The following is a 54,451-nucleotide window of genomic DNA, read 5'->3' as shown; positions in this document are numbered from 1 at the left end:
GGGTCTGTTGGACCGGATGGGGCAAAGCCCCTCTTGGCCACTGCCCCCGAGTCCCACTCACCCGCCGCTGAGCACCGATGGAGCACTGTTCCTTCACTGGCCAGGCGATCTGGCTGAAGCGCTCCAGAATCGAGGCGCTGCGCAGCCGACTTCAGGACCTCCAAATGCGGCTTCAAGGCCAAATTCAGAATCTGCCGCTGGGCAACGAGGGCTGGCTCGACACCGAGCGGGAGCTCAATGCGGCTGAAGCTGCCCTGTCCCAGATGGGAGACTGGCGGCTGGGCTGATCATTGAGCCTCAGCGACTGCAGGGAAACTCCTCCAAGGAGCCAACCAGCAAGCTGAGCCTTGGTCGCTCGGGGTCGGCAGCAGACCAGAACCACTTGCCGTCGGAGTAGCTGGGAGCAGCATTGATGTTGGTGCGCGGCAGCTGCAAGCTCAGATCGCGCCAACGCAGCACCACGAAGGCACCCGGAACGGTGCCGGCACTGGTGTTGGGGATGCCCGGCGCGTCAACAGCACCGGCATGAACTTCGGCCAGCAAGGGATCTCCGTCACAGAGGTAACGCTCCGGCGGAGCGGCCCAGGCGGGAGACACAACAAAGCCGCCCAGAAGCAGGGCGGCCAGCAGAACGGCAATCAAGCGCATAGCAACGGAGGGGCTCAGCACTCGCTGAGCCCGGGGCCGTTCAACCGATGCCGAGCAGGCCGCGGGTGAAGGCCTCGCCGCCCAGGGCAAATTCAGTGGCCAGGAGGGCAATGAAGCCAAGCATGGCCATGCGGCCGTTGAGCTTCTCGGCGCGCTCGTGGAACCCCCAGCCGCTCTCGGGGCTCACCACTTCCATGCGGGGCTCGGTGGCGAAGGCATTGAGGCGGCCACCGTCTTCGGTGGTGACGGTGGCGCCGCGGATGGTGGCGCGCTCGCTGGCGGTCACAGGAGCCGAGTTGGGGGCGGTGGCGGTGGCTTGAGCCATGGGGATCTCCGTTTCGATGAACTCAATGTAACACATTGTTGCGGATCATTACAAGCCTCCCCAGGCCTGCGGCCCCATCATCAACAGCAGTTCCCATCAGCCCCTACGTGTCCGCCCCCTCCTCCAGCTGTGATCTGGTCGTGATCGGCAGCGGCCTGGGCGGGCTCAGCTGTGCCGGCCTGGCCGCCCTGCACGGACTCGATGTGGTGGTGCTCGAAGCCCACGATCGGGCCGGCGGAGCCGCCCATGGTTTCGAGCGGCGCGGCTTCCAGTTCGAATCCGGGCCCTCGCTCTGGAGCGGTCTGGGTCGCTGGCCCAGCAGCAATCCCCTGGCCCAGGTCCTGCGGGCTCTCGGCGAAACCGTGCCAGTCGCCACCTATCCCGACTGGGGCCTGCTGCTGCCGGAGGGTTCCCTGCGAATCGGTGTGGGGCCCGAGCCCTTCATCGCCACGGTCCGTGAGCTGAGGGGGCTGGCCGCCGCCGAGGAATGGAGCGCCTTCATGACCTGGCTCCAGCCCTTCAGCCAAGCCGCCCTGGCCCTGCCACTGCTGGCCCTGCGCCCGGGTCTGGGCATGGCCGCCGTGCTGGGAGTACGCCGCTCCGCCCGGCTGGCCCGACTGGCCCCGCAGCTGGCCGCCCTTGGGGGCGCCTTCGGGCCGATGGCACGCCGCCACCTGCGTGATCCCTTCCTGCTCCATTGGGTGGACCTGCTCTGTTTCCTGATCTCGGGCCTGCCGATGGATCAGACCAGCGCCGCCGCCATGGCGACCCTGTTCGCCGACTGGTTCGACCCCGGCGCCTGCCTGGAGTACCCCCTCGGCGGCAGCCCCGCTGTGGTGGCCGCCCTGGTGCGGGGCCTGGAGCGCCACGGCGGAGCCCTGCACACCAGCTGCCCCGTGGCCGAGATCATCCTGGAGGGGGGTGCCGCCCGGGGGGTGCGCCTGGGTGATGGTCAGCTGATCCGCGCCCGGCGGGGGGTGGTGAGCAACGCCAGCCCCTGGGACACCCTCGCCCTGCTGCCCCCTGGATCTGGCCACAGCCGCTGGCGCCAGCAGCGAGCCGCCACTCCGGCCTGCGCCAGCTTTCTGCACCTGCACATGGGCCTGCGCGGCGAAGGGCTGCAGGATCTGCCGGTCCACCACGTCTGGGTGGGCGACTGGGAGCGGGGGATCGGCGCCGAGCGCAACATGCTGGTGCTCTCGATGCCCTCGCTACTGGATCCCTCCCTGGCCCCCCAGGGTCAGCAGGTGCTGCACGGCTACACCCCGGCCAACGAACCCTGGGAGCTGTGGCAAAACCTGGAGCCTGGAACGGAGGCCTACGAGCAGCTCAAGCGCGAACGCTGTGCCATCTTCCGCCAGGTGCTCGGCGGCATCATTCCCGATCTGGAGGAGCGCGTGGTGATCGAACTCCACGGCACCCCCCGCAGCCACCAACGCTTCCTGCGGGTACATCAGGGCAGTTACGGCCCGGCCCTGGGGGCCGACCAGGGCGTCTTCCCCTCCGGATCCACCCCGATCGAGGGGCTCAGCCTCTGCGGAGCGGGGGTGTTCCCCGGCATCGGGGTGCCGCCGGTGGCGGTCAGCGGGGCGATGGCCGCCCATGGCTTCGTTGCCATTCCGCAGCACAGGGCGCTGCTGGAGAGCCTTGATCTGCTCAGGCCCTGAGCCCAGGGCACGTACTCTGCCCCCAGTGCGAAAGATCAGCGGGTGCTGAAGGGCAGTGACAACCGGGTGGACGAACTGAAGGCCCTGGGCTGGTCAGCCGAGGACCTCAGGAAGTACGAAGAACTCTGGGAGTACCGCCAGCGCTGGGGGGCGATCAACCTGGAGCGTGAAGAGAGGGAGTTCCTGCGCAAGGCCGAAGCGGCGCTGCCCAGACGGGCCGCCAACGGCAAGGGAGGAGGGCGCAAGACGATCCAGGAGAAATCCCATTACCGCTGGCTGGCTGCCCAGCTCGAGGCCATGCGCAGCAGCCCCGTGGAGACGGGTCTGGAGAACGGCCGTATCGGCGCCTGGCCGATCGTGCTGGAAGAAGAACTCCGCGCCCTGGCTTATTACGAACCGGTGCTGGGGCTTCCGGACACCCTCAAGGCCAAGGCCCTCACTCCGGCACGGGAGCGCTGGATCGAAGCCGCCGCCGCCAGCGGCGAAACCCTCAGCTTTGATTTCCCCGGAGCCTTGGAGGCCATCCGCCAGAGCGGCACGTCCAGCTGGAAGTCGCTGCGCTCCGAAACGGTGGAGAACCCCATGGGCTACCCGGTGCTGGATCCCGAAGACGCTGCCAGCTTCCGAGCCATGGTGCGCCAGGAGGTGCTGGCACTCACCCGCAGCACCTTCCCCTCCCTGGCCGAAACCAGTAAATCCGAACCGCCCGACGACTGGCAACCCAGCCGCTGAGGCTCAGGCTGAACCAGCCCATGCATGACCCACCATGCTGACGATCATGCCGATGGGTGATTCGATCACCCATGGTTTCAATGTTCCAGGCGGCTACCGCAAACCGCTCGACGAGCTGCTGAGATCCTTGGGCCTAAGCCCAAATTTCGTCGGTCGCTATTCCCAGTCGGGCGACACGGCATCCGACCGCGATCACTGGGGACGGCCCGGCTGGGGGATCTCCCGCACCGATGCAGCAATCGGTGGCAGGAATTACGTGTCGCTGCAGGCCAATGAAGGACCCCAGGGCGCGATTCGTGATGGCCTGTTCCAGGACCTTGATCAGGCCATCAGCACCAGCTATTTCTCCAGAGAGCAAGAGGCGATCAATGTCCTCCTGCTGATGATCGGCAGCAACGACATCGTCCACCAGGTGGTGGAGCAGCGAGATGGAGCGGTCGCGGCCGGAGACCGAAACAACGATGGACAGGGTGAGCAGCAGAACAGGATTGCCGAAGCCAGCATCGATCGTCTCAAGGCCTTCCTTGATGAGGTGAACCGCCTGGCCGCCCGGGAAGAGCTCCAGCTGGAGCTGATCGTGGCCACCATTCCCACCATCACCGAGGCCTGGAACCGGGATCGACTGAGGGACCCCATCAGTTCGGTGATACTCCAGGAACTGCGCGAGTACAACGACTTCATCCGCGACACCCTGCCGGATCTGCGTTACTCCCAGCTGCGCCTGCGGGTGGTGGATCAGTTCAAGGCCGTCGGCAACGATCTGATCGATGGCCTGCATCCGTCGAGCCAGGCCTTTGAACGCATGGCCGCCACCTGGGGGGAGGCGATTGAGCAGGTGGTGGCAGAGCGGGCCCCTGCCCCGATGCCGATGCCTTTGGTTCATGCCCTCCAGGTGAATGAGGCGGGGCAGCTGGCGGTGGCGCCTGGCGATGCAGCCATCAGCGGGATCGAGCTCAGCGGCGATGCTGTGGCCGACGACACACTGCTGGGCAGCGCAGAACTGGATCAACTCCGGGGCCTGGGCGGTCACGACAGCTTGCGGGGACTGGCTGGGGACGACCGCTTGTTCGGTAACCAGGGGGACGACCTGATCCTGGGCAATGAGGGCCACGACTACCTGGTGGGCGGCCAGGGCGATGACCTGATCCGTGGAGGCCGGGGGCGCGATCTGATCAGTGGCGGGCTCGGAGCCGACATCCTCTTCGGTGGCTTCGGAACCAACATCTTTCTCTCGTCAGCTGATGGCGACGCTGACACCATGGTGATCAGCAGTGATCAATTCCTCGTCAATCCGTTCTACGCAGGCGACGCCAACAACGTGCCGGGGGGGAAGGTGGATGTGATCGAGGCGATTGATGACCTTGACCGGATCGTGATCCTGGGGGTGGACTCAGCCGATCTTTCACTGGCACCCGCCCGCATCACCGACTCTGTCGGACGCGGCCTTGAGGGTCTTGGGATCTTCGCCCGCGGCAACCTGGAGGCCCTCCTGCTGGGCAGCAGCCTGGATCCCGGGGCCCTGACAGGCCGTATCAGCGGGGTGATTGCCGAGGAGTTCCTTCAGCTGGGTTGACCCGTGCCTCACCACAACCAGGGCAGCAGACGCACACTGCTGGCCTGATAGGTCTCAAAGTTGTCATAACGGCTGAGCATCGATGACTCCTTGGCCTGGATTCGAGCCAGGTAGAGCAGTGCCACGCTCAGGGGCAAGCTCCAGGCCCAGAGCGAGCCCGCAATCACAGCGAAACTGGAATAACGCATCAGATCCCCGAGGTAGTTCACGTGGCGCACCCGCCGCCAGATGCCCGTGGACACCAGGGAGGCTCCCATGGCCTTGGCCGTCATCTTCTGCACATCGGCAGCCGTGTTGATCAAGCTGCCCAGGATATAAAGCACAAGACCGAGGGCGATGGTATTCGCACTGATCGGCTGCGGGTTGGCCATGGCCAGCCAACCGGGCACGGCATAGAACACACCCACGTAGAGCAACAGGGCGAGCAGGGTGAGCACGCCGATGCGCTCGGTGAACAGCTGCTGGGACCGCTCCGGGAACAGCGCCTGCTCCAGCAACCACCAAAAGCAGTAGGTGAGATGCAGGCTCAGGTAAATCGCCACCCGCACGCTCGGTGAGCCTGCAACCAGCGCTGGGATCAGCAACAGCACCATTGTGAGCAGCTTGGCCAGGTTCAGGCCCTGCATCTGGCTGATCAAACCTGGGGATGCGGTGCCTGGGGTCTTGGCCATGGGGCCCATCAGGAGCGGGGTGGGTCGGCGACCCTAGGGGATGGAAGCCACCAACCAGCCCTTCGGCTCAGGGCCTGGGGCTGGCGCAGGCCTCCGCGAGCAGCCGGGTCTCGAATCCAGCCTGGGGCTTTTCCCAGCCTTTCCAGTTCATCGACGCACCGGTGACGTTGATCTGGCCGGCTTTGCAATTGACCGAGAGATAGAACATCTGGTTCTTGGCATTGCGGCTGCGGGTCACCAGGCTGCCGTCCATCAGTTGCCAACTGGTCCAGTCGATGCTCAGCGGCCCGTAGGCCCGCCAATCGGCCGCCATGGCCGGCTGTGCCGGGATAGCCAGGGCCAACATCCAGGCCGACAGGGGCCTTGCGGCGGTGCGGGCCGCCAAGGGTTGGGGGCGGGGCTTCGGCTCCTGGGAGGGCGCCAGCAGCATGCGCACGATCACCACCGCCAGATTGACGGCAATCAAGGCGAAGGCCAGGGCCCCGACCCCGGCCAGAACCCGCAGGCCCAGAGGGCGGGAGGGCGCATGAGCCAGTGCGAGATCGTCGGGATCCTGGGACATTCGATGGATCGGAGCAGGCTTAAGGAGCGGGGTTGGCTGCAGGCGGAGTTGTGGTGAACTCCACGCTGCAGCGGTAACGGAAGCTGTCGCCGGGCATCACGATCTGTTGGCAACGGCTGCCAGTCACCGTGGCGCCCTCGGGAACCTGGCCGGTGGCCTGCTGAAGGGCACTGTCCTGGTCGATGATCGAATCGGCCGTGACGGAGCCGGCACTGACTGGTAGTGCTCCCAGCAGCAGAAGGGCAACGAAGCCACCGAGGGATCGAAGCATGCTGGACATCGCAGGAACGTGAACAGGGTGGGATCGAGACCGCCTCAGGGTTTGGACGGCACTTCTTCCTTGAAGTCAACCATCAACTGCATGGTTTCGGTGAACAGGCCGGTGACGTCCTGGGTAAGGGGCGTTTTGCCCTGGGGGCCGAACCAGCGATCGAAGATGCCCCGCTCCCTGGGCTGCTGACGCAGAAACCCCTGCATGTAACGGATCAGAGCCAGGTCCACCACCCGCTGGAAGGATGAATTGTTCTGGGGCACCATGCAGGCGATGCCCTCCCTGGAGTAAGTGTCCGCCGACACCTTGAAGGGAGCCTGGCCGCCCTGACGCTGCAACCAGGCATAGAGCAGCATGCCGTCGTCGGCGAAGGCATCGATGCGGCCTTGCTGGAGGGCCTCATAGCCCTCCTGGCGGTCCTTGAGCAGCACCAGCGAGGCAGCCGGCTGACGGCTGGCCACTGCCAGGACACTGGTGGTGCGCGGCAGGACACCCACCCGCTTCCCTGCCAGGGATTCAGGAGAGGAGAGCCCCGAGCCCCGGGGCACGAGCAACTGGGTGCCGGTGATGCCGTAACTCACCGAGAAATCCACCTTCTCATCGCGGCTCCAGGTGAAGCTGCTGGCATCGCAGACCAGGTTCACCGCCCCTGATTCCAGGCTGGAGAGGCGCTGGTCGGTGTCGAGCGGCACCAGCTTCAGCTTGATCGGACGGCCCGTCTGGCGCTCGATCTCCTCCCGGATCAGATTCATCATGTCGATCGAGTAGCCAACGAGCTGACCCTCCTCGTTCTGGTAAGCGAAGGGAAAGGCATCACGGCTGGTACCCCCCACCAGGACGCCCGAGGCCGCCACCGACTGCAGCAGGGAGCCGGCGGAGGCCGGAGCCGCCAGGGCCAGACAGGCAAGGAGTTGAAGCAGCGGGAGCAGACGTTTCAGCAGCAAGACTCGACTCACCAACAAGATTGGACTTTGGTCAGCATAGCTCAAAGCCCCAAATCAGAGGGCCTGAAAGTAAAGACCAGCCGCCAGAATCACATAGGCAGCCAGCAGCAGCACCCCCTCCAACCAGTCGGAGCGGCCATCGAGGCTCACCAGATTGCTCACCAGCACCGCCGTGATCACCGCCACCAGCTCATAGAGCTCGAAGCTGAGGTCGAGCGGATGTCCCAGCAGAGGCCCCGTCAGCACCAGCACCGGCACCACAAGCAGGGCCACCAGCAGGGTGGAACCCATCGCCACGGACACCGCCAGGTCCATCTGATTGCGGCGGGCCATGGTGATCGCCGTGAGGAATTCGGCCGCCCCTCCCAGCAGCGGCAGCAGCACCACCCCGGTGAACAGATCCGTGAGCCCGAGCTGGGCCGTGACGGATTGCACCACCCCAACAAAGATCTCCGACACCAGCGCCAGCGCCGTGGTGGCCCCGATCAGCACCAGCAGCCAGGGCATGGGGCTGGCGGGAGACTCCTCATCGCGGCACTCCACCTCCGCCACCTCGTAGAGAGCCCGGTGGGTGCGCAGCGAGAAGATCAGGGTCAGCAGGTAGACCAGCAGCAGCACCCAGGCCACGAACCCCGAGAAGGCCTCGGTGCGCTCCGGCGCTGCCCCCGTGGAGATCACGGCAATGCTCGGGATCAGAATCGCCAGCACCGCCAGGGTCATGGCCGAGCCGTTCACCCTGGCCACCACAGGCTGGAAGCGCTGCTCACTGCGCCCCAGCCCGCCAAGAAACATCGAAAGACCGAGGGCCAGCAGGAGATTGGCCATCACCGTGCCGGTGATGCTGGCCTTGACAATGTCCACCAGCCCGGCCCGCAGGGCCACTAAGGCAATGATCAGTTCCGAGGCGTTGCCGAAGACGGCATTGAGCAGGGCGCCAAGGGATGGGCCCAGGGCCACGGACAACTTCTCCGTGGCCGTGCTCAGCCAGATGGCCAGCGGCAGGATCGCCAGCCCCGAGCAGACGAACACCACGGTCTCGCCCCAGTGCAGCATCTCAGCCGCCAGGGAGAGAGGCACCAACACCAGCGAAGCCGTGGCGAAGGTCCGTCGGGTGATCATCGGCAGAGGCCTTGCTGGGGCCATTCTGAGCCGATCAAGGCCGGTAGGCTCTGCCAAACCGCAGAGGATTCTTCAGCTTGGAGGTCGGAAGTTTTGCCACGTTCAACATCGCCATCGTGGTGCTGGCGATCGGCCGCTGGCTGAATCAGCGCTTCACGGTGCTGCGCACGTTCAACATTCCCGAGCCGGTCAGCAGTGGCCTGCTGGTGTGCCTGCTGCTGGCCCTGGTGCATGCCGTGAGCGGGCTGGAGATCAACTTCAACCTGGAAACCCGCGACTTTCTCCTCCTCTATTTCTTCGCCACGATCGGCCTCAACGCCGACGTCAAGACCCTGCTGGCCGGTGGCCGGCCGCTGCTGGTGCTGGTGGTCCTGACCGTGGCCTTCATGATCCTGCAGAACCTGACCGGCGTCGGGGTCGCCAGCCTGCTGGGGTTCTCCCCCCTCAACGGACTTCTGGGCGGTTCCGTGTCATTGCTGGGGGGCCACGGCACCGCCATCGCCTGGGCACCCCGTTTCGCCCGGGAGCACGGCATCGACAACGCCATGGAGATCGGCGTGGCCTGCGCCACCCTTGGTCTGGTGCTGGCCTCGCTGATCGGAGGCCCCGTGGCCAGGTTTCTGATCCGCCGCCATCAGCTGCGATCCGGTCCCGCCGACGGGCCCACGGAACGGGCCGACACCCCGACCGACCCCCGGCCGGTGGATTTCTTCAGCCTGCTGCGCACCCTGTTCTGGCTGAACATGAGCCTGGCGCTGGGGGAAGGTCTGCATGAGGCCCTGAAGGCGATGGGCAGCAACCTGCCGCTGTTCGTCTGCGCCCTGTTCAGCGCGATCCTGCTCACCAACACGGTGCCACGCCTGATCCCCCGGCTGATCTGGCCGGCCCAGACCCGTTCGCTCGCGCTGATCTCGGAGATCTCCCTGGGGATCTTCCTGACGATGTCGCTGATGAGCCTGCAGCTCTGGACCATCACTGAGCTGGCCGGAGCGATCCTGATCATCCTGTCCGCCCAGTTCCTGGTGGCGGTGCTGTTCACTGTGATGGTGGTGTTCCCAGCCATGGGCGGCAGCTACGACGCCGCGGTGATCTGCTCAGGCTTCGGCGGGTTCTCCCTGGGGGCCACCCCCACCGCCATGGCGAACATGGCGGCGGTGACACACCGCTACGGTCCGTCACCCCAGGCCTTCATCATCGTGCCGCTGGTGGCGGGTTTCTTCGTGGACATCAGCAACGCCGTGGTGATCCAGCGCTTCCTCAACTGGCTGGGCTGAAGCAGGAGTTGACCCGGAGGCTACCGGTAGGGTGAGAGGTTGCAGCACAACCGCTCAGAGGAGACGAGATGGCGATTGCCATGGGGATCAACGGATTCGGTCGGATCGGCCGGCTGGTGTTTCGCCGCAGCTTCGAGATCGAGGGGATCGATGTGGTGGCGATCAACGATCTGATCGACCTCGAGTACATCGCTTACATGCTCCGCCACGATTCCACCCACGGCCGCTTCCGCGGTGAGGTGGAGACGCGCGACGGCCAGCTGATCGTCAATGGCAAGGCCATCCGGGTGACCTCCGAGCGAAATCCGGCGGACCTGAACTGGGGGGCCGTCGGCGCCGATGTGGTGCTCGAATCCACCGGTCTGTTCCTTACCGACGCCTCGGCGCGGGCCCACATCCAGGCGGGCGCGAAGAAGGTGGTGCTCTCGGCCCCCTCCAAGGACGACACGCCGATGTTCGTGATGGGGGTGAACCACCACACCTACGCCGGCCAGGACATCGTTTCGAATGCCTCCTGCACCACCAACTGCCTGGCCCCGATCGCCAAGGTGCTGCATGACAACTTCGGCATCCGCGACGGGCTGATGACCACGGTCCATGCCATGACCGCCACCCAGAAAACGGTGGATGGCCCTTCGGCGAAAGACTGGCGCGGTGGCCGCGGAGCCGGCCAGAACATCATTCCCTCCTCCACCGGCGCCGCCAAGGCGGTGGGCAAGGTGATCCCCTCCCTCAACGGCAAGCTCACCGGCATGGCCTTCCGCGTGCCCACCCCGGATGTGTCGGTGGTGGATCTCACCGTGAATCTGGAGCGACCCGCCAGCTACGAGGCCATCAAGGACGCGATGAAAGCGGCCGCCGCGGGGCCCATGGCTGGAGTGCTGGGCTACACCGAGGCCGAGGTGGTGTCGTCGGATTTTCTCGGTGAAACCTGCACCTCGGTGTTCGATGCCGGCGCCGGCATCGCCCTCACCGACACCTTCGTGAAGGTGGTGGCCTGGTACGACAACGAGTGGGGCTATTCCTGCAAATGCCTTGACCTCATCCGTCACATCAGCGCCTGAGGGGCTGGCGGATGCGGGGATCTGCGGTTGATTGAGCCCTGCAGGTCCCCTGCACCGCACCCCCCAATGGAGTTCCCCACCTTGCTGGTCCGGCGCGTGAGCCGCCCGCCCGGTCATGACCGGGCCCTGGTGCTGCGCAACCGCCAGGGCGGTGTGACGGGGGGCTATCACAACGCCAGGCTGCTCAACCCGGAGCAGACCCAGGCCCTGATGGCCGACCATCACTGGGATGTGGTTCCCGGGATGGACGACCGAGGCCGCTGATCCCTCAGCTGTGCAGCGACTGCATCAGGCTCTGGAGATGGCGGCTCTCGAGTTGCAACACCCTGCGGGCGAAATCGGGGTCACGCTCCAGCACCGCATCGAAGCCATCCACCGGCACCGCCAGCAGCCGGGTGCCCTCCTCCTGGGCCAGGATCGTGTTCTCCGAGGCGCTGTGGCTGAGCACCTCCAGCTCATCGAGCACCTGGCCGGGCAGGAGAGGCTCGAGGCGAACACCTACGGCCTGCTGGTAGCGGACCGCTGCCCGCCCTGCGATCAGCAGCAGCAGTTCGCGGCAGGTGTCACCGGTTTCCGTGATCAGCTCCCCGGCGCCGAAGCGGCGCAGCTCCGAGACCGCTGCCAGCTGCTCCAGGCTGGCGTGGCTGGTGCCGCGGAAGAAATCGCTGGCGGCCAGATGAGCCCGCATCTCCAGCTCCGGTAGATCCTGGAGCTCGGGGACCGGCGCCGTCGGCGTCTGCAAGGCACTGATCATCTCGGCCAGCGGAACCGGAGCGGCAGCGGGATCGAGGCCACTGGCCAGGAACCGGGCCCGGTTGAGATCGAGCTGCGCCAGCAGGAACAGGGCGGCGGCACGCAGCAGCGGTGTGCGCTCCTGCAGCAGATCTTCCAGGCTGGAGAGGGTGTCGGCAAGGGAATAGGCCGGCGGCTCATCCGCGGCGCCTTGGGGCTCCTGTTGCAGGAGAGCCAGCACCGACGGGGAGAGGTGTTGCTCCCAGTCGCCCTCAGCAAGCACGACAGGGAGGTTGACCGGCCTCAGGGCCTGCAGCCGGGCCGCCAACTTCAGCGCTTCAGGCTGCTCCTTCAGCTCTGCCAGCACGCTGAGTATGGCGCGCAAGCTCAGGTCCTGGCGTTGCAGCAGTGAATCGGCGAGCAGATCTCGCACCAGCGGCTGATCCTCCAGCACCCGCTGCAGCAGGCTTAGACGGGCCCGCCTGAGCTCGGAGAAGCGCGGCAGCATCGCCTCGAGCTTCTGCAGCGCACCAGTGCTGGGGGCGAGGCCTTCGAGCACGCTGGCCTCCTCATCGGGGCTGATCGAGTACTGGCTGCGCAGGTTGCGGATCACCTCGGGATCGGCCTGGCGGCTCTTGAGCAGCATCAGCCGCTCCAGGGATTTCTTGTAGCCGCTCAGGCGGATCTGATCCTCAAGGCTGCGGCGGCCGTCGGGATCGAGCAGGTCGGGGTTCTCCACCCCCACCGATTCGAGCAGCAGGCTGTGCTCTTCATCGGTGATGCCGATTTCCCGCCGCATCTGGCTCAGCACCTCCAGGCTGCTGGAGGCATTGGCATAGCCCTCCTGCAGGGCCTCCCGCACCACCTCCTTGTACACCTGCTGACGTTTCTCGCGGGTGAAGCCCGGCAGCACCTTGGCGAGCACATACACCTCATGGGGGCTGAGGTCGGCCAGTTGGCGCCCATCGAGGTAGCGCCCCACATCGAGATCGAGCTTCTCCAGCTGGCGGCGGAAGCGGCTGGCCAGGTTCTCGCGCTGGTGCAGATCAGCGCTGCGCTCCCAGGAGCGGTAGAGCCAGAGGCTGCTCACCGCCACCACAACGGCATCAAAGAGGGTCTGCACCCAGGCGGGCAGCAGCAGCAGCAGCGGCCGGCCGGAGAAGAGAAAGAAGAAGTTGAACACCAGAAACGTGGCCAGCACGAAGATCTGATGACGTCCGAAGCGGCCGCTGCGCTCGATCCAGCGGCCCACACGCACCCCCAACCAGGTGAAGAACCCGAGCACCAGCGGAACCGCCACCAGCCGGGGCACGTTCAGGCTCTGGCCGAAGAGGAACAGACCGGGCCGCAGCAGCAGCGACAACTGATCGCTCTGGCGCAGCCAGGCACCGGAGAAGTAATAGTCCCAGCTACCGGCATAGAGGTAGTAGTAGAGGAAATAGCCCACCACCAGGCCCACGTAGGCATAGCGCTCGAAGCTGAATTCACGGCTGCTCAGCCGCGTCCAGTACATCCGCTCGGCGTCGATGTCGATGCAGGGCTGCTGGCAGGCCACGCAGGCACTCTGTTCACTGCCGTCGGGCAGCACGGTGCGGCACATCGACTGGGTAATCGGTTTCTCGCTCAGGTGGGCCTTGCTGCCGAGCAGGCCCGCCGGGGTGGAGTAGACGCTCTGCACCGGCGCCATCGGGCAGAAGTACTGGCACCAGGCCTTGCCGCCATAGAGCCAGCCCACGCTGATGGCGGCGGCAATGGTGAACAGCATCCAGCCGGCCAGCACCAGCCGGTCGGCGTTGAAGAAGAGGATCCGCCCACAGAGGCCCACGAACAGCCAGCCGAACTGGAGGTGGGAGTAGTGACGGGCCAGCCAGGAGTCGTCGGGCACCTTGGCCAGTTGCTGGCGGCGGTCCCCTGTGCGCGGGTTGACCTTGGTGCGCTGACGCTGCCGGCCCAGGGCCCTGGGAATCTGGGAGAGGAAGGAGAGCGGGCAGACCCGGCGCCAGAGCTCGTGGCCGAAGAGCAGCAGGATCAGCACCGCCGCCGGCACCACGGCGCCCCAGAACAGCGTGGTGCCCAGGGGATAAGGGGCCTCGCTGAGGCAGACACCCTGCACCGGAACGCAGGTGTCGGGCAGGCGCAGGGGGCTCCAGGGGTGATCCGCCTCGGTGAACCGGGGCGTCCAGGGGTCGTAGAAGAGCGAGGCGATGATCAGCAGCCAGGCACTGGTGAGAATCCAGCGGATGCCATGCATCCGTGCCTCAGACACCTCAAAGGCCATCAGGCGGGGCCACACTGGCGCGAACCCTAGATGGACCGTCCTGACCCTGCCTGCCTCCCGCCGCTGCCGAGCCCTGCCGGCCCTTCTGGGCCTGGCGCTGGTGGCCCTGCCGCCACTGCTGCCCCGTGCCCTGGCCGAACCGGCGGCGGCCACGATCCCCCTGCCGGAGCCCCAGGGGCAGACCCTGCTGCTGCAGAGCGCCGATCGCGCCGACTACGGACCGCTGGCGGAGCAGTTCCTCACCCAGGCCAACCTCGCCTACTGCGGCGTGGCCAGCATGGTGATGGTGCTCAACAGCCTGGCGGTGCCGGCCCCGTCGGCGGCGGGTTACGGCAGCTACCGCTTCTGGACCCAGGAGAACGTGTTCGAGGCCGCCGCCACCCGGGCGGTGCTGAGCCCTGAGGTGGTGGCCCGCCAGGGGATGACCCTGCAGGAGCTGGGGGATCTTCTGGCCAGCCATGGGCTGCAGGCCCGGGCCATCCACGGCGATCGGCTGAGCCTGGCCCAGTTCCGGCTGCTGGTGCGCAGCAATCTCGCTCAGAGCAGTGATCGCCTGCTGGTGAACTACGACCGCAAGGCGCTGGGCCAGGCCGGCGGCGGCCACATCTCCCCGCTGGCTGCCTACAACGCCGCCACGGATCGGGTGCTGATCCTGGACGTGGCCCGCTACCGCTACCCCTCGGTGTGGGTGCCCCTGACGGATCTCTGGCAGGCGATCCGCACCACCGACACCAGCTCAGGCCGCAGCCGCGGCGTGGTGGTGGTGCGGCGGATCTGAGGGCGGTACAACGCCTCTTTCTGCAACGCCACGGTCGGTGGCGACACGGCCTGTGCTGCGCCCGACGGCCCCTGCCCGCTTCCGGCTGAACCCGGAGATGCGGCTGCTCACCCTGCTGGGCGCACTCTGTGGTGCCGCCCTGATCCACACGCCGCCAGCCATCGCCGTGCCGCTGATCCCCGACTCGGCCAGCGGCGCGGGCTCTGAAGACGAGTCCTGGACTGAGGCCCCCAGGCCCGAGCGGCCGGCAACGGTTCCCCCCGTGGTCGCGGTGGGCGATCTTGCCCTCGAAGGGCAACCGCCGGGGCCTGGCGAGGCTGCCGCCAGGCCCCCGGAGCCGTTGCATTACCCCCTGGCCCGCCCCGCCAGCGAGCAGGACCCCTGGGGCTGGCGTTACGCGAGCGCCCGCGGGGCCTGGCGCATGCACACCGGAGTGGATCTGATCGCGCCAGAGGGCACCGCCGTGCTGGCCGTAAACGGGGGCCGGGTGCAGCGGGTCGATGTAATTTCGGGCTACGGCCTCACGGTGCTGATCGACCACGGCGGCGGCTGGTCAAGCCTCTACGCCCACCTGCTGGAGGCCAGCGTGAGCCCTGGCGAGAGCCTGCGGGCCGGGCAGCCCCTGGGCCTGGTGGGCCAGAGCGGCAATGCCAGCGGCCCGCACCTGCACCTGGAACTGCGCCAACGGCAGCCTCAGGGACTGGTGGCGGTGGACCCCACACCGCTGCTGCCCGCGCCTCCCTCCGTTGGTCCCATCGCTGGCGACCTGCGCCCCTGAGCGCTGATGGCCAAGCCGTGGAGGGGGGCCACAGCCCGAAGCAGGCAGCTCACCGCCGCCGCAGCCTCAAAGACGACTTCTGTCGATCATCAACGTCCAATGATCACTGGATTGAAACCAAGGAATCGCGCCATGAAACTCCGCCCCAGATAGACCTGGCAACATCTCAATGACCCGATCAACACAAGCGGCCATGGCGCAACCTTAGGCTGGGAATCATCCTGGCAACAAGAGAATGCTGGCTTTGGTTCTGGCCTCCACCTTGAACGCATCCGTGGTCAAAGCCAATGCCGCGGGCTCCCCCTGCAGCATCACTCAGGAGGTGGTCGGGACGGCACCTTCGGACATTATCCAGAAGATGTTTGCTCAGCACTTCGACGCTCCGTTGAACCGTGTTGATTGCCGGGACAATGGACTCTGTTATCAGAAATGGGGCAAAGACTGCAAAAATGCCAACCTCTGAAGGGCACCCACTTCAGCCAGCCACTGGTCAACCCGCCTCTGAGCCGATACCGTCCGGCGCAATTGGCTGGGTGGATGGATGCCGTTTCACGCTGTTTCTGTCCGTCGGGCCATCCCCCTGTTGCTCGGTGCAACACTGGCCCTTGGGGCCACTCCCTGGCTGACTCCCGCTGCTGAAGCCAATCAAGCGGGCCAATCCCAGGTGCTTACTGCCATCCGCCAGGTATGGCCCGCTGCGCATCACGAGTCCGCCATCCGGCTGGCGCGCCTGGAGAGCGGCCTGTCCCCCACCGCCCGCGGCTGCGCCGGGGCCTGCCTCGGGCTGTTCCAGATCCACTACTCGGCCAACCGTCAGCTGATGGCCGCGATGGGCATCAGCACGCCGGACCAGCTGCTGGATCCGATCGTCAACAGCACCGTGGCCTATCGCCTCTTCCGCGAGTCGGGTTGGAGCCCCTGGGGCGGTCAGCCCTGAGCGATGAATCATTCAGCGATCAGCAACTGACCTGATCCATCGATGCCCGACCAGGAGCGGCTGGACGAGTTCCTCGAAACCCTGGAGAAGGCCGGCAGCCCCGCCAGAAACCCTGCCCCTCGGGAGGCGCTCGGCTGGGATGACCCCCTCTATGAGGAGGTGAAGGCGGAACTGGGCTTCGAGGCCAAGCTCTGGCTTACGGCCGACAAGCTGCGCAACAACATGGACGCGGCCGAGTACAAGCACGTGGTGCTCGGCCTGATCTTCCTCAAGTACATCGCAGGCAGCTTCGAAGAGCACCGCGCCAAGCTGCAGCTCTAGCCCTTTAGGAACCCCTGAAAAACCCGCTAAAATCAGTCCAGATCCAAGACTGAGACTGGAACGGATGGCCGACCCTCTCCAGCTGGGCTTCACGGACTACGAGCAGATCTACGCCAAAAAGAGGACGCGCCGCCAGCGCTTCTTGGATGAGATGGAGGCCACGGTTCCCTGGGAAGCGTTTCTGGCCTTGATTGAGCCCGTGTATCACAAGCCCTCCAGCAAAGGAGGTCGTCCGCCGATTCCTTTGGAGGTGATGCTGCGGATCCATCTGCTGCAGCAGTGGTTCACGCTTTCAGATCCATTGATGGAGGAGATGCTGATCGATACGCCCTGCTTCCGCCGCTTCGCAGGGATCGAGACGATGGATGGCCGGATCCCTGATGAGACGACGATTCTCAACTTTCGCCATCTGCTGGAAGAGCACCGGATCGCGGAGCAGATTCTTGAGGGTGTGAACCAGATGCTTAGCGAGAGAGGAGTGATGCTGAGGGAAGGAACGATCCTTGATGCCACGATAATCAATGCCCCCAGCTCCACCAAGAACAAGGCCAAGGAGAGGGATCCTGACATGCACTCAGTGGCCAAGGGCAAGCAGTGGTTCTTTGGAATGCGCTGCCACATCGGAGTTGATGCCGCATCTGGCCTGGTCCACTCTGTTGAGAGCACCGCCGCCAATGTTCATGAGCTGAACACAGCAGCTGAACGGCTCCATGGGGATGAACGCCTCATCTACGGCGATGCCGGCCACATCGGCATCGAGAAACGAAACGACTTCCAGGACTGCGAGGCTGAGTTCAGGATTGCGATGAAGCCCGGCCAGCGCAGAGTGCTTCCAGAGACACCTGAGGGCAGGCTTCTTGATCTGATTGAGACGGCGAAAGCCCACTTCCGCGCCAAAGTGGAACATCCCTTTCGAATCATCAAATGTCAGTTCGGCTTCCGGAAGGTCTTCTACAGAGGTATCCGCAAGAACGACCTCAAGCTGAAGTTGCTCTTTGCCCTGGCAAACCTCTGGATGGTACGGGAACGGATACCTGATTCAGCGTAAAGCAAGGGTATAGTGTGTCTAAAGACCGATAATCATCCAGAAATCAAGCCAAAACGAATGGTGGGAACTGCCTGAAGTCTTTTCAAGGGCTTCTCTGAGCGAAAAGTGGGCTAAATCTGCTCAGTATCGTCTCATTGATGAGAATGAGACTAGATTATTCGGATTAAGGCGTCTTGATCAGAGGTTCCTTAAACTGAAGGTCCGCTCAAAATGCAACTTGGTTCAGAGCCAGGTGTTCTCCGAAAAGCTCAAGACCACCCTCAACGCCTACCACAACCGCGCCATCTCCACGGCCCAGGTGATCGAGGAGCTGATCGCCCTCGCCAAGGAACTCGATGCCGCCACCAAGCGCATTGAAGCCCTTGGCCTCACCGACGACGAAGTCGCCTTCTACAACGCCCTTGCCGCCAACGACAGTGCCGCGGCGGCCATGGGCGACGACAAACTCAAACTGATCGCCGCCGAACTGATCACTCAGGTGAAGAAGAGCCTGTCAATCGATTGGACTCTGCGCGAGAGTGCCCGCGCCAGGATCCGCGTGATGGTGAAACGCATCCTCAACAAATACGGCTATCCCCCCGATCTGCAGAACGTCGCGGTGAAAACTGTGCTCACCCAGGCGGAGCTGCCCTGCGCCGCCTGGGTGTGAGTGCCTCACATCGTGATCAATGTGCTCAGCACCGCTGTGGTGTTTGCTTTTCGTAGCTACCGTTGAGCTCATGAGCAAGAAGCACCGCCCATCGCCCGTCGAGACGATCGAGGAGATGCAGAACGATCTTCCCTACGACGAGCCGATCGACAAGAAAGACTACAAACGGGATCTCGAATCGCTCCAGATTGAACTGCTCAAAGCGCAACGTCACATCAAGGCGGTCGGACAGCGCCTGGTGATCCTGTTCGAAGGTCGCGATGCGGCGGGCAAGGGTGGATCGATCAAGCGCTTCCGCCAACATATGAATCCTCGCGGCAATGACCATGTGGCGCTGCCCAAGCCCAACGATGCCGAGGTGACCCAGTGGTACTTCCAGCGCTACGTCCCGCACCTGCCATCGGCGGGCGAAATCACGATGTTCGACCGGTCGTGGTACAATCGGGCCGGCGTGGAGAAGGTGATGGGCTTCTGCACACCCCAGGAGCACGCCCTGTTTCTCCGCCAGGTTCCCGGCTTCGAGCAATCACTCGTCGGCAGTGGGATCCTGCTCTTCAAGATGTGGTTCACCGTGTCGCAGGCCCGCCAGAAGCTGCGTTTCGACGACCGGCGCAAGGATCCCCTCAAGCAGTGGAAACTCTCGCCCATCGACGAGGTGAGCGTGGCGAAGTACAGCGCGTACACCGAAGCTCGCAACGAGATGCTGCTCGCCACCGACACCCTCGTGGCGCCATGGACGATCGTCAACTCGAATGAGAAGAGGCGGGCCCGTCTCGGCGCCATCCGCAGCGTCCTCCACGCCCTGGAGTACGAGCACAAAGACCACGACGTCGTCGGTGAGCCCGATCCTCGGGTCGTGCGTACGGCCCATTCGGTGTTCATCGACAACTGAGCTGGCCGCCTCGCGTCGGGAAGACGCCACCGCGCCGGAGCACAGGCAGGCCCATGCCGTTCAGCGATTTGTCCTTCAGCCAAGGAGTGTGAGACGTCTGGGGCACTCATTGAGTGCTGCCGCCACACCCCCTTGGCCACCCGCGCCGTCTACTCCTTCACCGGCTTCCCCAGCACCCCCGAGCGCCATCTCTATCTCCACCACGACGGCTACCCCACCGGCGCCGCCTGGCGCTTCGCCACCGCCCTGCGCCACAACCACGAGGCCTCAGCATTCCTTGCCTCCTTCCTGATCACCCAGCCCAGGGCGGAAGTGCTCAGCAGCGCGGAGCAGTCCGCCGATGCCGAGTACCGCTACCAGGTGCGGCTGCTGGAGCGCACCGCTCCCTGCCTGCAGGTGACGTGCTGGCGCCGGCTGCCTGGGGGCTCCAGCTGGCAGCCCCGTTGCCGGCCCATGGCCCTGGCTGTGTTCATCCAGCGCTTCCTGCCCGGGGAGCTGCTGTGATCAGACCAAGCGAGCGCTCACAGCGCCGCAGGCCCTCGGCGCAGTCGCCCCGCATCAGCAATCCCGAGCCGCCCCAGAGCAGCCGCTGCGGCAGATCGAGGGCTCCCGCGCCCAGCTCCCGCACGGGCTCGAAGCCCAGCCGGCGGAAGTAACGCACCAGGCGACGGTGCTGGTGCTCGTCGTCGCGGATGGCGAGCAGCGCGGCGCGGCGGCAGGGGGTGTGCTCCAGCGCCCAGGCGAAGGTGGCGGCCCAGATCAGCGGACCCACCAGGGCAGCGGCCGGCTCTCCGCGCGGCACCTGGATGCGCAGGGTGTCGAGATGGAGGCCGCCCGGCAGAGGAATCGCCCAGCCCTTGAGGTCCCCCAGCAGCTGGGGGCCGCCCTCGGGGCCGCGGCGGGCCACCCCCACCCGCAGCCCCCGCAGCGCCGCGGGCCCGCTCACCTGCAGACGCAGCAGCAATCCCCGCGACGCTCCCCACGCCTCCAGCTCCGCCAGATGGCTCATACGGGGAACGGCTCCCAGGCCAGCACCGCCGCCAGCGGCAGAGGCCCCCGGATGTGGGGGAAGAGCTCGCCGCTGCCGGGGGCCGGCTCCTCCACCACGGCGATGCCGGCCGTCGCCAGGCGTCGGGGATCGATCGTGAGCAGCAGCACATCGTCCGCATCGGCGTAGAAGCGCTGGTGAGTGGCTTCGAGCTGATGGCTGTGGCTGGCGTGGATGAAGCCCACGTCCTCCAGGCTCAGGCCGCGGCTGGAGCGGCGGTAGACCCCATGGCTCCTGGCGGCGCGCCATTCCGGGGCCAGGGCCAGGTGATACAGCCAGCGCGGCGAGCGCCAGGCCGCTCGCGGGGCCCAGGGCGGGGCCATCACCGCCGTCAGCTCGGGGCTGGCGAGGAACCGCCCCAGCCACGCCTGCACCTCCGTCAGGCCCGCCGCGGCCTCGAACCCCTCCGGATCCGCCAGGCGGAACTGGCGCACGAACGGCAGCAGGGCCAGATCCGCCAGGGAGGGCCGATCCCCCAGTTGCGGCAGCTGGGCGTTCCAGTCGCGCAGGATCGTCAGGGCCGCCGCCCGATGCTCCTCGGGATCGGCGCCGGGGTAGCGGCCGGAGTACTTGAAGCGGTCGAGGTGGTGCTTGAAGGGACCGTCATTGCTGGCAATCAGCGCCTCGATCAACGCCCGCTCGGCCGCGTGGCCCGGTGTGTCGGCCCGCCTCAGCAGATCGCCGGGGTCGTGGTACTCCAGGGCCCAGCGCATCACCGCCAGGCTCTGATCGATCACGGAGCCAGCTCCATGGCTCTGGCCTGCTGAGGTGCCATCGGCTGGCAGCACCAGCACCGGCACCGTGCCCTTCGCGGAGGCCTCCAGCAGCTCCGGGGGCTTGGCCTTCAGGTTCAGCTCCCGCATCTCCAGATCACGGCCGGGCCGCACCCCCGCCGCCGCCAGGGCCAGCCGGGCCCGGATCGCATAGGGGCAGCGGCGGAAGCTGTAGAGGATCGGCCGTTCCGCCATGGGCACCTACAGCACCCCCCGCTCGATCTCCTCGAGGTACAGGAACTCGGGCGACTTCACCCCCGCCCGCTTGCGGATCGCCACCAGCTCCTCGGATTCGAAGAAGGCGCGGGCCCGCTCCAGCGAACTCCAGGCGGAGAAATGCACCAGCGTGTCCGCCACGGCAAGGATGGCACGCACATGGGGCACAGACCGCTTCACCAGTGCGTCCCATCCTTGCGGCTGAAACTCCAGCCGCCATCCAGCTCCCTGGCCTGCAGGTCGTCGTCGGGATAGTCGATCTGATCGCCGGGGGTGCGATCGCCGATCTCCAGCAGGATCACCGTCTCGGCGCCGCGGTTCACCAGGTGGTGCGCATTGCCCCGGCCCGCCGCGAAGCCCGCCGCCATCCCCGGGGCCAGCTCCAGTTCCCCCTCGTCGCTGATCAGGGTGGGATGCCCCTGCAACACATAGACGAATTCATCCTGGAGGCTGTGGGCATGGCGCAGGGCCGTGCAAGCGCCCGGGGGCAGCAGGGTCTGGTTCACACCGAACCGGCTCAGGCCAAACAGGTCGCCCAGCACCCGCTTCTCCCGTCCGGCCAGCCGCGCCGCGAAGGGGGCCGGATAGGCGCTGGCCCGCTGGCGCGGCGGCACCGCGCTCGCCAGCACGGCCCTGGGCTTCAGGTCGGGCTCCACCCAGCCGCGGCGGGCGTCCACCGACCACAGCCGCTCCGGCGAGTAGGCCGCCAGGGGCCAGGCCGGATCTGCCAGGGGGGAGGCCAGCAGCCGCTCCAGTGACACCGGCAGCGGCAGCTCCTGATGGCGCGCCTGGTGAGCGTCCACCGCCCGCAGGAACCAGCGGGTGAGGGTCTCGTGGTAACCGGAGCTGTCGCTGTTCGGAGTGCCGGTGGCCTCGTTGTAGGCGCGGATCCGCTCGCGCAGATGGACCAGGGCCTGGTCATGGCCCCAACGGCGCAGGCTCACCAGCGCCACCAGCAGGTGGGCCTGGTGGGTCCAGTGCTGGCGGGGCAGGCTGGCGGTCTCAAACGCCTCCACGACAGCCTCGATGGCCTCGGGCGTCGACCACGACGCCACCACAGACGGCATCACCGGATCGGCCATGGGCCCCTTCAGCTGGTGAACACCTGGGCGATGTGAGCCTGGCCCCGCCGCTCAGCCAGCTCCACCTGGCGCTGGCGTTCCACCAACTGGGCGCGGCGCTCCGGGGTGAGACCATCAACGCAATGGCGGCAGCTCACCCCCGTCATGTAGCTCGCCAGCGCGCGGTCGCTGGGCGAGAGGGGCATGCGGCAGCCGTGGCACAGGCTGTGCTCACCGGGCTCCAGCTGGTGATTCACAGCCACCCGCTGATCGAACACGAAGCATTCGCCCCGCCATTGGCTGCCCAGCTCCGGCACCAGCTCCAGATAGCGCAGGATGCCGCCTTCGAGGTGATGGACCCCGCCAAAGCCCTGGTCGATCAGGTGGGCAGTGGCCTTCTCGCAGCGGATGCCACCGGTGCAGAACAGCGCCAGGGCCTGGGGCGTGCGCTCCGCCACCAGGGGGCGCAGCACCGAGTCCACCCAGTGAGGGAAATCAGCGAAGCGCTCCAGGCCCGGATCGATCGCCCCCTCGAAGCTGCCCAGCGCCACCTCATAGCTGTTGCGGGTGTCGATCACCAGGGTGCCGGGATCGCCGATCAGGCGGTCCCACGACGTGGGCGCCACGTAGGTACCCACCCGCTCGCTGGGGCGGGCTTCAGGGCGGCCCAGGGTCACGATCTCGGGCTTGAGGCGCACCTTGAGCCGGTGAAAGCCGGGCCGCTCGCTCCAGCTGAGCTTGGCCTCCAGATCCGCCAGGCGTGGATCGGCGCGCAGGTGAGCGAGCACCGCCGTCACCCCGTCCTCCGGGCCGGCGATCGTGCCGTTCACGCCCTCCTCCGCCAGCAGCACGGTGCCCTTCACCCCCTGGCTGCCGGCCAGCGCCAGCAGCTCATCGCGCCAGCCCGGCAACTCGGCGGCGGAGAAGGCCACGAACTTGTAAAAGGCCGCAATCCGCTCCCTCAAACCGCCAGCTCCACACTCACCCCCGCCGCCGCCAGCAGCGCCCGGTCGGCGGCCACATCGGGGTTGCCGGTGGTGAGCAGGGTGTCGCCGTAGAAGATCGAATCGGCGCCCGCCTGCAGGCAGAGGATCTGGGCCTCACGGCTGAGCTGCTCGCGGCCGGCACTGAGGCGCACCCGGCTGAACGGCATCAGGATGCGGGCCGTGGCCACCATGCGCACCAGTTCGAGCGGATCCACCGGTGGCTGATGCTCCAGCGGTGTGCCCTCCACCGCCACCAGGGCGTTGATCGGCACGCTCTCGGGATGAGGGTCGAGGCTGGCCAGCACCTGCAGCAGACCGGCGCGATCGCTGGTGGTCTCCCCCAGGCCGATGATGCCGCCGCAGCAGAGGGTGATGCCCGCCTGCCGCACCCGCTCCAGGGTTTCCAGCCGCTCCTGGTAGCTGCGGGTGGTGATGATCCGCTCGTAGTGCTCGGGGCTGGTGTCGAGGTTGTGGTTGTAGGCGGTCAGGCCCGCCGCCGCCAGGCGCTCGGCCTGGGCGTCGGTGAGCATGCCGGCGGTCACGCAGGCCTCCAGCCCCAGCTCACGCACACCGCGCACCATCGCCAGCATCGCCTCGAAGGGGGCACCATCGCGGATGTCGCGCCACGCCCAGCCCATGCAGAAGCGATGGGCACCGGCCGCCTTGGCGGCCCGGGCCCGCGCCAGCACCGGCTCCACCTCCAGCTCCGGCCGACCGCTCACGTCGCTGCTGTTGTGCATCGACTGGGGGCAGTAGGCGCAGTCTTCCTCGCAACCGCCGGTCTTGACGCTGAGCAGGGAGGCCAGCTGCACCCGGTAGCCGGGGTTGGCAGCCCGGTGCACGCTCTGAGCTCGCCAGAGCAGGTCGATCAGCGGCATCTCCAGCAGCCCCTGGATCTCCGCGCGGCTCCAGTCGTGGCGCAGGTCAGGGGCCGAGGTGGTGGCAGCGGCTGAGGGGCGAGCGGTGGTGGTCAACGGGGCAGGGAGTGGGAGGGGACAGGGTCAGGCGCTGGGGGGAAGCAGGGGCTCAACTCCCCCGAAGCGCCGCTGGCGGCCCTGGTAATCCAGCACGGCCCGCAGCAGGGCCTGCTCATTGAAATCGGGCCAGAGCACATCGGTGATGTGGATCTCGGCGTAGGCCAGTTGCCAGAGCAGGAAATTGCTGATGCGGTACTCGCCACTGCTGCGGATCAGCAGATCGGGATCCACCTCGCCGGCGGTGAGCAGCTCGGCCTCGAAGTGGGTCTCACTGATGGCGGCGGGATCGAGATCACCTCGGGCGGCCCGCTCCGCCAGGCGCCGGGCCACCTGCACCAGTTCCCGCCGGCCGCCGTAGTTGGTGCAGACGTTGAAGTGAATGCCTGTGTTGGCGGCGGTGCGGGCCTCGGCGGCGGCGATGCGCTCCTGCAGCCCTTCCGGCAACTGCTCCAGGTCGCCCAGGAAGCGGATGCGCACCCGCTCACGCTCCAGGGCCTGCAGCTCACGGGCGAGCACCCGCTCGAACAGGGCCATCAGGAAGGTCACCTCCTCGCCAGGGCGGTTCCAGTTCTCGGTGGAGAAGGCGTAGACGGTGAGGGCACCGATGCCCCAGTCGCTGCAGAGGCGCAGGGTTCGCTTGAGCGCTTCCACCCCTTCACGGTGACCCATCATGCGCGGCAGGCGTCGCTGACGAGCCCAGCGGCCGTTGCCGTCCATGATCACGGCCACATGGGCCGGCAGCCGGGCGGGATCCAGACAGGCCGGCAGCAGCTCGGAGGGCTGGGCTGACGCCTGGATCGGGTCGGTGGTCGCCGGCGAGCGACTCATGCGCGGGATTCGGGCGTGTCCTCGGACACGGTACGTCCAGTGGGAAGCGGCACCACCGAACCTCCGGAAGTCTTGGCCGGGGTTTTCGTGGATGAGGGCGCCAGGGCGGCTGTCAGCAGCTCACGCAGACGGCTGCTGGTGATCGGGCGCTCCAGCTTGCCCTGGCGGGCCAGGGAGAGGGTGCCGGTCTCCTCGGAGACCACGATGCAGAGGCAGCGGTCGAAGCGTTCGGTGATGCCCAGGGCCGCCAGATGACGGGTGCCATAGCGGGTGATCCCCTGGCGGGAGAGGGGCAGGATCACCCCCGCCGAGAGGATGCGGCTGCCTCGTACCAGCAGGGCCCCGTCGTGCAGAGGGGTGTCGGCGGCAAACAGATTCAGCACCAGATCCACCGAGAGCATGGCGTCAAGCTCGATGCCGGGGTTGAGAAAGTCTTCAGGGCGAAGATCGCTGCCCAGATCCACCAGGATCAAGGCGCCCCGGCGGCCCTGGGACAGGCGGCCAGCCGCCTCGGTGAGCATCGCCACCGCGCCCGACATCTCCTGGTCGACCCCCTGGTTGCCCAGCAGCACGTCGAGGCGACCAGTGCCCAGCAGCTCCATCAAGCGCCGCAACTCCCCCTGCCAGAGGATCGCCAGGGCCAGACTGCAACCCAGAACCACCGCCTCCAGCAGCCGGGTGGTGAGGGGCAGGTTGGCGAAGCGCTGGACCACCCAGACCAGGGCCACCAGAAACAGCCAGCCGCGCAGCAACCAGAGGGTGCGGGATTCGCGCACCCGGGCCAACAGCAGCATCCCGAGAGCAGAGGCGAACAGCAGATCCAGCAGCAGGCGCAGATCGAGGAGCCTCAGCCAGATCACAGAGCCCTACAGCACTTGACTCATGCTACCGGCCGAAAACGTTCTGGCAGCACGTCGTGGAGCAGCAGTTCGTCTGGTCGCTCGCGCCGTTGCACCAGCTCAGCCTGACCCCCATGCACGAGAACCGCCGCAGGCCTGGGGATGCGGTTGTAATTCGAGGCCATCGAGGCGTTGTAGGCGCCGGTGGCGAAGACCACCAGCAGGTCGCCGCTGCTGCTGGGGGGCAGGGCCAGGTCCTTGAGCAGCACGTCGCCGGATTCGCAATGCTTGCCCGCCACCGTGACCGTTTCGGTGGCCACGGCCGTGGGCCGCTCGGCCAGCACTGCCGTGTAGCTCGACTGATAGGTGATCGGCCTGGGGTTGTCGCTCATCCCCCCATCCACCGACAGGTAGGTGCGCAGGCCGGGGATCTGCTTGCGGCTGCCGATCGTGTACACGGTGAGGCCAGCCGTGGCCACCAGGGAGCGGCCTGGCTCGCACAACAGCCTGGGCAGCTCGAGATCCCGCTCGCGGCAGGCGCGCACCACCGCCTCGGCCACCCCCTTCACCCACTCCTGGATGGTCGGGGGATCGTCGGAGGCCACGTAGCGAATGCCCAGGCCCCCGCCCACGTTCAGATCACTCACGGGATGGCCGAGGGAGCGGGCCAGGGCCAGGGCATCGGCCATCACCCCGGCCAGGTCGCGGTGGGGCTGCAGCTCGAAGATCTGGGAGCCGATGTGGGCATGCAGGCCGGTGAGGCGGGCCCAGGAGCACCCGGCCAGGCGTTGCAACACCGACTCGAGCTGATCGGGGTCGAAGCCGAATTTGCTGTCGAGATGGCCGGTGCGGATGTACTCGTGGGTGTGGCACTCAATGCCGGGGGTGAAGCGCAGCATCAGCGGCACCACCCGGCCCGCGGCGGGGGCGATCTCGGCGAGGCGCTCGAGGTCGTGGTCGTTGTCGACCACCACGGTCACGCCATGGGCCACCGCCAGGGAGAGCTCCTCATCCGACTTGTTGTTGCCATGCAACACGATCCGCTCCGGCGGCATGCCCCCTTGCAGGGCGGTGAGCAGCTCGCCCGCTGAGACGGCATCGAGGCCGAGGCCTTCGGAGGCCACCAGAGCACTCAGCACCAGGCTGCTGTTGGCCTTGGAGGCGTAGAGCGCCAGGGAGGGGCCGGGGTAGTGGGCGGCAAGGGCCTCCTGGTAGGCCCGGCAGCTGGCCCGCAGGGTGGCTTCATCCAGCACATAGAGCGGTGTGCCGTAGCGGCGGGCCAGCTCGCCCAGATCACAGCCGCCCACCTGGAGCCGGTCGTGGCCGTCGAGGGCCGTGGTGAGCGGCGTGAGGTTGCGGTTGGGACTGAGCGAATCAGCCTCCGACTCGAAGGGGCGCATCGCCGGACTGGGCACGGACCCGTTGCCGACGGCCTGGTCAGCCGGAGTGACGGGAGAAATGGTCATCGGCGTCATCCTTGGGGCTGTGTCCTGGTTGATCACAATCGTAAGGATGAGCATCGAAGGGGCAGGGCAGCACGAGCTGAAGACCCAGCGGCTGAGTCCCATCCACGCTGAGGCCTGCCACCAGCTCGATCGGCTCTGCCGGCCCCGGGGTTGGGACCTGCGGCAGTGGCACCAGGACCTGGAGGCCCAGGACATTGAGGGACCTGGGCGCTGCGTCCTGGGGGTGCTTCGCGGCTCCGAGCTGGTGGCTGTGGCCAGCGGCTGGCTGATCCTCGATGAGCTGCAGATCCTGCTGGTGCTGGTGCACCCCGCTCAGCGGCGGATCGGCCTGGCCCGGATGGTGCTCAGCGAGCTGATGCGGGAGGGCCATGAGCGGGGCGCCAGCGGGGCCACCCTCGAGGTGGCGGCCAGCAACACGGCCGCACTTGGGCTCTATGGGTCGCTCGGATTCCGCAGCACCGGTCGTCGTCGCGGTTACTACCGCGATGGCCAGGACGCTCTGATCCAATGGTGCCAACTCCAGGGCACAACTGGATAGTTGTGTGTTTGCTGAGTGCAACACTCCAGACTGGCGTTCAGGAAGGTGCGGATTGCCGCCCTTTGTTGATGCGTAAGGCCGTATGAATTCGCTCTTGAACATGTGGCGATTGAGCCATCGCATCACTGTCGTGGAAAAGGATTCGGGCGATTCGAAAGCAGAATCACACACACCCTCTCAACCCTGATAGGTTGGTGGGACTTGCACAGGCACCGCAGATGTTCGAGCGGTTTACCGAGAAGGCCATCAAGGTGATCATGCTCGCCCAGGAAGAGGCCCGAAGGCTGGGTCACAACTTCGTGGGCACCGAGCAGATCCTGCTGGGCCTGATCGGTGAGGGCACCGGCGTGGCCGCCAAGGTGCTCAAGTCGATGGGGGTCAACCTCAAGGACGCCCGGGTCGAGGTGGAGAAGATCATCGGCCGCGGTTCCGGCTTCGTGGCTGTTGAAATCCCGTTCACACCCCGCGCCAAGCGCGTGCTGGAGCTCTCCCTCGAAGAGGCTCGCCAGCTTGGGCACAACTACATCGGTACCGAGCACCTGCTGCTTGGCCTGATCCGGGAGGGTGAGGGCGTCGCCGCCCGTGTGCTGGAGAACCTCGGTGTGGATCTGGCCAAGGTGCGCACCCAGGTGATCCGCATGCTGGGCGAAACCGCCGAAGTCACTGCGGGCGGTGGCGGCAGCAAGGGTTCCACCAAGACCCCCACCCTCGACGAATTCGGCAGCAACCTCACCCAGCTGGCCGCCGAGGGCAAGCTGGATCCCGTGGTGGGCCGCCACAACGAGATTGATCGGGTCGTGCAGATCCTCGGGCGCCGCACCAAGAACAATCCCGTTCTGATCGGTGAACCTGGCGTCGGCAAAACCGCCATCGCTGAGGGACTCGCCCAGCGCATCATCATCGGCGAAGTTCCCGACATCCTTGAAGACAAGCGGGTTCTCACCCTGGACATCGGTCTGCTGGTGGCCGGCACCAAGTACAGGGGCGAATTCGAGGAGCGCCTCAAGAAGATCATGGAAGAGATCCGGGGCGCGGGCAATGTGATCCTGGTGATCGACGAAGTCCACACCCTGATCGGTGCCGGTGCCGCCGAAGGTGCCATCGATGCCGCCAACATTCTCAAGCCGGCCCTGGCACGCGGCGAACTCCAGTGCATCGGCGCCACCACCCTGGATGAATACCGCAAGCACATCGAGCGGGACGCGGCCCTGGAGCGCCGCTTCCAGCCAGTGATGGTTGGTGAGCCCTCCGTGGTCGACACCATCGAGATCCTGCGCGGCCTGCGCGAGCGCTACGAGCAGCACCATCGCCTGAAAATCAGCGATGAAGCTCTGGTGGCCGCCGCCACCCTCGGTGATCGCTACATCTCCGATCGGTTCCTGCCCGACAAGGCCATCGATCTGGTCGATGAAGCCGGCAGCCGCGTGCGGCTGATGAACTCCAAGCTGCCTCCGGCGGCCAAGGAGCTCGACAAGCAACTGCGTGCCATCCAGAAGCAGAAGGAGGATTCCGTCCGCCAGCAAGACTTCGGCAAGGCCGGTGAACTGCGCGACAAGGAAGTGGAACTGCGCGATCAGATCCGCTCAATCCTCCAGGCTCGCCGCGACGAGGAGCCGGTGGCTTCAACCGCTGTCGAAGGATCCGCCGAAGCGACCGCCGAAGCTAAGGCCAGCACGGCCGCCGACAACGCCCTGGCTTCCTCCAGCGGCGAGCGCCATCCAGTGGTCACCGAAGAGGACATCGCCCAGATCGTTGCTTCCTGGACCGGCGTTCCCGTCCAGAAGCTCACCGAGAGCGAATCGGTGAAGCTGCTGAACATGGAGGAGACCCTGCACCAGCGGCTGATCGGCCAGGACGAAGCCGTCAAGGCCGTGTCCAAGGCCATCCGCCGCGCCCGGGTGGGTCTGAAGAACCCGAACCGCCCCATCGCCAGCTTCATCTTCTCCGGTCCCACCGGCGTGGGTAAAACGGAGCTCACCAAGGCCCTGGCCGCTTACTTCTTCGGCAGCGAGGAGGCAATGATCCGCCTCGACATGTCCGAGTTCATGGAGCGGCACACCGTCAGCAAGCTGATCGGCTCGCCTCCTGGCTATGTGGGCTTCAACGAAGGCGGACAGCTCACGGAAGCCGTGCGCCGTCGTCCCTACACCGTGGTGCTCTTCGATGAAATCGAGAAAGCCCATCCCGATGTGTTCAACCTGCTGCTGCAGCTGCTGGAAGATGGTCGCCTGACCGACTCCAAGGGCCGCACGGTGGACTTCAAGAACACCTTGATCATCATGACCTCGAACATCGGCTCGAAGGTGATCGAGAAAGGCGGCGGTGGTCTCGGCTTCGAATTCTCCGGGGCCGCGGTTGAGGAAACGCAGTACAATCGCATCCGCTCCCTGGTCAACGAGGAGCTCAAGCAGTACTTCCGTCCTGAGTTCCTCAACCGTCTCGATGAGATCATTGTCTTCCGGCAACTCAGCCGCGATGAGGTCAAGGAGATCGCCGAAATCATGCTGCGCGAGGTGTTCGGCCGCATGCAGGAGAAAGGCATTGGCCTCTCGGTCACCGAGGCCTTCAAAGAGCGTCTCGTCGAGGAGGGCTACAACCCCAGCTACGGCGCACGTCCTCTGCGCCGGGCTGTGATGCGCCTGCTCGAAGACTCCCTGGCGGAGGAATTCCTCTCCGGGCGTCTGAAGGACGGTGATTCTGCCCTTGTCGATGTCAACGACGAGAAACAGGTGGTGATCCGCCACCAGACAGTGGTCGCCGAACCGGAACTGGCCGGTGCCAGCGTCTGACGCCTCGATGGTGACAGCCCTCAGTCAGCATGCGATCGCCCCCGCCCGACTGGTGCGGGGGCCTTCGGCATGGTCGGCTTCGCTCGACGCCCTGCCCTCCCTCTGCCGCCGCCCGCTGCTGCTGGGCCGCAGCCAGGCCACCGCACATCTGCGCGATCAGGCCTGCTCCGATCTGCTGCGGTTGGGCCTGGAGCCCCTGTCCGCCACCCTTCAGTTCGACTGCTGCGAGGACGACCTCCGGCGCCTGGCGGCAGAAGCCCAGACCGGCCGCTGCGACGGGGTGATCGCCATGGGAGGCGGCAAGGTGCTGGACGCAGGCAAGCTGCTGGCCCATCGCCTCGGTCTGGCCTGCATCACCGTGCCCACCAGCGCCGCCACCTGCGCCGGATGGACCGCCCTGGCCAATCTCTATTCCGTCGAAGGGGCCTTCCGCTCCGATGTGGCGCTGGATCGCTGCCCCGACCTGCTGATCTTCGATCACAATCTGGTCCTGCAGGCTCCCACGCGCACCCTGGCCAGCGGGATCGCCGATGCCATTGCCAAGTGGTATGAGGCCTCGGTGAGCAGTGGCTCGAGCGGCGATGGTCTGGTGCAACAGGCGGTGCAGCAGGCCCGTGTCCTGCGCGATCAGTTGCTGCTGGAGGGTGAGGCAGCCATGGCCGAGCCCGGTGGCGAAGCCTGGGTACGGGTGGCGGAGGCCTCCGCGCTCACGGCCGGACTGATCGGCGGTCTCGGTGGCGCCCGCTGCCGCACCGTGGCTGCCCACGCGGTCCACAACGGTCTCACCCAGTTGCCCGCCTGTCATCACCTTCTTCACGGTGAAAAGGTGGGCTTCGGCGTTCTCACCCAGCTGCGTCTTGAAGAGTTGCTCGGTGGCCACCGCCTGGCCAGCCAGGCCCGCCGCCAGCTGATCCCCTTCTTCAGGGCCCTGGATCTGCCGCTGACCCTCGAGGGTCTCGGCCTCGCCGAAGCCAGCCTCAACGACCTCAACGCCGTCTGCGCCTTCGCTGTTCTTCCCGGCTCTGATCTGCACCATCTGCCCTTCCCCGTGAACGCCAACGACCTGCTGACCGCCATGGTGAGCACCACGGCGGAGTCGCACCCAGCTGAGAGTGCTCCAAGTGCTCCAGCCCCCTGCGCCGAGGGCAGCCTCTGCCCTGAGAGCAGCCCTTGAGCCGCTTCCCCCAGGCGGAGTGGTGCCAGGGTCCGGAGCTGATCGCCAGAGCCGCCAGTAATCTGCTCGACCCCCAGGGGCGTGATCTGGCTGGACGCGTGCAGTGGTGGGAACTACCGGGGTTCAGCGGTCGCTGGCCCGTGGCTGTGCTTGGAGAGGGCAAACCGCTGCTGCTCCTGCATGGCTTCGACAGCTCCCTGCTGGAGTTCCGCCGACTGGCGCCGCTGTTGGCACCCCGCTTTCGCCTCTACATTCCCGACCTCTACGGTTTCGGTTTCAGCCCCCGGCCCGCCGCTGGCCGTTACAACCCCAGCGGTGTGCTCGACCACCTCACGGCCGTGGTGGAGCAGATTGAAGCGACCTCAGCCCCAGGCTCAGCACCGCCGCTGGGCGTCATCGGCGCCTCCATGGGCGGATCTGTGGCGGTGGAGCTGGCCCGGCGCCTGCCCATGCGCGTGAGCAGGCTGCTGCTGCTGGCACCCGCCGGTCTCACCGGACGTCCCATGCCCCTCCCCCCCCTGCTTGACCGCCTGGGGGTCCGCTTTCTCGCCCTGCCGGGGGTGAGGCGCGGGCTCTGCCGACAGGCCTTTGCCGACCCTGAGAGCAGTGTGGGGCCCGCCGAGGAAGAGATCGCTTCGCTGCATCTGCAGGTGATCGGCTGGGGGGAGGCGCTAGGCCGTTTCGCCCGCAGCGGAGGCTTCGCGGGCTGCGGCGAGCCCCTGCCGAACCAGCCCCTGAAAGTGCTTTGGGGAGCCGATGATCGGATCCTGCGGCAGCCACAAAAACGTGCCGCCCTGGCCCTGCTGGGTGATCGGGTCGAGGAATTGACGGCCTGTGGCCACTTGCCTCATCTGGACCGCCCCGAGGCCGTGGCCGCCGTCTGCTGATGCCAGAGGCGGCCGGAGGGCCTGCGGGATTTCAGCTCACCAGATCACCAGAGGCCGCGGATCGGCGCCGACTCGGGAATCGGCTGCACGTAGGGCTCAGGTTCGGGTTGAGGCTGCGGCTGGGGGGCCGGGGTCACCACCACCGCCTGGGCAGCCGGCTGGCCGAAGCGGTAGCGGAAGCCCACCTTGGCACCGAAGTCGTTGTAGGAGTCGTAGCGGATGTTGTCGCCACTGAATCCGGAGGCACCGGAGTAAGTGCCCTCAAGGTAGACATCACTGGCGTTGCTCACGCCATAGCTGACCCCCAACTTGGCCTGCCAGCCGAACAGCCCTTGATTCGTGGTTCCAGTGGAGACACTGTTGCCACCGCTGGAGACCTTGATGCGGGGGGTGCTCAAGTTGGTGTAACCGATGCCACCACCGATGTAGGGAGTCCAGCGGCTGCCTGTGCTGATGTCCCAGTAGCCACTGGCAAAGATGTCATTCTTGTTGATGACACCAGAAGAGCTCAGATTGTACTTATTGCCGTTGGCCGAGAAAGACACGTCGTTGACGCTGGCCCGGGTGTAGACGTAGCTCAGCTCGGTGCGGATCGCGCCGAAGTCGTAGCCAACCGCGAGATCGCCTGAGAAGCCTCCACCGAAACTCAGATCGCCATTGACGTTCTCGAAGCCGCGCTCCGTGAGGTTGCGGGTGCGTACACCCGTGTCAGTAGGCCAGGCAGCTCCAAGACCAAGTCCGAGATACCAGCCGGTTCCCTGCTCATAGGGCACCGGTTCGCTGCTGCCGTAGCTCTGGGCCACGGTGGCATCGGTGTTGGCATCGGGCTCAGCGCTGGGGCTGAGGGCAATGGCTGCGCCATCGGGAGCCAGCAGGGCAGCCGCCCCGGGGGACACAGCGCCGGCGGGCTCTGCGGCACGGGCCGGGATGGCGAGGAAGGCGCCCGCGGCACTGGCGGCAACCCCCGTAATCACAAGGAAAGGAATTCGGAAGTTCATGACGGACACTCTGGTCATATCCACGGTCTAGGCACGGAAGAGGCCTTCAGGCCACGAGCGAGAGCCAGACCTTCACCTGGCCATCAGGTGTCGCTGACGGCCAGGGGGAGGCAGTGGACCGTCTCTGTTAGGAGGAGCCATCCCGACCTCGCCTGCATGGCTGGAGCTGAACCCGCACAGCCGTCGCGTTCGCCCAGCAGCGGTCCTGTGCTGCAGCTTCTCGCCTCGGGCTTGCAGCTCTGGATTCGCAGCCAATGCGAGGCCGTCAAGGAGCTGGAGATTCAGCTGCACGGCTCTGCCCTGAACCTGCTGCGCGGCCGCCTCGACGGGGTGAGCCTGATGGCCCGCCAGGTGGTGTATCAGGGGCTGGAAATCGAGCTTGTCGAGCTTCAGAGCGATCCGCTGCGCATCCAGGTCGCAGGGGTTCTGCGCGGCCAGCCGGTACAGCTGGAGCATGCGTTCCTGATCCGCGGCACGGTGGCCTTCACGGCCAACGGGTTGAGCAGCTCCCTGAACCGTCCCAGCTGGAGGGATCTCAGTGACCAGCTCGGTGACCAGCTGCTGGGCCTGGGGCCCCTCCGGCAGCTGCGCATCGCCGGCGACATCCTGATCGTCGCCGCCGAGGCCCAGGGAGAGGCCCAGCTGATGGAGCTGGAAACCCGCCCCGAGGCTGACCAGGGCAGTGTTGTGATCCGTGATCTCAACGGGCAGCTGCGCGGGCGCCTGCCGATGGACCCGAACATCCACATCGAGCGAGCCAGCCTCGAAGCCGACATGCTGCAGCTCCAGGGCGAAGCCCGGGTCTCCCCCTGAGAGAGCTGTTGGCACGCTGGACAGGCCAGCCCCTCAGCCCAGCAGAGGGACCAACAGGGTCACGAAGTAATACACCACCGCCGGCGTGAACAGGAAACTGTCGATCCGATCAAGGATTCCCCCGTGGCCCGGAATGGCATCACCGGAATCCTTCACCCCGGCATCCCGTTTCATCATCGATTCGGTGAGGTCCCCCACCAGGGCGAACAACGACACCACCCCTCCCAGCAAGCCACCCACCACCCAGCCCCAGCGCCAGCCCAGCAGCAGGCCACCCACCACCCCCACCAGCACCGCACAGGCCACGCCGCCGAAGGCGCCCTCCACCGTCTTGCCCGGCGAGATCGGTGAAAGGGGATGAAGCCCGAAGCGGCGGCCGATCACGTACGAGCCGATGTCGGTGGCCACCACCATCAGGCAGGCCATCAGAGTGAGCGCCATGCCCGGAGTGAGGGGCCAGCTGGCTCCCTGCAGCTGGGGGGCCAGAGCAGGATCGACCAGATCACGCAGACGCAGCCAGTGACTGGGCAGAAAGCCGAGATAGAACAGTCCGAAGATTGAGGCGGCGATGTCGGCGATGGTGCCGGTCACGGGCTGAAGCAACAACCAGCCGCAGATCACCGCGCCAGACACCGGCACCACCGACGCCGCCAGATCGACTGCCATGCCGCCACCGCTGGCCCACTGGGTGGCGAACAGCAGCAGCTGGCAGGCCACCAGCGTGGTCTTGGTAGCCGGCCGGATGCCCTTGAACTGGGCCAGCCGGAAGAACTCCAGCAGGCCCAGGTGCACGATCACGCCCACAGCCACGGTGAACCACCAGCCCCCCAGGCTGACCACGACAAGGCCGAAGCCACCGGCCGCGAAGCCGCTGAACAGCCGTGAAAACGAGGTGCGCGGCCGTGAACCCTGACTCACCCGTGGCGCTCGGCAGCGATCAGGAAGAGGGGCTCAGCCGCCGCCAGGCGGGCCTGACTGCCGCGGCGCTGCATGCGATGGACCGTCGCCTGAACCACCTGAACGTCACGGGCTTCCAGCTGGCCCAGGGTATCGGTCGCATCCACGAGTCCCTCCAGGCTGGCGGTGCTGATCACCAGCCGTCCCCGGGGCTGCAGGGCCGCCCAGACGGCGCGCAACACGCTCGCCAGCGGTCGGCCCACCTCCAGGACCACCCGGTCGGGGTGCTGCGGTAGCAGGGAGAGTCCATCGGGCGCCTGGCCGGCGTGAATGTGCAGATTGTCGATGGCCAGGTGCCGCCGGTTGCGCTCCAGCAGCTCGATCGCCTCAGGATCCCGCTCCAGGGTGTGCACCTCGCCCAGAGGCATCAGCCTGGCGATCTCCAGGGCCAGGGCACCGGTGCCGCCGCCCACATCCCAGACCGTGGAATCGGCCCTGGGGCGCAGGTGGGCCAGCAACATCACCCGCAACTCCATCGGCGTGGGACTGAAGCCCGGGGCGTCTTCAAAGGCCTGATCGGGCAGACCCGGGGTGACGAAATCCCACTGGAAGGCAGGTACTGGCTCGGATCGCCGCGTTGGGTCTTCGCCTCGCTGCCTTGGGCCCATCCGCAGCGCCCATCAGGCCACAACTGTCACCGTATCAGCGATCTGCCCGGGCCAGAGCCGGCGCTGCTCCCTCAGCCACTCCAACCGCGCCCCATCAATCCGCTCGCCTGGAATCAACAGGGGAATCCCTGGGGGATAGGGGCAGATCGGCTCCGCCGCCAGCCGCTCCAGCGCCTGCTCCAGGGGCAGGGTCTGCTGGGGCAACCTCCAGGCCTCACCCGGGGTCAGCTCCGGCTCCATCAGGGCGGGAATGGGCGGTGAGGAGAAACAGGGAAGTGGTGCCCCCCCCAGGGCCTGGCGCAGCTGCTTGAGCTGCGCGGGCAGAAGCCTGAGGGCCCGTCGCGGCGGGCGTTCCCCCAGGCAGAAGGTGAGGCAGCCGGGCTCAGGAAGCTCGGCGATCACGCCCCGTTGGAGCAGCCAGGCGTCGGCCGCCAGGCCATTGATGCCCAGGGCGGCGGCATGGAACACCAGGCGCAGGGGATCCTGGTTGGCCGCCAGGGGCAGGGAGGCCGCCTCCAGCGCCTGCTGCAGCCTGTTCGCGCGGGTGAGAGCCAGGCGCAGGCCGCGGGCGCCGGCGGGGCTGTGGCGGTGGGCGAAGGCCGCCGCCGCCGAAGCCAGCAACAGGGCACTGGGACTGGAGGTCTGCAGCCAGAGCAACGACCGCTCGATCGCCTCTTCACTCACCCGCCCGCGCCGCAGCAGCAGGGCAGCGCTCTGGGCCAGCCCCCCGGCGCTCTTGTGCAGGGACTGCACCACCAGATCGGCCCCGGCCGCCATGGCCCCCATCGGCAGTCCCGGCTGGCCGAAGTGAGCGCCATGGGCCTCATCCACCAGCACCGGCAGGCCCCGGCGGTGGGCCTCGGCGATCAGCCCGGGCAGATCTCCCGCCAGACCCTGGTAGGTGGGATGCACCAGCACCAGAGCCGCCAGGGGCGGGGACTGCTCCAGGCGCTGCTGCAGCCAGGCCGGGGTTGGCGGCAGCCACAGCCCGGTGGCGGGATCGAAGGGCAGATCGAACAGCACTGGCCGCAGGCCGCCGAGCACGCAGGCATGCAGCAGGCTGCGGTGCAGGTTGCGCGGCAGCAGCACCCGCTCGCCGGGCCTGGCCAGGGCCAGCAGCGCCACCTGCAGCATCCCGCTGGCTCCATTCACCCCGAACCAGCAGCGGTCAGCGCCACAGAGGCGGGCACATTCGGCCTGGTCGGCGGCCACAGCACCGCCCGGCTCCAGCGGCCCTCCGATCTCGGGCAGTTCCGGCAGATCCCAGCGGCCGGGGCGCCGCCGCAACAGCCGGCGCAGACCAGGCGCCAGACCCCTTCCGCGCCCATGGGCGGGCAGGTGCAGATCGAGGCGCGCCGGAGCCTGGCGCAGGGCCGACAACAGGAGCATCACCGCCCTTGGACTTTCTAGAGTCTGGGGTCATCACCCCAGGCGCCGCAGGAGTTCCCCCCATCACCGCCAGCACCCCCGTGCACCCGGCCCCACCGGCGCGTCCCGCCCGGGTCGAAGGCCCGCCGCCCCGCTACGAGCCCGCCGCCGATCTGCGCTGGATGCTCCTTCGCCCCTGGATCCTGGTGTCGCGCCTGGTGGTGGTGCTCTGGCAGCTGAGCTGGCTGGCTCTGGTGCTGGTGGTGCAGGGCAGCAGCAGCGAACGCGCCGTACAACAACGCCTGGGCCGACGCATCCTCGAGACCCTCACCCAGCTGGGTCCCTGCTTCATCAAGGTGGGACAGGCCCTCTCCACCCGCCCCGACCTGGTGCGCCGCGACTGGCTCGACCAGCTCACCCAGCTGCAGGACAACCTGCCCCCCTTCCCCCACGAGCTGGCCCTCGCCGAGATCGAAGCCGAGCTGGGGGCACCGGCAGCCCAGCTTTTCGAGCATTTCCCCCCCTATCCCGTGGCAGCGGCCAGCCTGGGGCAGGTGTACAAGGCCGAGCTCACGGCAGGACACTGGGTGGCGGTGAAGGTGCAGCGGCCCAACCTGGCCTACATCCTGCGTCGCGATCTGGTGATCATCCGCCTGCTGGGGGTGCTCACCGCGCCGTTCCTTCCCCTGAATCTGGGTTTCGGTCTCGGCGACATCATCGATGAGTTCGGTCTGACCCTCTTCGACGAGATCGACTACCGACGCGAGGCCGATAACGCCGAGCGCTTCGCCTCCCTCTTCGCCGACAACCCAGCCGTGACGGTGCCGCGGGTGGAGAGGCAGTTCTCCAGCCGCCGGGTGCTCACCACCAGCTGGATCAACGGGATCAAGCTGCAGGACCGGCTGGAGCTGGAGTCGCACCGGCTCGAACCGGATGCCCTGATCCGCACCGGAGTGATGGCCGGCCTGCAGCAGTTGCTGGAGTTCGGCTATTTCCACGCCGACCCCCATCCCGGCAACCTCTTCGCCCTGCCGGGGCGCACCGGGGCCATGGGCCACGTGGCCTACGTCGATTTCGGGATGATGGATTCGATCAGCGACGCCGATCGCCTCACCCTCACCGGAGCGGTGGTGCACCTGATCAACCGCGATTTCGAAGCCCTCGCCGGCGACTTCCAGACCCTCGGGTTCCTGCGCCCCGACGCCGACCTCACCCCGATCGTGCCGGCTCTGGAAACTGTGCTTGGCGGCCAGCTTGGGGAGAGCGTGGGCTCGTTCAACTTCAAGGCGATCACCGATCGCTTCTCGGAGCTGATGTTCGACTACCCCTTCCGGGTGCCGGCCCGCTTCGCCCTGATCATCCGGGCGGTGGTGAGCCAGGAGGGGCTGGCCCTGCGGCTCGACCCCAGCTTCAAGATCATCCGCGTGGCCTATCCCTACGTGGCCAGGCGGCTGCTGGCCGGCGACACCGCCGAGCTGCGCGAGAAGTTGCTGGAGGTGCTCTTCGATCGCCAGGGGCACCTGCAGCTGGAGCGGCTCGAGAGCCTGCTTGGGGTGGTGGAGCAGGACGACGCCAACCCCGATCTGCTGCCGGTGGCCGGGGCGGGTCTGCGCCTGCTGCTCGGTCCCCGCGGCGGCAGCCTGCGCCAGCGGCTGCTGCTGATGCTGGTGCGCGACAACCACCTCAACACCGACGACCTGCGGGCCCTGATGGGTCTGCTGCGGCGCACCTTCTCTCCGTCCAAGCTGGCGGGTGGGGTGCTGCAGCGGCTCAACCCCCTCGCACCGGCCGCCTGAGAGGCTGGATGCTCACCTCTTGATCGCTAGGGTCAGCGTCAATCCTTTAGCCGCCCGCCCGTGATCAGTGATCCCACCGGTTCAGAGGCCCTGGGCCAGGGTTACGCGGGCGGCTCCTTCGCCGATTTCGAGGGCGCCGACATCCTTTTGGAGTACGTGCCGGTGGGGCAGCCTCCCTTCTTCCTGGCGGGGGTGGGGCTGGTGATCGCGATCCTCTGCGGCCTGACCTTCTCACGCCTGGTGCAGAACCGGCTCGACGGCTGGAAGCAGGACCGGCTCAACCTGCTGCCCCTGGCGGTGCCTGAAACCGTGGCGTCCTACGCGGGGCTGATCCTGGGGGTGACCCTGTTCATCGGTGGCAGCCTGCAGGTGTTCGGCTTCGGTGGCGGCACGGCCCTGCTGGTGGCCCTGCTGCTCTCCCTGCTCACCGGTGGCGCGCTCTGGGTGCAACTGGAGGGGCTGATGCGACAGGTCCAGGACGGCAGCTTCAAGGCCGTGGACTTCGACAACTTCGATCAGTTCTTCTGAAACCGGAAGCCGTTGTCTCGATGAAGCCAGCAGGCCAGATCCTCCACCGGCAGGCTCCCGGCCTGTCCCTGCGCCTCTGGCCAACCTGGGCCTGCGATGCCGATCAGAAGCTGAACCGGTTGCAGCAGGAGATCCCCTGGCGGCAGGAGTCGATCACCCTTTTCGGCCGCAGCCACCCCATGCCGCGGCTCACCTGCTGGGTGGCTGATCCCGGTTGCACATACTGCTACAGCGGCCTGGCCAATGAGCCCCAGCCCTGGTCGGCAGCGCTGCTGGAGATCAGGGAGGCACTCGCGGTCACGCTGGGCTGGCGCTTCAATTCGGTGCTGCTCAACCGCTACCGCGACGGCAGCGACGCCATGGGCTGGCATGCCGACGATGAACCGGAGCTGGAGCCGCAGGCGCCGATCGCCTCCCTGAGCCTGGGGGCCAGCCGCAGCTTCCGCCTCAGGCCTCGCGACCGCCGGGCCGTGGCCGCCGAGCCGATCAGCCTGGAGCTGGGCCACGGAGATCTGCTGGTGATGGACCCTCCCACCCAGCAACACTGGCTGCACGCCCTGCCCCGGCGGCTGCGGGTTCGGCAGGAGCGAGTGAATCTCACCTTCCGGCTGATCCGAGCCCCGGCCGATGGCGTCTGAGCAGGCTTCTCTGCCCAGATCAGGCTTCGCTGCCGGCCATCTCCAGCATCGCCACCGTGACGGGAATCGTCTCGAGGGCCTCCTCGTTATCGAGGAAGGCATCGAAGGATCGATAACGGCACACGCAGGGTGGCGGATCACCCTCGGCCTGAGCCTGATCCCAGGCCTCCTGCCAGCTCAGCTCCTTGGGGCGGACCTGGGCGTAACAGGCAAGAGCCTCCTCCAGGTCACCGGCATCAGCGACGCACTCCCCGCGCCAATAGACCTCGAAGAACGGCATGGTCTCAGGCCACCAGGTAGCCCTCGAGGCGGCAGGAGCGGGAGCGGATGCCCTCCAGGGCGCGGCGCTCCAGGTTGCGAGTCTTGTCGCGGCTCATGCCCAGGGTGCGGGCAATCGAGGTCAGGCTCATCGGTTCATCGCCGTCGATGCCGTAGCGCATGCTCAGCACGCTCCGCTGCAGCTCAGGCAGCTGCTCCAGCAGCGCTCGCATGTCGCCGCGCAGGCACTCGCTGTCCACGCTCTCCGCCGGCAGCGTCCCGTCACCCTGCAGCAGGTCCAGCAGTTCGGTGTCCTCTCCGTCGCCCACCTTCGTCTCCAGGCTCACCGGTTGCCGCGCACGGCAGAGCAGGTCCTTCACCTCCTCCTCCGGCAGCTCCACACACACCGCCAGTTCGCTCAGCGTGGGTGTCCGCCCCAGCTCCTGGCTCAGTTCCCGCTGGCCTTTCTTCAGCTTGTTCAGCGTTTCGGTGATGTGGATCGGCAGCCGGATCGTGCGGCTCTTCTCCGCGATCGCCCGCGTGATCCCCTGCCGGATCCACCAGTACGCATACGTGCTGAATTTGTAGCCACGGGTCGGGTCGAACTTCTCCACTCCCCGCACCAGACCGATCGTTCCTTCCTGGATCAGGTCCAGCAGTTCCATGTTCCGCTTGGTGTACTTCTTCGCCACGCTCACCACCAGGCGCAGGTTCGCCGCCACCATCCGCTCCTTCGCGCGCCTCCCGCTCGAGAGCTTCCGCTTCAGCAGCGCCGGGCTCAGGCCCGCCGCGCTCGCCCATTCCGCCGCGCTCGGCTTCTGACCACCGGCGCGCATCTCCAGTTCCTGCTCCGTTTCCTCAAGCCGCATCAGCTCCTGCACCTGACGGCCCAGCGTGATCTCCTGCTCGTGGGTCAGCAGCGGCACGCGGCCGATGTCGCGCAGGTACGAGCGCACCAGGTCGCCGGTAGGCAACAGGGACGAGGAGGAGGCTGCGGCGGCCACGGGAAGGGAGGGCATGGGGCCGGTTCGGGGAGTTAGGAAACCTTTGTGTTTCGTAAATTACCACCAACCGGCCTCTCCAGGCCAGATCCTCCCTCTGCTGCGCCGTGTTCTGGCCGCCCGTCCTGCGCAGCGAAGGCAACACTGGAAGCGAGGGCCACCCCCTGACCCCATCCCCTCCTCAACACCACGGCCAGTACCCAGGCATGACGGCGCAACGACTCCAGAAACTGCTGGCCAGTGCCGGCCTCTGCTCCCGCCGCCGGGCCGAGGAGCTGATCCTGCAGGGGCGGGTGACCTTGAACGGAGCCGTGGCACGGCTGGGGGACCAGGCCGATCTCTCCAGCGACCGGCTGGAACTCGATGGGACGCCGGTCGCTGCGGCAGCCCCCACCATCACCGTGCTGCTCAACAAGCCCCGCGGCGTGATCTGCAGTTGTCATGATCCCGAGGGGCGAACGACGGTGCTCGATCTGCTGCCGCCGGAGCTGAGCGAGGCGACCGGCCTGCATCCGGTGGGCCGCCTCGATGGCGCCAGCCGCGGTGCGCTGCTGCTGAGCAACGACGGGGCGCTCACCCTGCGCCTCACCCACCCCCGCTTCGGCCACCGCAAGCACTACCGGGTGTGGGTGACCGGTGAGCCCGCTGCTGAGGCACTGGAACAGTGGCGCCGGGGCGTTCCCCTCGACGGCCAGCCCAGTCAGCCGGTGGGGGTGAGGGAGCTCGCGCGCGGACAACGGGGCACCCTGCTGGAACTGGAGATGGTCGAGGGCAGGAACCGGCAGATCAGGCGCACAGCGGAGCTGCTGGGACACCCCGTACGGGATTTGCAGAGGGTGGCGATCGGCCCCCTGCGCCTCGGCGAGTTGCCCGAGGGACGCTGGCGCCACCTCGCCCCCCAAGAATGGAGGGATCTGGACGCGCGGCGCTGAGGCGCGGACCGATCGAACCACCGCCCTGATCGATGCCCCCCTCCAGGATTCCCACGGCTGTGCCTTCCCGACTCAGGCGTTGGTGGCCCTGGCGGAAAGCCGTGCAAAGCCAGCCGGTCGAGCCCCGGGAGGATCCCCTGCTCAACGCCGGCCGGCAGCTGCGCCAGCAGCGGGAAGCCCGGGGGCTGAACCTGCGCCAGCTGGCGATCGAGACGCGGGTGAGCACCCCGGTGCTCGAAGCCCTGGAGCGGGGATGGCGTGAGCGTCTGCCAGAGCAGGCCTATCTCCGGACCATGCTGCCCCTGCTGGAGCAGCACCTGAATCTCCCCGTCGGCGCCCTCAAAGGGGCCCTGCCGGACCGGCCCGAGATGGCCCAGCATGGCGTTTCGGGGCGACAGGCCCTGCTCTCCCGCTTCACTCCGGGCTCGATCGATGTCTTCACCACCTGGCAGGGGACCGTGCTCTACGGGGTGCTGACCCTGGCGCTCATCTATGGCGTCAACCTGCAGCAGCAGCGGCTGGCGGCGGAGAACCTGCTGGCCCTGCGGCCGATCCCGCCCCTGCCGGCCTCGGAGCAACGGGCACCGGACCCCAACGCCGAGCTGCTGCAGGCCTATCCAGATCTCAGGCCCCTGCAGCAGGCGGCCCAGGGTGTGGCCAGGCAACGGTTGCTGGAGGGGGGCATCGAGCGCCGCCCCGCCGCCGGGGTGCTGCAACTGCGGCTGGGGCAACCCACCCGGATCAGCCTTGGCAGTGATGCGGGGGTGAAGACCGAGCTCAACGGGGCATCGGGGGAGCTGGTGTTGCAGCTGAGGCCTCCCCTGCGCCTGACCCTGGACCCCGTGCCATCGCAGGGAGCGGTGCTCTGGGACGGCAAGCCCCTGGCACCGGAGCCTGGTGGCGGTGGTCGTTACCGGCTGCCGCCGGCCACCGCCTCAGGGGCACCGGTGCCCGTGCGCCCATAGCGCTGCGCCAAGACCTGGAGGCCCACCAGGGGATCCTGAAGGCTGGCGATCGGTTGGTCCAGGCGCCAGGTCCAGTTGCCCGAGGCGGTGCCGGGGGTGTTGAAGCGGGCCTGGTCATCGAGGTGCAGCAGATCCTGCAGGGGCACCACCGCCAACTGGGCGGAGGAGCCCAGTGCCAGCTCCAGCAGCTGCCAGCCGGGTGCGTCAATGGTGTGTCCCACCAGCTCCCCCACCTGGCGCCGCTGGTCCTCCTCCAGCTCCTGCCACCAGCCCAGGCAGGTGGCGTTGTCGTGGGTGCCGGTGTAGACCACCCAGTGCTCACCCTGGTAGTTGACCGGCAGGTAGGGATTGTCGGCGTTGCCATCAAAGGCGAACTGGAGGATCTTCATTCCCGGCAGGACGAAGCGATCACGCAGGGCCTCCACCTCCGGGGTGATCACGCCCAGGTCTTCGGCGATCAGGGGCAGGGCTGGGGCTGAGCGGCCATTGCTGCCACCGGCGCCCTGCTGCCGCTGCCAGCGCGCCTTCAGGCTGGCGAGCAGGGCCACACCCGGTGACGGGCGCCAGCGGCCCTCCTGGGCGGTCTCGGCCTGGCCGGCCACGCTCCAGTACGACTCAAGCGCGCGGAAATGGTCGAGCCGCAGCAGGTCGAGCAGCTGCAACTGCCGCTCCAGCCGGCGCATCCACCAGCGGAACCCGGTGAGCCGATGCAGGCTCCAGCGGTAGACGGGGGTGCCCCAGAGCTGGCCGGTGTCGGAGAAGTAATCGGGGGGCACGCCGCTCTGCTCGGTGAGGGAGCCATCGGCGCGGACGGAGAACAGGCGACGGTTCGCCCAGACATCAGCGCTGTCGTGGGCGACATAGAAGGGCAGATCTCCGATCAGACGGACGCCGGAGGTGCTGGCATGGCCGTGCAGCTGCTGCCATTGCCGCTGCAGCTGCCACTGAAGCAGGGCCTCCTGCAGCAGCGGCCCGGAGGCGTCACGATCCAGCTGGCGCAGGGCCAGGCGGCCGCGCCGCGCCAGGGGCCGGGGCCAGGTCCACCAGGGCTGCTGGCCGTGGCGCTCGCGCAGCACCATGAAGCGGCAATGGTCGCGCAGCCAGTCGTCCTCCTGGCGCCGCCAGCGGGCGAAGGCCTGCTGACGCTCCTGGCTCTGGGCCGGCCAGCGCTCCAGCAAGCGCGCCCCCAGAGCCGCGGCCCGTAGCCGTGCCGCCTCCAGGTCGAGCCGCTCGTAGCTGCCGGCAGGCAGATCCTCGGCAGCGGCGGCGGAGAGGAACCCCTCGGCCACCAGCGTGTCGGCATCGAGGAACCAGGGGTTGAGGGCGAAGCCGCTGGGGGAGCTGTAGGGGGAGCCGGTGCCATCGGTGGGGGCTAGGGGCAGCAACTGCCAGGCGGCGATGCCGGCGGCGGCCAGCTGGTCGATCCACTGGCGAGCCGCCAGGCCGAAGGTTCCGCAGCCCGGAGTGCCCGGCAGGGCTGTGGGATGGAGCAGCACGCCGCACTGCCTGATGGAAGGCCCGTCGTCGGGACCGGGGGGCACTGGCATCAATCGGGCAGGCGGTAACGGCTGATGATGGCCTTCGCGAAGGCGGGGATGTGGCGATCCGCCTGATCCGGGTGGTGGCGTCTCACCCAGATGGCATTGCGGGTGAAGTGGGAATCGATCGAGAAGCGGCCGTACTCCAGCCCCTTGGGACCGAAGCGGTTCACGAAGAAGCCCACCACCTCCGCCAGCCAGAGGGGCAGCTTCACGGCCTTGTCGTAAGCCTCGATCCCCTGTTGCACGGCTGCGCGGCGGTTCCCCTGGCTGGTCACCGGAGCGGTGTCGAGCTCGGCCTCCACCAGATCGAGCAGCTGCTGGCCCTTCGGGTTGCGCACCACCAGCCACTGGCGACCGAAGCTGGCGCCCATGTAGCCCACCACCAGATCGGCGCCGGCGTTGGTGTAGTCGAAGCAGCTCAGGCAGCTGGGTGCAAAGACGCTCTTGAGATTGGGGGTGTCGAGCCCGAAGAACGGCACGGTTTCCTCGCTGCCGTCGCTGTGGCGGAAATGGATGCGGAAGTCCTGCATGAACTCGTAATGGACCACCGTGTCCGCTGAGCGGCTGGCACTCTCCAGGAACGTCTGCAGACCGCTGCGGCTGACGTTGTCGACGCAGGGCATGCCCAGCACATAGAGCTCGTCGAGTGGCAGGGTGTCCTGCACGGCTCGCAGGGCCTGGATCTGGCAGCCCACCCCGATCGCCAACAACCGGCGGATGCCGCTGCCAGGCAGCTGCTGCAGCACCTCCAGGTTGGGGGAGAGGGTGGGTTTGTTCACCCGGGCGGCCAACACCTCCTCGGGAGTTCGCGCCAGCACCGGCACCGGGGTGAAGCGGTCGTCCGGGCTCTGCTGCACGCACAGCACCGCATCCACCAGGCCGCTCTCGAGGGCGCGCACGCCGATCCGGCTGACGATGCCGGTCCACTGGGCCCCCTCGATCGGAGGCTGCAGGCGGGCGGTGAGCATGCGCTCATACACTCCGAAATAGAGCTCGTCGTCGTTGGCCAGATCGCGGCGGCGACCGTGGGCCAGCTCTTCCATTCGATCGAAGCCCTGGGTGAGGAAGGCGCAGGCGTCGCGCACATAGGCCACCCAGCCCGTGTCGCACAGCCCGCACTCACTGCAGAGATCCCGGGCCGGCTTGACGCTGCCCTTGGCCAGGGGCCGGGCCCTCTCATGGGGAGCCAACGGCTGGCCTGCACCGGAGGCAGCGGCCGGGGCGGGGCCTGAACGGGAAGCGGCGCTCAATGCTGAATCCCGACGGGGAGTGGAGCCTTCAACTTATCGGCCATGGCACCGGCCCTGAAGAAGCTGCGTCAAAGTGAGGCGATTCCACAGGCCAATCCAGTCGTGGCAGGCAAGCCCAGGGCAGACACGAACCGGCAGGAGCCACCCCGGTCCCCGTCAGCATCCCCAGCCCGGCCACGGCGAAATGGGCCATGGACGCTGCTGGCGGGGTTGGGCCTGGGTGCCCTGGGGCTGGTGGCCTCGGTGGGCCTGATCGACCGGCTCTGGCCGCCGCAGGATCAGGGGTTGAGCAACGAGGAGCAGAACGGCGAAGCCGCCCCCCTGGCCAGTCCCCCTTCGAGGCCGATCACGGTGCTGCTGATCGGCAGCGACGCCGATCGCCTGGCCGCCGCCAGCAATGGCGCGGCTCCGGCCGGTGCCGCCAACAGCGACACCCTGATGCTGCTGCGCGTGGACCCCGCCGGCCCCCTGCAAATCCTCGCCATCCCCACCGAACTGGCGGTGAAACTGCCCGGACAAAAGACTGTGCAGCCGCTGGGATCCCTCTACAAACAGGGGGGGGCTGCCCTGAGTGCAGGCGCCGTGGCGGAGCTGGTGGGACTCGATCCCGGCCAGCCCGAGCGCTACGTGGTGCTGCCGCGCTCGGCCCTGAGGGAGCTGGTGGATGGCCTGGGTGGGCTGGAGGTGAACCTGGATCAGCCCCTGAGCTACAGGGACAAGAGCCAGGCGTACAGCATCGATCTCCAGGGGGGTCTGCAGCGGCTCAAGGGTGCCCAGGTGGAGCAACTGGTGCGATACCGAAACAAGGAGCAGGGGGAGGCCGGCCGCCGGGAGCGGCAACAGAAGGTGATCGCTCTGCTGGTGAGCGAACTCATCCGTCCGGACCAATGGGCCCAGTTGCCGGAGCGCTGGCAGCGGCTCACCTCCCAGCTCGACACCAACCTCAGCCAGGGGGAGGCCCTGAGCCTGGTCACGGCCGGCCTGCGCCAGGAGAAGCCGGTGCGCTACAGCCAGATTCCGCTGGAACCACCGGCCAAGCCGGATCAGACCCTGCGCCAGATCAGCGCCAAGGCCCCCACTCCCCTGTGGCCGGCAAAGCCTTGAGCAGCTAGTTCGCCTCGGCGGCGATCTGGCTCCAGCGCCGCCTCAGGCACAACGCGAGATCCGCGTCAGCGTCAGCAGAATCGCCCTGAGCCAGCACCCCCAGCCAGGGGAGTCCATCACGGCGGCGGGCCTCCCGATCGAAGAGTCCACCCCACTGGATCAGACCCAGCAGGGGCACCCCGCAGCACTGGAGCAGGGCCGTGCAGGCCGCGGGCAGGCCTGCATCCGCCTGGGGAGCCTCGATCAGCAGGACGGTCGGCTGGCGCCAGGCCCCCAGTAGCTCCGACCAGCGCCCACCCCAGGGCTGAAGGCGCCCGGGATCCTGGGGCAACGGCACCAACCAGGAGCCGCCGCGGCCGCTCAGCTCAGCCATCAACAGATCCACCGCCACGTCCGAACCATCCGTGCTGACCGCCACCAACGGAGGCAGGGCGCTCACCCCGATCAAGGCCGCCAGCCTGCTGGCGGCGTCCTCCACGCCAGCAGCGGCATCGGCCGCGGCGGCACCCACCAGCACCAGGCGCAGCGGCGGGATTGAAGCCGTGGGGTTGGGGGTTGAACCCGCTGCCTTCATCATTGTTTGCCCTCACCGGGCCGGGAGGCTTCTACGATCAGGCTCCAGCCCTGCTTGCTCACGCCCGCCGTGACCAGTTTCTTGACTGCTGAACGGGTGGAGCAGGACAGCAAGCCCCATGACACCCGCCGTCTGCGGCTGTTCAGCGGCACCTCCAACCCCGCCCTGGCCCACGAGATCGCCAGCTACCTGGGCGTGCCGGATGGTCCGCGGGTGATCAAGCGCTTCGCCGACGGCGAGCTCTACATTCAGATCCAGGAATCGATCCGCGGCTGCGACGTCTTCCTGATCCAGCCCACCTGCGCTCCGGTGAACGATCACCTGATGGAGCTGCTGATCATGGTGGACGCCTGCCGCCGGGCCTCCGCCCGCCAGATCACCGCCGTGATCCCCTACTACGGCTACGCCCGGGCCGACCGCAAGACCGCCGGACGGGAATCGATCACCGCCAAGCTGGTGGCCAACCTGCTGGCCCAGTCGGGTGTCGACCGGGTGCTGGCGATGGACCTGCACTCGTCGCAGATCCAGGGATATTTCGACATTCCCTGCGACCACATCTACGGCTCTCCGGTTCTGGTCGACTACCTCTCCGCCCGCGACCTGGGCGAAATGGTGGTGGTCTCCCCCGATGTGGGCGGTGTGGCCCGGGCGCGGGCCTTCGCCAAACGCATGCACGATGCCCCCCTGGCGATCATCGACAAGCGGCGCTCAGATCACAACGTGGCCGAAAGTCTCACGGTGATCGGCGATGTGGCCGGCAAGACGGCGGTCCTGATTGACGACATGATCGATACCGGCGGCACGATCTGTCAGGGGGCGCGCCTGCTGCGGCGCGAGGGGGCCCGCCGGGTGCTGGCCTGTGCCACCCATGCGGTCTTTTCCCCCCCTGCCATCGAGCGCCTCTCGGAGCCGGGACTGCTGGAGGAAGTGCTGGTCACCAACAGCATCCCGATCAGCGACGAACGCAGCTTCCCCCAGCTGAAAGTGCTGTCCGTGGCCAAAATGCTCGGCGAAGCCATCTGGCGCATCCACGAAGAAAGCTCCGTGAGCTCGATGTTCCGCTGAGCCATACCGCCAGCTCCTGTCCCCTCGCCGACGCCCCCCATCCTGTTCCGACACCTGTTGCCGCGCCCCACTCCCCCTGGCCTGAGCGGGCCACTGCCCCGCCGGGTCCGACTGAAAAGGGCCCTGCCGGCCCTGGCCACCGTGCTGCTCACCTCCTCCCTGCAGGTTCTGGGAGCCTTGCCGGCCCTCGCTGCCAGCCAGCGGGTCGGGGTCTGGCTCACCAACAGCCCCAGCCCCCTCTATTACGACGCCAACCTGATCGAGAAGGCCGTCGCCGAACTCGACGCCGCTGGCTTCAACACCCTCTATCCCAACGTCTGGAGCCGTGGTTACACGTTCCATCGCAGCCGTTACGCGCCGATCGAGCCGAAGCTGAAGCAGGTGAATGCCTCCCTCGATCCCATCTGCCGCATCACCAAGGCCGGCCAGCGGCGGGGCATGAAGGTGATCCCCTGGTTCGAGTACGGCCTGATGGAGCCGGCCGATGCCGAAGTGGTGCGCCGCCATCCCGAATGGGTGCTGCAGCGCAGCGACGGCTCCACCCTCTACGCCATGCATGGGGCCAACCTCAAGACCTCCCCCCTCAAGGATCTGCGGGTCTGGCTCAATCCGGCCCATCCCGGCGTGCGTGAGCGGGTGATCGGGCTGATCGGTGAAATCGTGCAGCGCTGCGGGGTTGACGGGATCCAGCTCGATGATCACTTCGCCTGGCCCGTGGAGCTGGGCTATGACGCCTACACCCGCACCCTGTTCCGCGGGGAGAAGGGCCGTGAGCCCCCCCGCGACTACAACAACCGGGAGTGGATGACCTGGCGGCGCCAGAAGCTCACTGGTTTGCTGCGGGACCTGAGAGCCACGATGCAGAAGGAGCGCAGCGGCGCGGTGATCAGCCACTCCCCCGGGCCGTTCCGTTTCGCCTACAACCACTGGCTGCAGGACTGGGAGATCTGGGCCCTGGGCCAGCTGGTGGACGAACTGGTGGTGCAGAACTACGCCTACTCCGTGGCCGGGTTCACCAAGGACCTCGACCAGGCGGCGCTGGTGAAGGCCCGGCGCTGGGGCATGCCTGTACAGATCGGAGTGCTGGCGGGCTTCGGGGGCCGCACCACCTCCTCAGCGGTACTGGGGAAAAAGGTGGATCAGGTGGCCAAGCGTGGCCTCGGGGTGATCTATTTCTATTGGGAAGGGCTCTGGGGCGCCTATGGGGGGCCTGAAGGAGCGAGGGAGCGCCGCTCCTCCTTCCAGCGCCTGCACGGGGCCCTCTACCCGGATCCCTATCCCCGCAGCTCCCGCCCCAGGCTCTGATCCAGCACCTCCCGGGTGTTGGCCGAGAGCCCGGTGGCCGAGAGCTGCTCCATCGCCTCCCGCATCCGCTCGCCCCGCTCGGGGGCATAGCTCTGCCAGCGGCTGAACACCTTGGCCATCCGTGAGGCGGTGATCGGATTGCGCTGGTCGAGCCGGGCGATCTGATCGGCCATGAAGCGGTAGCCGCTGCCATCAGCGGCATGAAACACCGGTGTGTTGGCCACCAGGCCACCAAGTACCGCCCGCACAGAGTTCGGAGCCGCCGGGTCGTAGCGGGGATGAGCCAGCAGTGCCTCCACCCGCTCGAGCCCATCGGGGAAGGGGGCGGAGGCCTCCAGGCTGAACCAGGCATCGAGGATCACCGGCTTCTCCTGCCAGCGCTCGTAGAAGGAAGCCATCGCCCGCTCCCGCTCGCTGCCCGCAAGAGGCTGCAACGCCCGCAACCCGGCCCGCGCCAGGGTCATCGAGGGTCCGTCCACCGCGGCGGCTGCTTCAGCCATCACTGCCCCATCGCCAGCAGCGGCGCGCCAGGCCCAGACCAGTCCTGTGAGCTGGCGATCGCCGACCCCCTCGGGCCACGGCAGGCCCCACTGGGGACGGCAGCGCTCGAGGCAATCAGCCAGGGGTTCAGCCAGGGCTTCGCCGAAGCGGGTCTGCAGGGCCCTGTTCGCCACGTACAGCGCCGGGGGATCCGGCTGAGCGCTGGCCGCTTCGAGTTCGGCCAGCCCCGGCAGAGTCAACAGGGCGCAGCGGTTGCCGTCGCTGAGGGTTCCCTCCAGCAGGATCCGCTCGAAGGCGGCCACCAGCCCATCCTCGAGGGCCTCATCCGCAACTCCTCCGGCGCGGCGGAGCACAACCTGCCGAAGCAGCTCCTGGCCGGCATCCCAACGGGCCACCGGCTCGCCATCGCTGCTGAGCAGATGCAGCAGTTCGGCGTGCGTGCGCTCGAACTCCAGCTGCACAGGAGCAGAGAAGCGGCGCAGCAAGGACAGGGCCGGCGGGTGACTGTGGGGCTCGAAGCCCTCGAACACCACGGTCTGCTCGGCTTGATCGATCACCAGCAGCCGCGTGAGCGGTCCCCAGGTGTGCTCGAGGCTGGCGGCCTCGGCGGTGGAGCTGGTTTCACCTGAGCGTTGCAGCAGCAGGGGCTCACCAGCCTGGTCCACCGCGCCAAGTGCCAGGGGGATCACCAACGGCTGCTTGTCAGCCTGGCCAGGGGTGGCCGGGGTGTGCTGGCGGATGGTCAGCGACAGGCGGCCCTGATCCTCAGCCCAGTGGCGCTGCAGGTTCAGCCGTGGCGTTCCCGCCTGGTGATACCAGCGGCGGAACTGCTCGAAACTGAAGTCGCTGACTCCAGCCTTACCGGCATCACTGGCCGTCGCGGCGGCATCCTGCATCGCCTGCACAAAGTCATCACAGGTGGCGGCAGTGCCGTCATGGCGCTGCACGTAGATGGCCATGCCACGCATGAAGGTGTGCGGGCCGAGAAGGGTGTGCAGCATACGAATCACCTCGGCACCCTTCTCATAAATCGTGGTGGTATAGAAGTTGTCAATCGCCTGGTAGTGATCCGGCTGCACCGGGTGGGCGGTAGGGCCGGCATCTTCGCGGAACTGGGTGTTGCGCAGCATCGCCACATCCTCGATCCGCTTCAGCGCCGGTGCATGCAGATCCGCCGTGAAGCTCTGATCCCTGAACACGGTGAGCCCCTCCTTGAGGGAAAGCTGGAACCAGTCGCGGCAGGTGATGCGGTTGCCCGTCCAGTTATGGAAATACTCATGGGCGATCACGCTCTCGATCCGCTCCAGTTCGGCATCGGTGGCCGTGGCGGCATCGGCGAGCACCAACTTGGAATTGAAGATGTTGAGGCTCTTGTTCTCCATCGCGCCCATGTTGAAATGGCGCACGGCCACGATGTTGTACTCATCGAGGTCGTACTCCAGCCCATAGACGCTCTCATCCCAGGCCATCGAGCGCTGCAGTGAGCGCATGGCATGGGCCGTGTACGGCGCATCGCCAGGCTCCACATGCAGGCGCAGCTGCACCATGCGGCCACTGGCCGTGGTGAACGTGTCGCGGACCTCCTCGAGCACCCCGGCCACCAGGGCGAACAGGTAGGAGGGCTTGGGGAAGGGATCGTCCCAGACCACAAAGTGACGCTCCTCCTCACCGGCCAGGGCTGGCAGCAAGCCCTGCTCGATGCAGTTGCCGTTGGAGAGAAGAACGGGGTAGGGGCCTCGCTCAGCCTCGATACGCACCCGGAACAGGCTGAGCACGTCGGGGCGATCGGGATGGAGGGTGATGCGGCGGAACCCCTCCGCTTCACACTGGGTGGTCACCATGCCGCCGCTGGCATAGAGACCCTCGAGGCTGGTGTTGGCACGGGGGTGCAGGCGCACTTCGCTCGTCAGGCGAAACGGCTGCGCGGGCGTGCTCGTGAGGATGTAGGCATCGCCGTCGCGCCGGATCTCGTCGAGCGCCAGGGGCCGGCCATCGAGGCTGAGGGAAAGCAGCTCCAAACCTTCACCACGCAGCACCAGCGGTTCGCTGCCATCGCCGTCTGCGGCAAGGGGCACAAACAGCAGGGTGGACTCCACCAGGGCCTCTTCACCGAGAAGGCGCACCGTCAGGTCAGTGCGCTCAAGCCGGTAGGGGAAGGGCCGGTAGTCGGCCAGCCGCACGACGCTCATCAGGCCAGGGGGAGAAGGCCCCCTGATCCTGGCGCCCCGCTCACCAGGGCAGGGGTCCACGGCCCTGGCCGGCGTTGCAGCCCACCTGGGATCCGAGCAGGGCCCCCAGGGGCACCGCCCAGGTGCGGCCGTCATCGCGCGAGGCGGCATAGCCGAGGCCACCGCCGATGACTCCGCCCACCAGCCGACCGATCGAGCAGCGCTGCTGCAGGGCCTGGGCTTCCTCCCAGGTGGTGGGCGCCGGCTGGCCGTAAGGGCTGCTGCCGCTGGGAACCTGGCTGCTGTAGTCCTGATAGGGAGCAGGCGGCCAGTTGCGGGCCGGAGTCACGGCATAACCGGCGTTTCTTGACACCGGGTAGCGATCCGTTGGCAGCCGGTAGCCCTGATAGCCCCGGTACGCCTCCTGGGCGGAGGCGGCGGCGGGCAGCAAGGCGGCAAGGCCACAGGCCCCGGCGGCGAGCAGCAGGGGAAGCCGGCGGATGAAGACGGTCATGGTGATCAAGCTGGAGGACAGCCCCGAAGGGATGCCATCAGCAAAGCCACCAGGGCCGCCTGAACTGCAACTGCAGGTGGGGCCGGATGTGTCCGGATGCGTCCGCTGCAGGCCAGCGGTGCTGGCCTCTGGGGTTACTTACCGCCCTGTTGCTTGAGGGCGTCATTCACCTTCTTGACCACATCCGGCGGCACCTCCTTGGGACAGAGCTCAACGGCACCGATCACCGCGGAGTTCACCGAACCGCGTCGCAGCTCCTCGATGGTGAGGGCTTTGGTTCCCACCTGCTTGATCTGACCGTCGTGCTGGCCCTTGATCAGCTGGGCGATCGTTTCACCGGCAATGCTCGCGGCCTTGTCGAACTCGACTCCGGCGCCACGGGCAATGCAGACATTGACAGAAGCAATTCTGGTGTAGAGCGACATCTCGCTTTCGCTCGCGGGTGCCGCCTGAGCGGGGGCGGCGCCTGCAACGGCGGGAATGATCAGTGCGGCAGCCAGCAACAGGAGTCGGTGGAGGCAGTGCGTGAGGCGCAAGGAGAGCGTGTTCATCAGGCCCCATGCTGATGCACAGGGGCTCGAACTTCAATCCGCAGGGAGCGGATCCCCGGGGCCCTCCAGACGGATCTCATGATGCGTCTCAGTGACACCAAGCTCGCCGTCCCGCCAGGAGAAAATCGAACAGGCCCTGAGGCGGTCCCGATCGATCAGGCGGATGTGCTG

59 protein-coding genes (1 of these 59 running past the window's edge) are annotated in these 54,451 nt (G+C 67.2%); 29 read left to right on the top strand and 30 right to left on the bottom strand.

What is annotated here, in order from left to right; genetic code table 11:
- Positions 1 to 77 precede the first annotated feature (77 nt).
- Positions 78 to 287 carry a hypothetical protein gene (locus tag WH5701_RS04835; RefSeq protein WP_006170891.1) on the top strand — a complete coding sequence of 70 codons (210 nt, stop codon included), beginning with the start codon at positions 78 to 80 and terminating at the stop codon, positions 285 to 287.
- A gap of 10 nt (positions 288 to 297) precedes the next feature.
- On the opposite strand, the gene WH5701_RS04830 is transcribed toward WH5701_RS04835, so the two are convergent.
- Both WH5701_RS04830 and WH5701_RS04825 read right to left on the bottom strand, forming a co-directional pair.
- Positions 298 to 648 (bottom strand): hypothetical protein, encoded by a 351-nt coding sequence (locus WH5701_RS04830; RefSeq protein ID WP_006170890.1) that lies wholly within the window; start codon positions 646 to 648, stop codon positions 298 to 300.
- Between the two features lie 40 nt (positions 649 to 688).
- Positions 689 to 973 (bottom strand): hypothetical protein, encoded by a 285-nt coding sequence (locus tag WH5701_RS04825; protein WP_050751416.1) that lies wholly within the window; start codon positions 971 to 973, stop codon positions 689 to 691.
- Positions 974 to 1,080: 107 nt separating this feature from the next.
- Between WH5701_RS04825 and WH5701_RS04820 the strand changes: the two genes are divergently transcribed.
- The 3 genes from WH5701_RS04820 to WH5701_RS15680 are packed head-to-tail and all read left to right on the top strand — an operon-like array spanning position 1,081 to position 4,945.
- The gene (locus WH5701_RS04820; protein ID WP_006170888.1) at positions 1,081 to 2,640 is read left to right on the top strand and encodes an NAD(P)/FAD-dependent oxidoreductase; all 1,560 of its coding nucleotides are present in this window, start codon (positions 1,081 to 1,083) and stop codon (positions 2,638 to 2,640) included.
- 42 nt (positions 2,641 to 2,682) lie between these two features.
- Positions 2,683 to 3,372, top strand: coding sequence for a hypothetical protein (locus WH5701_RS04815; protein WP_006170887.1), 690 nt, complete (start codon positions 2,683 to 2,685; stop codon positions 3,370 to 3,372).
- Positions 3,373 to 3,406: 34 nt separating this feature from the next.
- Entirely contained in the window at positions 3,407 to 4,945 is a 1,539-nt protein-coding gene (locus tag WH5701_RS15680; RefSeq protein WP_006170886.1) for an SGNH/GDSL hydrolase family protein, read from the top strand.
- Between the two features lie 8 nt (positions 4,946 to 4,953).
- Here WH5701_RS15680 and WH5701_RS04805 read toward each other — a convergent pair whose 3' ends face one another.
- From WH5701_RS04805 to cax, 5 genes are all read right to left on the bottom strand, one after another.
- Complete coding sequence (locus tag WH5701_RS04805) at positions 4,954 to 5,616, bottom strand: DUF1295 domain-containing protein (RefSeq protein WP_037980340.1); 663 nt, start codon at positions 5,614 to 5,616, stop codon at positions 4,954 to 4,956.
- A 67-nt stretch (positions 5,617 to 5,683) separates the two neighbouring features.
- Positions 5,684 to 6,178, bottom strand: a complete 495-nt coding sequence (locus tag WH5701_RS04800; protein ID WP_006170884.1) for a hypothetical protein — start codon at positions 6,176 to 6,178, stop codon at positions 5,684 to 5,686.
- 19 nt (positions 6,179 to 6,197) lie between these two features.
- Complete coding sequence (locus tag WH5701_RS04795; protein WP_006170883.1) at positions 6,198 to 6,458, bottom strand: hypothetical protein; 261 nt, start codon at positions 6,456 to 6,458, stop codon at positions 6,198 to 6,200.
- A gap of 35 nt (positions 6,459 to 6,493) precedes the next feature.
- Positions 6,494 to 7,393, bottom strand: coding sequence for an amino acid ABC transporter substrate-binding protein (locus WH5701_RS04790; RefSeq protein WP_006170882.1), 900 nt, complete (start codon positions 7,391 to 7,393; stop codon positions 6,494 to 6,496).
- A gap of 54 nt (positions 7,394 to 7,447) precedes the next feature.
- Positions 7,448 to 8,512 (bottom strand): calcium/proton exchanger, encoded by a 1,065-nt coding sequence (gene cax / locus WH5701_RS04785; RefSeq protein WP_006170881.1) that lies wholly within the window; start codon positions 8,510 to 8,512, stop codon positions 7,448 to 7,450.
- A gap of 77 nt (positions 8,513 to 8,589) precedes the next feature.
- On the opposite strand from cax, the gene gltS reads away from it, so the two are divergent.
- From gltS to WH5701_RS04770, 3 genes are all read left to right on the top strand, one after another.
- Entirely contained in the window at positions 8,590 to 9,786 is a 1,197-nt protein-coding gene (gltS, locus tag WH5701_RS04780) for a sodium/glutamate symporter (RefSeq protein WP_006170880.1), read from the top strand.
- A gap of 68 nt (positions 9,787 to 9,854) precedes the next feature.
- The gene (gap, locus tag WH5701_RS04775) at positions 9,855 to 10,850 is read left to right on the top strand and encodes a type I glyceraldehyde-3-phosphate dehydrogenase (protein WP_006170879.1); all 996 of its coding nucleotides are present in this window, start codon (positions 9,855 to 9,857) and stop codon (positions 10,848 to 10,850) included.
- 66 nt (positions 10,851 to 10,916) lie between these two features.
- On the top strand, positions 10,917 to 11,114 hold the full coding sequence (locus tag WH5701_RS04770; protein WP_006170878.1) for a hypothetical protein: 198 nt from the start codon (positions 10,917 to 10,919) through the stop codon (positions 11,112 to 11,114).
- A gap of 4 nt (positions 11,115 to 11,118) precedes the next feature.
- On the opposite strand, the gene WH5701_RS04765 is transcribed toward WH5701_RS04770, so the two are convergent.
- On the bottom strand, positions 11,119 to 13,860 hold the full coding sequence (locus WH5701_RS04765) for a cyclic nucleotide-binding domain-containing protein (protein WP_037980335.1): 2,742 nt from the start codon (positions 13,858 to 13,860) through the stop codon (positions 11,119 to 11,121).
- A 100-nt stretch (positions 13,861 to 13,960) separates the two neighbouring features.
- Between WH5701_RS04765 and WH5701_RS04760 the strand changes: the two genes are divergently transcribed.
- The 9 genes from WH5701_RS04760 to WH5701_RS04720 all read left to right on the top strand — a co-directional run bounded on the left by WH5701_RS04760 (position 13,961) and on the right by WH5701_RS04720 (position 19,767).
- A complete protein-coding gene (locus WH5701_RS04760; RefSeq protein WP_232201785.1) occupies positions 13,961 to 14,638 on the top strand; it encodes a phytochelatin synthase family protein in 678 nt (225 codons plus the stop codon).
- A gap of 37 nt (positions 14,639 to 14,675) precedes the next feature.
- Positions 14,676 to 15,416 (top strand): M23 family metallopeptidase, encoded by a 741-nt coding sequence (locus WH5701_RS04755; RefSeq protein ID WP_232201784.1) that lies wholly within the window; start codon positions 14,676 to 14,678, stop codon positions 15,414 to 15,416.
- Between the two features lie 262 nt (positions 15,417 to 15,678).
- Positions 15,679 to 15,879, top strand: coding sequence for a hypothetical protein (locus tag WH5701_RS04750; protein ID WP_156776549.1), 201 nt, complete (start codon positions 15,679 to 15,681; stop codon positions 15,877 to 15,879).
- A gap of 78 nt (positions 15,880 to 15,957) precedes the next feature.
- Positions 15,958 to 16,353 carry a transglycosylase SLT domain-containing protein gene (locus WH5701_RS04745; RefSeq protein ID WP_071934202.1) on the top strand — a complete coding sequence of 132 codons (396 nt, stop codon included), beginning with the start codon at positions 15,958 to 15,960 and terminating at the stop codon, positions 16,351 to 16,353.
- Positions 16,354 to 16,395: 42 nt separating this feature from the next.
- On the top strand, positions 16,396 to 16,674 hold the full coding sequence (locus tag WH5701_RS17145; protein ID WP_006170872.1) for a type I restriction-modification system subunit M N-terminal domain-containing protein: 279 nt from the start codon (positions 16,396 to 16,398) through the stop codon (positions 16,672 to 16,674).
- A gap of 64 nt (positions 16,675 to 16,738) precedes the next feature.
- Positions 16,739 to 17,722 (top strand): IS5 family transposase, encoded by a 984-nt coding sequence (locus tag WH5701_RS04735; RefSeq protein WP_006170118.1) that lies wholly within the window; start codon positions 16,739 to 16,741, stop codon positions 17,720 to 17,722.
- 28 nt (positions 17,723 to 17,750) lie between these two features.
- Positions 17,751 to 18,371: a type I restriction enzyme endonuclease domain-containing protein gene (locus WH5701_RS04730; RefSeq protein ID WP_367279713.1), complete on the top strand. Its 621-nt coding sequence runs from the start codon at positions 17,751 to 17,753 to the stop codon at positions 18,369 to 18,371.
- A gap of 70 nt (positions 18,372 to 18,441) precedes the next feature.
- Positions 18,442 to 19,263 (top strand): polyphosphate kinase 2, encoded by an 822-nt coding sequence (gene ppk2 / locus WH5701_RS04725; protein WP_006170870.1) that lies wholly within the window; start codon positions 18,442 to 18,444, stop codon positions 19,261 to 19,263.
- 132 nt (positions 19,264 to 19,395) lie between these two features.
- Complete coding sequence (locus WH5701_RS04720; protein WP_006170869.1) at positions 19,396 to 19,767, top strand: hypothetical protein; 372 nt, start codon at positions 19,396 to 19,398, stop codon at positions 19,765 to 19,767.
- On the opposite strand, the gene WH5701_RS04715 is transcribed toward WH5701_RS04720, so the two are convergent.
- The 9 genes from WH5701_RS04715 to lysA are packed head-to-tail and all read right to left on the bottom strand — an operon-like array spanning position 19,733 to position 27,391.
- Entirely contained in the window at positions 19,733 to 20,272 is a 540-nt protein-coding gene (locus tag WH5701_RS04715) for a hypothetical protein (RefSeq protein ID WP_006170868.1), read from the bottom strand. The two genes, WH5701_RS04720 and WH5701_RS04715, sit on opposite strands and share 35 nt — an antisense overlap.
- Positions 20,269 to 21,279: a DUF952 domain-containing protein gene (locus WH5701_RS04710; protein WP_006170867.1), complete on the bottom strand. Its 1,011-nt coding sequence runs from the start codon at positions 21,277 to 21,279 to the stop codon at positions 20,269 to 20,271. Before WH5701_RS04710 ends, WH5701_RS04715 begins: the two co-directional genes overlap by 4 nt.
- A gap of 6 nt (positions 21,280 to 21,285) precedes the next feature.
- Positions 21,286 to 21,480: a hypothetical protein gene (locus tag WH5701_RS04705; protein WP_006170866.1), complete on the bottom strand. Its 195-nt coding sequence runs from the start codon at positions 21,478 to 21,480 to the stop codon at positions 21,286 to 21,288.
- Entirely contained in the window at positions 21,477 to 22,382 is a 906-nt protein-coding gene (locus WH5701_RS18675) for a cupin domain-containing protein (protein WP_006170865.1), read from the bottom strand. The genes WH5701_RS04705 and WH5701_RS18675 overlap by 4 nt, the downstream gene beginning before the upstream one ends.
- Before the next feature lie 8 nt (positions 22,383 to 22,390).
- Entirely contained in the window at positions 22,391 to 23,326 is a 936-nt protein-coding gene (locus WH5701_RS04695; protein WP_006170864.1) for a rhodanese-related sulfurtransferase, read from the bottom strand.
- Positions 23,323 to 24,321, bottom strand: a complete 999-nt coding sequence (gene bioB / locus WH5701_RS04690; RefSeq protein ID WP_006170863.1) for a biotin synthase BioB — start codon at positions 24,319 to 24,321, stop codon at positions 23,323 to 23,325. The genes WH5701_RS04695 and bioB overlap by 4 nt, the downstream gene beginning before the upstream one ends.
- Before the next feature lie 27 nt (positions 24,322 to 24,348).
- Positions 24,349 to 25,152 (bottom strand): isoprenyl transferase, encoded by an 804-nt coding sequence (locus WH5701_RS04685; RefSeq protein ID WP_006170862.1) that lies wholly within the window; start codon positions 25,150 to 25,152, stop codon positions 24,349 to 24,351.
- Entirely contained in the window at positions 25,149 to 26,012 is an 864-nt protein-coding gene (cdaA, locus tag WH5701_RS04680; RefSeq protein ID WP_006170861.1) for a diadenylate cyclase CdaA, read from the bottom strand. The genes WH5701_RS04685 and cdaA overlap by 4 nt, the downstream gene beginning before the upstream one ends.
- A gap of 20 nt (positions 26,013 to 26,032) precedes the next feature.
- Entirely contained in the window at positions 26,033 to 27,391 is a 1,359-nt protein-coding gene (gene lysA / locus WH5701_RS04675; protein WP_037980321.1) for a diaminopimelate decarboxylase, read from the bottom strand.
- A 112-nt stretch (positions 27,392 to 27,503) separates the two neighbouring features.
- On the opposite strand from lysA, the gene WH5701_RS04670 reads away from it, so the two are divergent.
- The 4 genes from WH5701_RS04670 (at position 27,504) to WH5701_RS04655 (ending at position 32,845) form a co-directional block, all read left to right on the top strand.
- Positions 27,504 to 27,995, top strand: a complete 492-nt coding sequence (locus WH5701_RS04670) for a GNAT family N-acetyltransferase (protein WP_006170859.1) — start codon at positions 27,504 to 27,506, stop codon at positions 27,993 to 27,995.
- 218 nt (positions 27,996 to 28,213) lie between these two features.
- Positions 28,214 to 30,784 (top strand): ATP-dependent Clp protease ATP-binding subunit, encoded by a 2,571-nt coding sequence (locus tag WH5701_RS04665; RefSeq protein WP_006170858.1) that lies wholly within the window; start codon positions 28,214 to 28,216, stop codon positions 30,782 to 30,784.
- Positions 30,785 to 30,791: 7 nt separating this feature from the next.
- Positions 30,792 to 31,958, top strand: coding sequence for an iron-containing alcohol dehydrogenase family protein (locus WH5701_RS04660; protein ID WP_050751380.1), 1,167 nt, complete (start codon positions 30,792 to 30,794; stop codon positions 31,956 to 31,958).
- Positions 31,955 to 32,845: an alpha/beta fold hydrolase gene (locus WH5701_RS04655; RefSeq protein WP_006170856.1), complete on the top strand. Its 891-nt coding sequence runs from the start codon at positions 31,955 to 31,957 to the stop codon at positions 32,843 to 32,845. Before WH5701_RS04660 ends, WH5701_RS04655 begins: the two co-directional genes overlap by 4 nt.
- Before the next feature lie 44 nt (positions 32,846 to 32,889).
- Here WH5701_RS04655 and WH5701_RS15670 read toward each other — a convergent pair whose 3' ends face one another.
- A complete protein-coding gene (locus WH5701_RS15670) occupies positions 32,890 to 33,819 on the bottom strand; it encodes an outer membrane protein (RefSeq protein ID WP_006170855.1) in 930 nt (309 codons plus the stop codon).
- 231 nt (positions 33,820 to 34,050) lie between these two features.
- On the opposite strand from WH5701_RS15670, the gene WH5701_RS04645 reads away from it, so the two are divergent.
- A complete protein-coding gene (locus WH5701_RS04645; RefSeq protein ID WP_006170854.1) occupies positions 34,051 to 34,656 on the top strand; it encodes a DUF2993 domain-containing protein in 606 nt (201 codons plus the stop codon).
- A gap of 33 nt (positions 34,657 to 34,689) precedes the next feature.
- Here the strand turns inward: WH5701_RS04645 and WH5701_RS04640 are convergent, their stop codons facing one another.
- The 3 genes from WH5701_RS04640 to WH5701_RS04630 are packed head-to-tail and all read right to left on the bottom strand — an operon-like array spanning position 34,690 to position 37,610.
- Positions 34,690 to 35,574 carry a phosphatidate cytidylyltransferase gene (locus tag WH5701_RS04640; RefSeq protein ID WP_006170853.1) on the bottom strand — a complete coding sequence of 295 codons (885 nt, stop codon included), beginning with the start codon at positions 35,572 to 35,574 and terminating at the stop codon, positions 34,690 to 34,692.
- Positions 35,571 to 36,221 carry a precorrin-6Y C5,15-methyltransferase subunit CbiT gene (cbiT, locus tag WH5701_RS04635; protein WP_050751378.1) on the bottom strand — a complete coding sequence of 217 codons (651 nt, stop codon included), beginning with the start codon at positions 36,219 to 36,221 and terminating at the stop codon, positions 35,571 to 35,573. The genes WH5701_RS04640 and cbiT overlap by 4 nt, the downstream gene beginning before the upstream one ends.
- Positions 36,222 to 36,233: 12 nt before the next feature.
- Complete coding sequence (locus WH5701_RS04630) at positions 36,234 to 37,610, bottom strand: aminotransferase class I/II-fold pyridoxal phosphate-dependent enzyme (protein WP_006170851.1); 1,377 nt, start codon at positions 37,608 to 37,610, stop codon at positions 36,234 to 36,236.
- Positions 37,611 to 37,771: 161 nt separating this feature from the next.
- On the opposite strand from WH5701_RS04630, the gene WH5701_RS04625 reads away from it, so the two are divergent.
- The 3 genes from WH5701_RS04625 to WH5701_RS04615 are packed head-to-tail and all read left to right on the top strand — an operon-like array spanning position 37,772 to position 40,551.
- Positions 37,772 to 39,385 carry an AarF/ABC1/UbiB kinase family protein gene (locus WH5701_RS04625; protein WP_037980312.1) on the top strand — a complete coding sequence of 538 codons (1,614 nt, stop codon included), beginning with the start codon at positions 37,772 to 37,774 and terminating at the stop codon, positions 39,383 to 39,385.
- 60 nt (positions 39,386 to 39,445) lie between these two features.
- Complete coding sequence (locus WH5701_RS04620; protein ID WP_006170849.1) at positions 39,446 to 39,913, top strand: hypothetical protein; 468 nt, start codon at positions 39,446 to 39,448, stop codon at positions 39,911 to 39,913.
- Positions 39,914 to 39,933: 20 nt separating this feature from the next.
- Positions 39,934 to 40,551, top strand: coding sequence for an alpha-ketoglutarate-dependent dioxygenase AlkB (locus tag WH5701_RS04615; protein WP_006170848.1), 618 nt, complete (start codon positions 39,934 to 39,936; stop codon positions 40,549 to 40,551).
- 19 nt (positions 40,552 to 40,570) lie between these two features.
- Here the strand turns inward: WH5701_RS04615 and WH5701_RS04610 are convergent, their stop codons facing one another.
- Together WH5701_RS04610 and WH5701_RS04605 are read right to left on the bottom strand one after the other, a co-directional pair.
- Positions 40,571 to 40,831 (bottom strand): hypothetical protein, encoded by a 261-nt coding sequence (locus tag WH5701_RS04610; protein WP_006170847.1) that lies wholly within the window; start codon positions 40,829 to 40,831, stop codon positions 40,571 to 40,573.
- Between the two features lie 4 nt (positions 40,832 to 40,835).
- Positions 40,836 to 41,828 carry an RpoD/SigA family RNA polymerase sigma factor gene (locus WH5701_RS04605; RefSeq protein ID WP_006170846.1) on the bottom strand — a complete coding sequence of 331 codons (993 nt, stop codon included), beginning with the start codon at positions 41,826 to 41,828 and terminating at the stop codon, positions 40,836 to 40,838.
- A gap of 188 nt (positions 41,829 to 42,016) precedes the next feature.
- On the opposite strand from WH5701_RS04605, the gene WH5701_RS04600 reads away from it, so the two are divergent.
- Positions 42,017 to 42,742 (top strand): pseudouridine synthase, encoded by a 726-nt coding sequence (locus WH5701_RS04600; RefSeq protein ID WP_006170845.1) that lies wholly within the window; start codon positions 42,017 to 42,019, stop codon positions 42,740 to 42,742.
- A gap of 101 nt (positions 42,743 to 42,843) precedes the next feature.
- Positions 42,844 to 43,707, top strand: a complete 864-nt coding sequence (locus WH5701_RS04595; protein ID WP_006170844.1) for a RodZ family helix-turn-helix domain-containing protein — start codon at positions 42,844 to 42,846, stop codon at positions 43,705 to 43,707.
- Here WH5701_RS04595 and malQ read toward each other — a convergent pair.
- Positions 43,653 to 45,254: a 4-alpha-glucanotransferase gene (gene malQ, locus WH5701_RS04590; protein ID WP_006170843.1), complete on the bottom strand. Its 1,602-nt coding sequence runs from the start codon at positions 45,252 to 45,254 to the stop codon at positions 43,653 to 43,655. The genes WH5701_RS04595 and malQ overlap by 55 nt on opposite strands.
- A complete protein-coding gene (locus tag WH5701_RS04585; protein ID WP_006170842.1) occupies positions 45,254 to 46,438 on the bottom strand; it encodes a Coenzyme F420 hydrogenase/dehydrogenase, beta subunit C-terminal domain in 1,185 nt (394 codons plus the stop codon). The genes malQ and WH5701_RS04585 overlap by 1 nt, the downstream gene beginning before the upstream one ends.
- A 270-nt stretch (positions 46,439 to 46,708) precedes the next feature.
- Between WH5701_RS04585 and WH5701_RS04580 the strand changes: the two genes are divergently transcribed.
- Positions 46,709 to 47,602, top strand: a complete 894-nt coding sequence (locus tag WH5701_RS04580; protein ID WP_006170841.1) for a transcriptional regulator LytR — start codon at positions 46,709 to 46,711, stop codon at positions 47,600 to 47,602.
- Positions 47,603 to 47,606: 4 nt separating this feature from the next.
- Here WH5701_RS04580 and WH5701_RS15665 read toward each other — a convergent pair whose 3' ends face one another.
- Positions 47,607 to 48,176, bottom strand: coding sequence for a hypothetical protein (locus tag WH5701_RS15665; protein WP_156776547.1), 570 nt, complete (start codon positions 48,174 to 48,176; stop codon positions 47,607 to 47,609).
- A 69-nt stretch (positions 48,177 to 48,245) separates the two neighbouring features.
- Here WH5701_RS15665 and WH5701_RS04570 point away from each other — a divergent pair, with 69 nt between their 5' ends.
- A complete protein-coding gene (locus WH5701_RS04570) occupies positions 48,246 to 49,241 on the top strand; it encodes a ribose-phosphate pyrophosphokinase (protein WP_037979608.1) in 996 nt (331 codons plus the stop codon).
- 57 nt (positions 49,242 to 49,298) lie between these two features.
- Positions 49,299 to 50,546 (top strand): glycoside hydrolase family 10 protein, encoded by a 1,248-nt coding sequence (locus tag WH5701_RS04565; protein WP_006170836.1) that lies wholly within the window; start codon positions 49,299 to 49,301, stop codon positions 50,544 to 50,546.
- Here WH5701_RS04565 and pepN read toward each other — a convergent pair.
- The 4 genes from pepN to WH5701_RS04545 form a co-directional block, all read right to left on the bottom strand.
- Positions 50,516 to 53,236 (bottom strand): aminopeptidase N, encoded by a 2,721-nt coding sequence (gene pepN, locus WH5701_RS04560; RefSeq protein ID WP_006170835.1) that lies wholly within the window; start codon positions 53,234 to 53,236, stop codon positions 50,516 to 50,518. The two genes, WH5701_RS04565 and pepN, sit on opposite strands and share 31 nt — an antisense overlap.
- A gap of 40 nt (positions 53,237 to 53,276) precedes the next feature.
- Positions 53,277 to 53,729: a glycine zipper 2TM domain-containing protein gene (locus WH5701_RS04555; RefSeq protein ID WP_006170834.1), complete on the bottom strand. Its 453-nt coding sequence runs from the start codon at positions 53,727 to 53,729 to the stop codon at positions 53,277 to 53,279.
- 134 nt (positions 53,730 to 53,863) lie between these two features.
- Positions 53,864 to 54,280: a hypothetical protein gene (locus WH5701_RS04550; protein WP_006170833.1), complete on the bottom strand. Its 417-nt coding sequence runs from the start codon at positions 54,278 to 54,280 to the stop codon at positions 53,864 to 53,866.
- Positions 54,281 to 54,313: 33 nt separating this feature from the next.
- Positions 54,314 to 54,451: the final stretch of a hypothetical protein gene (locus WH5701_RS04545; protein ID WP_050751377.1), read on the bottom strand. Its footprint extends 444 nt past the window's final position; 138 of the gene's 582 nt are visible here — the last part of the coding sequence; its start codon lies beyond the right edge, outside the window; its stop codon occupies positions 54,314 to 54,316.

Origin of the sequence: Synechococcus sp. WH 5701, from assembly GCF_000153045.1 — a bacterium.
GTDB classification, from domain to species: Bacteria; Cyanobacteriota; Cyanobacteriia; order PCC-6307; family Cyanobiaceae; genus Regnicoccus_A; species Regnicoccus_A antarcticus.
This window is presented reverse-complemented; position numbering and strand designations above follow the sequence as displayed.

What these genes read in the sequence shown, in the direction of transcription:
- WH5701_RS04835 (WP_006170891.1), top strand. Translation starts at nt 78, where the DNA reads ATGGAGCACTGTTCCTTCACTGGCCAGGCGATCTGGCTGAAGCGCTCC.
- WH5701_RS04830 (WP_006170890.1), bottom strand. Translation starts at nt 648, where the DNA reads ATGCGCTTGATTGCCGTTCTGCTGGCCGCCCTGCTTCTGGGCGGCTTT.
- WH5701_RS04825 (WP_050751416.1), bottom strand. Translation starts at nt 973, where the DNA reads ATGGCTCAAGCCACCGCCACCGCCCCCAACTCGGCTCCTGTGACCGCC.
- WH5701_RS15680 (WP_006170886.1), top strand. Translation starts at nt 3,407, where the DNA reads ATGCTGACGATCATGCCGATGGGTGATTCGATCACCCATGGTTTCAAT.
- WH5701_RS04805 (WP_037980340.1), bottom strand. Translation starts at nt 5,616, where the DNA reads ATGGCCAAGACCCCAGGCACCGCATCCCCAGGTTTGATCAGCCAGATG.
- WH5701_RS04800 (WP_006170884.1), bottom strand. Translation starts at nt 6,178, where the DNA reads ATGTCCCAGGATCCCGACGATCTCGCACTGGCTCATGCGCCCTCCCGC.
- WH5701_RS04795 (WP_006170883.1), bottom strand. Translation starts at nt 6,458, where the DNA reads ATGTCCAGCATGCTTCGATCCCTCGGTGGCTTCGTTGCCCTTCTGCTG.
- cax (WP_006170881.1), bottom strand. Translation starts at nt 8,512, where the DNA reads ATGATCACCCGACGGACCTTCGCCACGGCTTCGCTGGTGTTGGTGCCT.
- gap (WP_006170879.1), top strand. Translation starts at nt 9,855, where the DNA reads ATGGCGATTGCCATGGGGATCAACGGATTCGGTCGGATCGGCCGGCTG.
- WH5701_RS04770 (WP_006170878.1), top strand. Translation starts at nt 10,917, where the DNA reads ATGGAGTTCCCCACCTTGCTGGTCCGGCGCGTGAGCCGCCCGCCCGGT.
- WH5701_RS04765 (WP_037980335.1), bottom strand. Translation starts at nt 13,860, where the DNA reads ATGGCCTTTGAGGTGTCTGAGGCACGGATGCATGGCATCCGCTGGATT.
- WH5701_RS04745 (WP_071934202.1), top strand. Translation starts at nt 15,958, where the DNA reads ATGCCGTTTCACGCTGTTTCTGTCCGTCGGGCCATCCCCCTGTTGCTC.
- WH5701_RS17145 (WP_006170872.1), top strand. Translation starts at nt 16,396, where the DNA reads ATGCCCGACCAGGAGCGGCTGGACGAGTTCCTCGAAACCCTGGAGAAG.
- WH5701_RS04735 (WP_006170118.1), top strand. Translation starts at nt 16,739, where the DNA reads ATGGCCGACCCTCTCCAGCTGGGCTTCACGGACTACGAGCAGATCTAC.
- ppk2 (WP_006170870.1), top strand. Translation starts at nt 18,442, where the DNA reads ATGAGCAAGAAGCACCGCCCATCGCCCGTCGAGACGATCGAGGAGATG.
- WH5701_RS04715 (WP_006170868.1), bottom strand. Translation starts at nt 20,272, where the DNA reads ATGAGCCATCTGGCGGAGCTGGAGGCGTGGGGAGCGTCGCGGGGATTG.
- WH5701_RS04710 (WP_006170867.1), bottom strand. Translation starts at nt 21,279, where the DNA reads ATGGCGGAACGGCCGATCCTCTACAGCTTCCGCCGCTGCCCCTATGCG.
- WH5701_RS18675 (WP_006170865.1), bottom strand. Translation starts at nt 22,382, where the DNA reads ATGGCCGATCCGGTGATGCCGTCTGTGGTGGCGTCGTGGTCGACGCCC.
- WH5701_RS04685 (WP_006170862.1), bottom strand. Translation starts at nt 25,152, where the DNA reads ATGAGTCGCTCGCCGGCGACCACCGACCCGATCCAGGCGTCAGCCCAG.
- lysA (WP_037980321.1), bottom strand. Translation starts at nt 27,391, where the DNA reads ATGCGCCCCTTCGAGTCGGAGGCTGATTCGCTCAGTCCCAACCGCAAC.
- WH5701_RS04670 (WP_006170859.1), top strand. Translation starts at nt 27,504, where the DNA reads ATGAGCATCGAAGGGGCAGGGCAGCACGAGCTGAAGACCCAGCGGCTG.
- WH5701_RS04665 (WP_006170858.1), top strand. Translation starts at nt 28,214, where the DNA reads ATGTTCGAGCGGTTTACCGAGAAGGCCATCAAGGTGATCATGCTCGCC.
- WH5701_RS04660 (WP_050751380.1), top strand. Translation starts at nt 30,792, where the DNA reads ATGGTGACAGCCCTCAGTCAGCATGCGATCGCCCCCGCCCGACTGGTG.
- cbiT (WP_050751378.1), bottom strand. Translation starts at nt 36,221, where the DNA reads ATGGGCCCAAGGCAGCGAGGCGAAGACCCAACGCGGCGATCCGAGCCA.
- WH5701_RS04630 (WP_006170851.1), bottom strand. Translation starts at nt 37,610, where the DNA reads ATGCTCCTGTTGTCGGCCCTGCGCCAGGCTCCGGCGCGCCTCGATCTG.
- WH5701_RS04625 (WP_037980312.1), top strand. Translation starts at nt 37,772, where the DNA reads ATGCTCCTTCGCCCCTGGATCCTGGTGTCGCGCCTGGTGGTGGTGCTC.
- WH5701_RS04615 (WP_006170848.1), top strand. Translation starts at nt 39,934, where the DNA reads ATGAAGCCAGCAGGCCAGATCCTCCACCGGCAGGCTCCCGGCCTGTCC.
- WH5701_RS04610 (WP_006170847.1), bottom strand. Translation starts at nt 40,831, where the DNA reads ATGCCGTTCTTCGAGGTCTATTGGCGCGGGGAGTGCGTCGCTGATGCC.
- WH5701_RS04605 (WP_006170846.1), bottom strand. Translation starts at nt 41,828, where the DNA reads ATGCCCTCCCTTCCCGTGGCCGCCGCAGCCTCCTCCTCGTCCCTGTTG.
- WH5701_RS04600 (WP_006170845.1), top strand. Translation starts at nt 42,017, where the DNA reads ATGACGGCGCAACGACTCCAGAAACTGCTGGCCAGTGCCGGCCTCTGC.
- malQ (WP_006170843.1), bottom strand. Translation starts at nt 45,254, where the DNA reads ATGCCAGTGCCCCCCGGTCCCGACGACGGGCCTTCCATCAGGCAGTGC.
- WH5701_RS15665 (WP_156776547.1), bottom strand. Translation starts at nt 48,176, where the DNA reads ATGAAGGCAGCGGGTTCAACCCCCAACCCCACGGCTTCAATCCCGCCG.
- pepN (WP_006170835.1), bottom strand. Translation starts at nt 53,236, where the DNA reads ATGAGCGTCGTGCGGCTGGCCGACTACCGGCCCTTCCCCTACCGGCTT.
- WH5701_RS04555 (WP_006170834.1), bottom strand. Translation starts at nt 53,729, where the DNA reads ATGACCGTCTTCATCCGCCGGCTTCCCCTGCTGCTCGCCGCCGGGGCC.
- WH5701_RS04550 (WP_006170833.1), bottom strand. Translation starts at nt 54,280, where the DNA reads ATGAACACGCTCTCCTTGCGCCTCACGCACTGCCTCCACCGACTCCTG.